Origin of the sequence: Gaiella sp., assembly GCF_035558935.1 — a bacterium.
Taxonomy (GTDB): domain Bacteria; phylum Actinomycetota; class Thermoleophilia; order Gaiellales; family Gaiellaceae; genus Gaiella.
Genome location: NZ_DATMBZ010000014.1, coordinates 1 through 54867 on the forward strand (window position 1 = coordinate 1; position 54867 = coordinate 54867).

60 protein-coding genes and 1 tRNA gene (1 of these 61 only partly in view) are annotated in these 54867 nt (G+C 71.2%); 26 read left to right on the forward strand and 35 right to left on the reverse strand.

Annotation, left to right across the window (positions count from 1 at the left end):
- Positions 1-382 (forward strand): hypothetical protein (locus VNM44_RS01525; RefSeq protein WP_325621840.1); only part of this gene is annotated, 382 nt, incomplete at its 5' end.
- A 96-nt stretch (positions 383-478) separates the two neighbouring features.
- Here the strand turns inward: VNM44_RS01525 and VNM44_RS01530 are convergent.
- The gene (locus VNM44_RS01530; protein ID WP_325621842.1) at positions 479-724 is read right to left on the reverse strand and encodes a hypothetical protein; all 246 of its coding nucleotides are present in this window, start codon (positions 722-724) and stop codon (positions 479-481) included.
- Positions 725-855: 131 nt separating this feature from the next.
- Here VNM44_RS01530 and VNM44_RS01535 point away from each other — a divergent pair, with 131 nt between their 5' ends.
- Together VNM44_RS01535 and VNM44_RS01540 are read left to right on the forward strand one after the other, a co-directional pair.
- Positions 856-1488 (forward strand): MBL fold metallo-hydrolase, encoded by a 633-nt coding sequence (locus tag VNM44_RS01535; RefSeq protein ID WP_325621844.1) that lies wholly within the window; start codon positions 856-858, stop codon positions 1486-1488.
- 47 nt (positions 1489-1535) lie between these two features.
- Positions 1536-2255 (forward strand): A/G-specific adenine glycosylase, encoded by a 720-nt coding sequence (locus VNM44_RS01540; protein ID WP_325621846.1) that lies wholly within the window; start codon positions 1536-1538, stop codon positions 2253-2255.
- Between the two features lie 3 nt (positions 2256-2258).
- On the opposite strand, the gene VNM44_RS01545 is transcribed toward VNM44_RS01540, so the two are convergent.
- From VNM44_RS01545 to radA, 6 genes are all read right to left on the reverse strand, one after another.
- Positions 2259-2687 (reverse strand): GFA family protein, encoded by a 429-nt coding sequence (locus VNM44_RS01545; RefSeq protein WP_325621849.1) that lies wholly within the window; start codon positions 2685-2687, stop codon positions 2259-2261.
- Positions 2688-3032: 345 nt separating this feature from the next.
- Positions 3033-3518: a 2-C-methyl-D-erythritol 2,4-cyclodiphosphate synthase gene (gene ispF / locus VNM44_RS01550; RefSeq protein WP_325621851.1), complete on the reverse strand. Its 486-nt coding sequence runs from the start codon at positions 3516-3518 to the stop codon at positions 3033-3035.
- Positions 3519-3564: 46 nt separating this feature from the next.
- Positions 3565-4173, reverse strand: coding sequence for an HAD family hydrolase (locus VNM44_RS01555; RefSeq protein ID WP_325621853.1), 609 nt, complete (start codon positions 4171-4173; stop codon positions 3565-3567).
- A gap of 4 nt (positions 4174-4177) precedes the next feature.
- Positions 4178-4837 carry a 2-C-methyl-D-erythritol 4-phosphate cytidylyltransferase gene (gene ispD / locus VNM44_RS01560; protein ID WP_325621855.1) on the reverse strand — a complete coding sequence of 220 codons (660 nt, stop codon included), beginning with the start codon at positions 4835-4837 and terminating at the stop codon, positions 4178-4180.
- Between the two features lie 101 nt (positions 4838-4938).
- Complete coding sequence (locus tag VNM44_RS01565) at positions 4939-5475, reverse strand: CarD family transcriptional regulator (RefSeq protein WP_325621858.1); 537 nt, start codon at positions 5473-5475, stop codon at positions 4939-4941.
- A gap of 154 nt (positions 5476-5629) precedes the next feature.
- On the reverse strand, positions 5630-6994 hold the full coding sequence (gene radA / locus VNM44_RS01570) for a DNA repair protein RadA (RefSeq protein ID WP_325621860.1): 1365 nt from the start codon (positions 6992-6994) through the stop codon (positions 5630-5632).
- Between the two features lie 96 nt (positions 6995-7090).
- Between radA and VNM44_RS01575 the strand changes: the two genes are divergently transcribed.
- Both VNM44_RS01575 and VNM44_RS01580 read left to right on the forward strand, forming a co-directional pair.
- The gene (locus VNM44_RS01575) at positions 7091-7258 is read left to right on the forward strand and encodes a hypothetical protein (RefSeq protein WP_325621862.1); all 168 of its coding nucleotides are present in this window, start codon (positions 7091-7093) and stop codon (positions 7256-7258) included.
- A 37-nt stretch (positions 7259-7295) separates the two neighbouring features.
- On the forward strand, positions 7296-8228 hold the full coding sequence (locus tag VNM44_RS01580; protein WP_325621989.1) for a cation diffusion facilitator family transporter: 933 nt from the start codon (positions 7296-7298) through the stop codon (positions 8226-8228).
- On the opposite strand, the gene VNM44_RS01585 is transcribed toward VNM44_RS01580, so the two are convergent.
- The 3 genes from VNM44_RS01585 to VNM44_RS01595 form a co-directional block, all read right to left on the reverse strand.
- Positions 8225-10045: a VanW family protein gene (locus tag VNM44_RS01585; RefSeq protein WP_325621864.1), complete on the reverse strand. Its 1821-nt coding sequence runs from the start codon at positions 10043-10045 to the stop codon at positions 8225-8227. The two genes, VNM44_RS01580 and VNM44_RS01585, sit on opposite strands and share 4 nt — an antisense overlap.
- A 56-nt stretch (positions 10046-10101) precedes the next feature.
- Complete coding sequence (locus tag VNM44_RS01590; RefSeq protein WP_325621866.1) at positions 10102-10551, reverse strand: GNAT family N-acetyltransferase; 450 nt, start codon at positions 10549-10551, stop codon at positions 10102-10104.
- Between the two features lie 68 nt (positions 10552-10619).
- The gene (locus VNM44_RS01595; protein WP_325621868.1) at positions 10620-11594 is read right to left on the reverse strand and encodes a homocysteine S-methyltransferase family protein; all 975 of its coding nucleotides are present in this window, start codon (positions 11592-11594) and stop codon (positions 10620-10622) included.
- Positions 11595-11730: 136 nt separating this feature from the next.
- Between VNM44_RS01595 and VNM44_RS01600 the strand changes: the two genes are divergently transcribed.
- Entirely contained in the window at positions 11731-12834 is a 1104-nt protein-coding gene (locus VNM44_RS01600) for a serine hydrolase domain-containing protein (protein WP_325621870.1), read from the forward strand.
- On the opposite strand, the gene VNM44_RS01605 is transcribed toward VNM44_RS01600, so the two are convergent.
- The gene (locus VNM44_RS01605; RefSeq protein ID WP_325621872.1) at positions 12831-15365 is read right to left on the reverse strand and encodes an ATP-dependent Clp protease ATP-binding subunit; all 2535 of its coding nucleotides are present in this window, start codon (positions 15363-15365) and stop codon (positions 12831-12833) included. The genes VNM44_RS01600 and VNM44_RS01605 overlap by 4 nt on opposite strands.
- 128 nt (positions 15366-15493) lie before the next feature.
- Here VNM44_RS01605 and VNM44_RS01610 point away from each other — a divergent pair, with 128 nt between their 5' ends.
- On the forward strand, positions 15494-16522 hold the full coding sequence (locus VNM44_RS01610; protein WP_325621874.1) for an NAD-dependent epimerase/dehydratase family protein: 1029 nt from the start codon (positions 15494-15496) through the stop codon (positions 16520-16522).
- A gap of 15 nt (positions 16523-16537) precedes the next feature.
- Here the strand turns inward: VNM44_RS01610 and VNM44_RS01615 are convergent, their stop codons facing one another.
- From VNM44_RS01615 to greA, 3 genes are all read right to left on the reverse strand, one after another.
- Positions 16538-17305, reverse strand: coding sequence for a hypothetical protein (locus VNM44_RS01615; RefSeq protein ID WP_325621876.1), 768 nt, complete (start codon positions 17303-17305; stop codon positions 16538-16540).
- A gap of 58 nt (positions 17306-17363) precedes the next feature.
- Complete coding sequence (lysS, locus tag VNM44_RS01620; RefSeq protein ID WP_325621877.1) at positions 17364-18749, reverse strand: lysine--tRNA ligase; 1386 nt, start codon at positions 18747-18749, stop codon at positions 17364-17366.
- Between the two features lie 154 nt (positions 18750-18903).
- The gene (greA, locus tag VNM44_RS01625; protein ID WP_349257995.1) at positions 18904-19380 is read right to left on the reverse strand and encodes a transcription elongation factor GreA; all 477 of its coding nucleotides are present in this window, start codon (positions 19378-19380) and stop codon (positions 18904-18906) included.
- Between the two features lie 139 nt (positions 19381-19519).
- Between greA and dusB the strand changes: the two genes are divergently transcribed.
- The gene (dusB, locus tag VNM44_RS01630) at positions 19520-20575 is read left to right on the forward strand and encodes a tRNA dihydrouridine synthase DusB (protein ID WP_325621881.1); all 1056 of its coding nucleotides are present in this window, start codon (positions 19520-19522) and stop codon (positions 20573-20575) included.
- Between the two features lie 45 nt (positions 20576-20620).
- Here dusB and VNM44_RS01635 read toward each other — a convergent pair whose 3' ends face one another.
- The 4 genes from VNM44_RS01635 to folK all read right to left on the reverse strand — a co-directional run bounded on the left by VNM44_RS01635 (position 20621) and on the right by folK (position 23160).
- Complete coding sequence (locus VNM44_RS01635; RefSeq protein ID WP_325621883.1) at positions 20621-21250, reverse strand: LysE family translocator; 630 nt, start codon at positions 21248-21250, stop codon at positions 20621-20623.
- Positions 21240-21998 (reverse strand): type III pantothenate kinase, encoded by a 759-nt coding sequence (locus VNM44_RS01640; protein ID WP_325621885.1) that lies wholly within the window; start codon positions 21996-21998, stop codon positions 21240-21242. The genes VNM44_RS01635 and VNM44_RS01640 overlap by 11 nt, the downstream gene beginning before the upstream one ends.
- A 280-nt stretch (positions 21999-22278) precedes the next feature.
- On the reverse strand, positions 22279-22650 hold the full coding sequence (locus VNM44_RS01645; protein WP_325621887.1) for a DUF2469 family protein: 372 nt from the start codon (positions 22648-22650) through the stop codon (positions 22279-22281).
- An 18-nt stretch (positions 22651-22668) separates the two neighbouring features.
- Positions 22669-23160 carry a 2-amino-4-hydroxy-6-hydroxymethyldihydropteridine diphosphokinase gene (folK, locus tag VNM44_RS01650; protein ID WP_325621890.1) on the reverse strand — a complete coding sequence of 164 codons (492 nt, stop codon included), beginning with the start codon at positions 23158-23160 and terminating at the stop codon, positions 22669-22671.
- An 88-nt stretch (positions 23161-23248) separates the two neighbouring features.
- Here folK and VNM44_RS01655 point away from each other — a divergent pair, with 88 nt between their 5' ends.
- On the forward strand, positions 23249-24856 hold the full coding sequence (locus VNM44_RS01655) for a S8 family peptidase (RefSeq protein ID WP_325621892.1): 1608 nt from the start codon (positions 23249-23251) through the stop codon (positions 24854-24856).
- Here VNM44_RS01655 and folB read toward each other — a convergent pair.
- Complete coding sequence (folB, locus tag VNM44_RS01660) at positions 24843-25205, reverse strand: dihydroneopterin aldolase (protein ID WP_325621894.1); 363 nt, start codon at positions 25203-25205, stop codon at positions 24843-24845. The two genes, VNM44_RS01655 and folB, sit on opposite strands and share 14 nt — an antisense overlap.
- A complete protein-coding gene (folP, locus tag VNM44_RS01665) occupies positions 25202-26035 on the reverse strand; it encodes a dihydropteroate synthase (protein WP_325621896.1) in 834 nt (277 codons plus the stop codon). The genes folB and folP overlap by 4 nt, the downstream gene beginning before the upstream one ends.
- Before the next feature lie 5 nt (positions 26036-26040).
- On the opposite strand from folP, the gene VNM44_RS01670 reads away from it, so the two are divergent.
- The 5 genes from VNM44_RS01670 (at position 26041) to VNM44_RS01690 (ending at position 30319) form a co-directional block, all read left to right on the forward strand.
- A complete protein-coding gene (locus VNM44_RS01670) occupies positions 26041-26952 on the forward strand; it encodes a DUF4129 domain-containing protein (protein ID WP_325621898.1) in 912 nt (303 codons plus the stop codon).
- A 133-nt stretch (positions 26953-27085) separates the two neighbouring features.
- Complete coding sequence (locus VNM44_RS01675) at positions 27086-27604, forward strand: hypothetical protein (RefSeq protein WP_325621900.1); 519 nt, start codon at positions 27086-27088, stop codon at positions 27602-27604.
- Positions 27595-28551, forward strand: a complete 957-nt coding sequence (locus VNM44_RS01680) for a MoxR family ATPase (protein ID WP_325621902.1) — start codon at positions 27595-27597, stop codon at positions 28549-28551. The genes VNM44_RS01675 and VNM44_RS01680 overlap by 10 nt, the downstream gene beginning before the upstream one ends.
- The gene (locus VNM44_RS01685) at positions 28548-29819 is read left to right on the forward strand and encodes a DUF58 domain-containing protein (protein WP_325621904.1); all 1272 of its coding nucleotides are present in this window, start codon (positions 28548-28550) and stop codon (positions 29817-29819) included. The genes VNM44_RS01680 and VNM44_RS01685 overlap by 4 nt, the downstream gene beginning before the upstream one ends.
- A 17-nt stretch (positions 29820-29836) precedes the next feature.
- On the forward strand, positions 29837-30319 hold the full coding sequence (locus tag VNM44_RS01690) for a hypothetical protein (protein WP_325621906.1): 483 nt from the start codon (positions 29837-29839) through the stop codon (positions 30317-30319).
- Between the two features lie 8 nt (positions 30320-30327).
- Here VNM44_RS01690 and ftsH read toward each other — a convergent pair whose 3' ends face one another.
- From ftsH to VNM44_RS01715, 5 genes are all read right to left on the reverse strand, one after another.
- Entirely contained in the window at positions 30328-32274 is a 1947-nt protein-coding gene (gene ftsH / locus VNM44_RS01695) for an ATP-dependent zinc metalloprotease FtsH (protein WP_325621908.1), read from the reverse strand.
- A gap of 105 nt (positions 32275-32379) precedes the next feature.
- Positions 32380-32934 (reverse strand): hypoxanthine phosphoribosyltransferase, encoded by a 555-nt coding sequence (gene hpt / locus VNM44_RS01700; RefSeq protein ID WP_325621910.1) that lies wholly within the window; start codon positions 32932-32934, stop codon positions 32380-32382.
- Positions 32931-33917 carry a tRNA lysidine(34) synthetase TilS gene (tilS, locus tag VNM44_RS01705; RefSeq protein WP_325621912.1) on the reverse strand — a complete coding sequence of 329 codons (987 nt, stop codon included), beginning with the start codon at positions 33915-33917 and terminating at the stop codon, positions 32931-32933. The genes hpt and tilS overlap by 4 nt, the downstream gene beginning before the upstream one ends.
- 13 nt (positions 33918-33930) lie before the next feature.
- The gene (locus VNM44_RS01710) at positions 33931-34533 is read right to left on the reverse strand and encodes a histidine phosphatase family protein (RefSeq protein WP_325621914.1); all 603 of its coding nucleotides are present in this window, start codon (positions 34531-34533) and stop codon (positions 33931-33933) included.
- A complete protein-coding gene (locus tag VNM44_RS01715) occupies positions 34530-35318 on the reverse strand; it encodes a GNAT family N-acetyltransferase (RefSeq protein ID WP_325621916.1) in 789 nt (262 codons plus the stop codon). Before VNM44_RS01715 ends, VNM44_RS01710 begins: the two co-directional genes overlap by 4 nt.
- 42 nt (positions 35319-35360) lie before the next feature.
- Here VNM44_RS01715 and VNM44_RS01720 point away from each other — a divergent pair, with 42 nt between their 5' ends.
- Together VNM44_RS01720 and VNM44_RS01725 are read left to right on the forward strand one after the other, a co-directional pair.
- On the forward strand, positions 35361-36068 hold the full coding sequence (locus VNM44_RS01720; RefSeq protein ID WP_325621918.1) for a DeoD-type purine-nucleoside phosphorylase: 708 nt from the start codon (positions 35361-35363) through the stop codon (positions 36066-36068).
- A gap of 18 nt (positions 36069-36086) precedes the next feature.
- Positions 36087-37025 (forward strand): diacylglycerol kinase family protein, encoded by a 939-nt coding sequence (locus VNM44_RS01725; RefSeq protein ID WP_325621920.1) that lies wholly within the window; start codon positions 36087-36089, stop codon positions 37023-37025.
- Here the strand turns inward: VNM44_RS01725 and VNM44_RS01730 are convergent.
- Positions 36995-37264 carry a hypothetical protein gene (locus VNM44_RS01730; RefSeq protein ID WP_325621922.1) on the reverse strand — a complete coding sequence of 90 codons (270 nt, stop codon included), beginning with the start codon at positions 37262-37264 and terminating at the stop codon, positions 36995-36997. The two genes, VNM44_RS01725 and VNM44_RS01730, sit on opposite strands and share 31 nt — an antisense overlap.
- Before the next feature lie 9 nt (positions 37265-37273).
- On the reverse strand, positions 37274-38014 hold the full coding sequence (locus VNM44_RS01735; RefSeq protein ID WP_325621923.1) for an NAD-dependent deacylase: 741 nt from the start codon (positions 38012-38014) through the stop codon (positions 37274-37276).
- Positions 38015-38049: 35 nt separating this feature from the next.
- Between VNM44_RS01735 and VNM44_RS01740 the strand changes: the two genes are divergently transcribed.
- Positions 38050-38517 (forward strand): thioesterase family protein, encoded by a 468-nt coding sequence (locus VNM44_RS01740; RefSeq protein ID WP_325621925.1) that lies wholly within the window; start codon positions 38050-38052, stop codon positions 38515-38517.
- On the opposite strand, the gene VNM44_RS01745 is transcribed toward VNM44_RS01740, so the two are convergent.
- Positions 38444-40255, reverse strand: a complete 1812-nt coding sequence (locus VNM44_RS01745; protein ID WP_325621927.1) for a VanW family protein — start codon at positions 40253-40255, stop codon at positions 38444-38446. The two genes, VNM44_RS01740 and VNM44_RS01745, sit on opposite strands and share 74 nt — an antisense overlap.
- A 197-nt stretch (positions 40256-40452) precedes the next feature.
- Here VNM44_RS01745 and VNM44_RS01750 point away from each other — a divergent pair, with 197 nt between their 5' ends.
- Positions 40453-41220: an AAA family ATPase gene (locus VNM44_RS01750; RefSeq protein WP_325621930.1), complete on the forward strand. Its 768-nt coding sequence runs from the start codon at positions 40453-40455 to the stop codon at positions 41218-41220.
- A 14-nt stretch (positions 41221-41234) separates the two neighbouring features.
- On the forward strand, positions 41235-42419 hold the full coding sequence (locus tag VNM44_RS01755) for a winged helix DNA-binding domain-containing protein (protein WP_325621991.1): 1185 nt from the start codon (positions 41235-41237) through the stop codon (positions 42417-42419).
- A 21-nt stretch (positions 42420-42440) separates the two neighbouring features.
- Here VNM44_RS01755 and VNM44_RS01760 read toward each other — a convergent pair whose 3' ends face one another.
- Positions 42441-43625, reverse strand: coding sequence for an acyl-CoA dehydrogenase family protein (locus tag VNM44_RS01760; protein WP_325621932.1), 1185 nt, complete (start codon positions 43623-43625; stop codon positions 42441-42443).
- Between the two features lie 72 nt (positions 43626-43697).
- The gene (locus tag VNM44_RS01765) at positions 43698-44144 is read right to left on the reverse strand and encodes a rhodanese-like domain-containing protein (protein WP_325621934.1); all 447 of its coding nucleotides are present in this window, start codon (positions 44142-44144) and stop codon (positions 43698-43700) included.
- A 101-nt stretch (positions 44145-44245) separates the two neighbouring features.
- On the opposite strand from VNM44_RS01765, the gene VNM44_RS01770 reads away from it, so the two are divergent.
- Both VNM44_RS01770 and VNM44_RS01775 read left to right on the forward strand, forming a co-directional pair.
- Positions 44246-45442, forward strand: coding sequence for an acyl-CoA dehydrogenase family protein (locus tag VNM44_RS01770; protein ID WP_325621936.1), 1197 nt, complete (start codon positions 44246-44248; stop codon positions 45440-45442).
- A 74-nt stretch (positions 45443-45516) separates the two neighbouring features.
- Positions 45517-45981, forward strand: a complete 465-nt coding sequence (locus VNM44_RS01775) for a hypothetical protein (RefSeq protein ID WP_325621938.1) — start codon at positions 45517-45519, stop codon at positions 45979-45981.
- On the opposite strand, the gene VNM44_RS01780 is transcribed toward VNM44_RS01775, so the two are convergent.
- The 3 genes from VNM44_RS01780 to VNM44_RS01790 all read right to left on the reverse strand — a co-directional run bounded on the left by VNM44_RS01780 (position 45895) and on the right by VNM44_RS01790 (position 48573).
- Positions 45895-47247, reverse strand: coding sequence for an MFS transporter (locus VNM44_RS01780; RefSeq protein WP_325621941.1), 1353 nt, complete (start codon positions 47245-47247; stop codon positions 45895-45897). The two genes, VNM44_RS01775 and VNM44_RS01780, sit on opposite strands and share 87 nt — an antisense overlap.
- Positions 47183-47827 (reverse strand): TetR/AcrR family transcriptional regulator, encoded by a 645-nt coding sequence (locus tag VNM44_RS01785; protein ID WP_325621944.1) that lies wholly within the window; start codon positions 47825-47827, stop codon positions 47183-47185. The genes VNM44_RS01780 and VNM44_RS01785 overlap by 65 nt, the downstream gene beginning before the upstream one ends.
- A gap of 65 nt (positions 47828-47892) precedes the next feature.
- Positions 47893-48573 (reverse strand): HAD-IA family hydrolase, encoded by a 681-nt coding sequence (locus tag VNM44_RS01790; protein WP_325621946.1) that lies wholly within the window; start codon positions 48571-48573, stop codon positions 47893-47895.
- 69 nt (positions 48574-48642) lie between these two features.
- On the opposite strand from VNM44_RS01790, the gene VNM44_RS01795 reads away from it, so the two are divergent.
- The 3 genes from VNM44_RS01795 to VNM44_RS01805 all read left to right on the forward strand — a co-directional run bounded on the left by VNM44_RS01795 (position 48643) and on the right by VNM44_RS01805 (position 49861).
- Positions 48643-48716 (forward strand) — tRNA-Pro (locus VNM44_RS01795).
- 55 nt (positions 48717-48771) lie between these two features.
- Positions 48772-49512, forward strand: coding sequence for a Nif3-like dinuclear metal center hexameric protein (locus VNM44_RS01800; RefSeq protein ID WP_325621948.1), 741 nt, complete (start codon positions 48772-48774; stop codon positions 49510-49512).
- Positions 49513-49687: 175 nt separating this feature from the next.
- On the forward strand, positions 49688-49861 hold the full coding sequence (locus VNM44_RS01805) for a hypothetical protein (protein WP_325621950.1): 174 nt from the start codon (positions 49688-49690) through the stop codon (positions 49859-49861).
- A gap of 61 nt (positions 49862-49922) precedes the next feature.
- Here the strand turns inward: VNM44_RS01805 and VNM44_RS01810 are convergent, their stop codons facing one another.
- Positions 49923-50792 (reverse strand): Ku protein, encoded by an 870-nt coding sequence (locus VNM44_RS01810; protein WP_325621952.1) that lies wholly within the window; start codon positions 50790-50792, stop codon positions 49923-49925.
- Between the two features lie 75 nt (positions 50793-50867).
- On the opposite strand from VNM44_RS01810, the gene VNM44_RS01815 reads away from it, so the two are divergent.
- Positions 50868-52655, forward strand: a complete 1788-nt coding sequence (locus VNM44_RS01815; RefSeq protein ID WP_325621954.1) for a long-chain fatty acid--CoA ligase — start codon at positions 50868-50870, stop codon at positions 52653-52655.
- A gap of 56 nt (positions 52656-52711) precedes the next feature.
- On the opposite strand, the gene VNM44_RS01820 is transcribed toward VNM44_RS01815, so the two are convergent.
- Complete coding sequence (locus tag VNM44_RS01820; protein ID WP_325621956.1) at positions 52712-53923, reverse strand: C40 family peptidase; 1212 nt, start codon at positions 53921-53923, stop codon at positions 52712-52714.
- Between the two features lie 124 nt (positions 53924-54047).
- On the opposite strand from VNM44_RS01820, the gene VNM44_RS01825 reads away from it, so the two are divergent.
- Positions 54048-54867, forward strand: the 5' portion of a protein-coding gene (locus tag VNM44_RS01825) for a 3D domain-containing protein (protein ID WP_325621958.1). The gene runs 170 nt beyond the window's last position; only the first 820 of its 990 coding nucleotides appear in the window; the start codon lies at positions 54048-54050; its stop codon lies off the right edge, out of view.

The window sequence follows — 54867 nt, forward strand, 5'->3', positions numbered from 1 at the left end:
GGGGGTTCTTCGAATGACCCGCATCCTGGCCGTGTGTGTCTTGGTGGCGGCTCTCGTCGTGCCCGCAGCACTCGCGGCCGATCCGGCGCCGGCTGACTTCAAGAACGCCGCGAAGTACTGCAAAGCAGTGCGCGAGTCGAAAGGCGTGGATGCCTTCCAGACGCAATACGGAACGAACAAGAACAAGAAGAACGCCTTTGGGAAGTGCGTGTCGTCGACCGCGAAGGCCAAGGCCGAGAAACGCGAAGACTCGGCCGAGACCAACGCTGCCACCGCCGAGTGCAAGAAACAGCAGGCGGCAGACGCAGCGAAGTTTGCGCAGGACTACAAGAACCTTGGCCAGTGCGTGAAGTCCCACAAGGGCGGCGACGACTCGGACTGACGGCGTCGGAGGTTACGGACCGGTGCGGGGGGCGGCGCGAGCCGCCCCTCTTGTTGCGTGCCACCGACCCGTCCAGGCGGAGGCTCGGCCAGCAGGCTATTCGATCCTGCTGCGGGGTTCGCGCCAGTTGTCGTCAGCCAGCAGGAGGTCATGGACGTCCTCGAGCTCGGGTGCTCGGGCGAGGGCGGCGAGGACGTCTTCTTTCTCGTTCCGCGTCATCGCGATCACCTGAGCGCGGAACAGCAAAGCCTGCTCGAGCCTTCGTCCGAGCGGACGTCGCTCCAACATTGCTGCGAGACGACGCACGACGTCGTCGTCGACCCAGACCCCTCCCATGATCATGCCGCAGTTCCTTCCTGTAGCCGCAGTGGGGCCTTGCACGTTTTCCCTCGCGCCCCCGTCCCACAAACACGGCGCTACCGGAGATCCTCGGTGGAGACATCGTCTCCGCGACGCGCGTACCATCACACCCCATGCGCGAGGTGCGCCCGGGTGTCTGGCACTGGCCATCACCTCATCCCGACTGGAACGAGGAGCAGTGGTGGCCCGAGCTGGTCTCGTCGTACGGGATCGAGCTCGGCGACGAGCTCGTGCTGTTCGATCCGCTCTCGGTTCCCGACGAGCTGCGCCAGCGAGCGACCGCAGTCGCCCTGACCGCGCCGTATCACGAGCGCGATGCCCGTCGGCTCGGTCTTCCGATCCACACGCCGCCCGCGGACACCTGGCAGGACTGGGTCGAGAAGTTCGGCGTCGACCCCGACGAGGTCCGCGGGATGGAAAGCGACGACCTCGCCTGGCTGCGCGCTGGTGACGGAGAAGGACACTTCAGGGGTCCCGGAGAGTGGCCCTTCGGCATCACCGCATACGCGGGTCGCGAGGACAACGATCTGGTCTTCTGGCTGCCGTCGATCAACGCGATCGTCACCGGAGACTCGCTCTCCGACTTCGGCGACGGACTGGACATCCACCTCGGCGGCCGCAAGCATGTGAAGCGCGACGACGTCGCCGAGAGGCTCCGACCGCTGCTCGATCTCCCGATCGACTTCGTGCTGCCGGCGCACGGTGAGCCGACGGGTCGCGCGGCGCTCGAGCGCGTGCTGTCGTAGTGGCGCCGGCAAGACGGTTGCGGGCGACTGCAGCCCTGGAAGATCGCATGGACGAAGCCCTTCTGGCGTGGTTCGACCGCGAGAGCCGTGACCTGCCCTGGCGGAGAACCCGCGACGCGTACGCGATCCTCGTCTCCGAGGTGATGCTGCAACAGACCCAGGTCGAGCGCGTCGTCCCCCGGTACGAGCGCTGGATCGACCGCTGGCCGACCGCGGAGGCGCTCGCCGCGGCCTCCAGCGCGGACGTGATCGTCGAGTGGCAAGGCCTCGGCTACAACCGCCGGGCGATCTCGCTCCACCGCGCGGCGAAGCACGTCGCCGAGCACGGCTGGCCGGCCGACCTCACGGTGCTTCCGGGGGTCGGCCCCTATACCGCCGCGGCCGTTCGCAACTTCGCCCTCGGCGAGGACGTGCTGCCGCGGGACGTCAACGTCGAACGAGTGGAGCGCAGGACCGGACACGTCTTCTCGGCCTCGGCCGCGCAGGCGCTGATGGATCTCGGCGCGACCGTCTGCCTGGCCCGGATCCCGCGCTGCTCAGAGTGCCCTCTCGCCGCGGAGTGCCCGTCGGTCGGGACACGTGACGAGCCGGCGCGGAAGCAGTCGCGGTTCGAGGGATCGTTCCGTCAGAGGCGCGCCGCCACGCTACGAGCGGTCGCACAGGCACCGAGACGCGTGTCGGAGGTCGATCCCGAGGTCGTGCGCTCGCTCGCTACCGACGGCCTGGTCGTGATCGAGGACGACGTCGTCGCGCTGCCCACCTACTGAGGCCTACCGGCCCTCGTCGTATCCGGGCCGGGCTTCGTCGAATCGGGGGAGCCCGTCGTCGGGGATCGCCTCCCAGGGCGCCGCGTATGCGACGAAGGCTCGCGACCGAGGACGGATGCCCGGGTCCCCGTCGATCGCCCCGAGGCGGACGCCGGTGTAGATGCCCGATCCCGGCTCGCAGCTGAACAACGCCGAGCCGCAGCGGGCGCAGAAGATCTTCTCGCGACCACCCTCCGGCGTCCAGCCGCGGAGCTCGTCCTCCCCCTGCACGACGAGCACCGACCCGGGCACGGCCCGCGCGTTGGCCGACGACGCCGTGCCGGTGCGCCGTTGGCAACGCGTGCAATGGCAGTAGCCGGCCGACAGGAACGGCTCGACCACTTCGAAGCGAACGGCCCCGCACCCGCAGCCGCCCGTAATCTGCCGGCGCATCCCCCCGAGCGTACAACCGTTGGCGGAGCGTGCAGCGCCGACGTGCGAGCCCCGAGCGAGTGACAGCCCCGGTTGCGTCGCTTCTGCCCGTCGGCGCACCCGGGGCTGTGAGGAGAAGGCCGTGACACGCGCCGTGCGCCGTGTCACCCGTCGACTCCGGTGAGGACGTGGTCGCGGACGGACCTCGCGACCTGCGCATCGTCCGCGTGAGCGTCGATGCGCGCGCTAGCTAGTCCGGTGGAATCTGCTCCAACATCAACCCTTCCATGTCGAAGGGACTGTCTCCTTCGACCATAGCGCGTCGAGCAGTCGCCGGGTAGTCCCGATCGGGCCGAGCTCCCCCGCTCAGACCTGGACGCTGAGCAGCGCGACGGCCTGGGCGGCGAGCCCTTCGCCGCGCCCGGCGAACCCGAGCCGGTCGGTCGTCGTGGCACGTACGTTGACGAGCTCGCGCTCGACGCCGAGGGCACCGGCGAGTCGGTCGCGCATCTCCTCGCGGCGCGACGCGATCCTCGGCTCCTGGCCGATCACGACGCAGTCGGCGTTGACCAGGGCGAAGCCGGCCTGCCGCACGTGCCCGTAGGCCTCGGCCAGCAATGCCAGGGAGTCGGCGCCGAGGTAGCGGTCGTCGTCGGACGGGAACAGGGCGCCGATGTCCGCCAGGCCCGCGGCACCGAGCAGCGCATCGGTCAAGGCGTGAGCGACCACGTCGCCGTCGGAGTGCCCGACGAGGCCGAGCGGGTGGTCGAACCTGACGCCGCCGAGGACGAGCGGTACGCCCTCCCCGAACGCGTGCGCATCGACGCCCAGACCGACGCGGTGCGCGCTCACGGCGCACTGCGCACGGCGAGCGCACGGCGCGTGGCTCCGGCGTCCCTCATTCTCGGGAGGCTAACGCGTCGGGCACCTCTGCCAACGACTCGACGGCGATCGCGCCGACCGGGGTCGCCTGCAGCATGCCCCACGGGCCACGCCGCAGGTGCACGGCGACGAGCCCGGCGGCGAGGGCCGGACGGGCGTCGTTGTCGGCGCGGTCGCCGACGTACGCGACCTCGCCCGGTTCGGTGCCGGCCAGGTCCACGAGCCTGTGGAAGAACGCGGGGTCCGGCTTCTGGACGCCCAGGCTCGCCGCGCCGGTGACGACGTCCACGGGCAGGCCGGCCGAGCGGGCCCATCGCTCGAGCTGCTCGTTCTGGTTGCCTGCGAGGCCGACGACCATCCCGGCCTCTCGCAGGCGCTCGAGGCACTCGAGCGCGTCGGGATAGAGGTCGTCGGTCGAATACACGAGGCCCTCCCATGCCAGAGGTCGTTCGACGCCCAGATGGCCCCAGAGCTCCCAGTGCTCCTCCCCGCGCTCGATCGTCTTGCCGAGCGCCGCCCACACGACGTGCGGTCCGACTCCGGCCGCGTCGGCCATCTCGCGCCAGTAGCGCTGCTCGTCGACGAGCGTCTCGCCGACATCGAAGAACACCGCGCGCACGGGCATCGGCTCAGCCCTTCTCCAGTAGCCGGGATACGAGCCCGAGGTCCTCCGGCGTCGTGACCTTGAGGAGCCGGGGGTCGCCCGGCACGACGGCGACGGTTCCGCCGCCCCGCTCGACGAGCGACGCGCAGTCGGTTACGCCCCCGTGGCCCGAGGAGAACGCGGCGCGAAGACGGTCGGCGAGGAAAGCCTGCGGTGTCTGGACGGCGACGAGGTCGTCCCGGTCGACCGTCTCGACGACGAGCCCGTGCTCGACGCGCTTCACCGTGTCGCCGATCGGCAGCGCGGGCACCGCGCCGTCGACGCCCTCGCCGAGCCGGTTTAGCAGCCGCTCGATCACGTCGTCATCGAGCAGTGGCCTCGCCGCGTCGTGGACGAGCACGACGAGCGCCTCAGCGGGCACCTCCGCGAGCGCGAGCCGCACGGACTCTGCCCGCGACGCACCGCCCGGAACGACCGCGGCCACCTTCGACGCGACGAGCTCCTCGGAGAGAAGGATCGCGGGCTCCTCCCACCCCGGTGGCGCTGCAACCACGATCGCGTCGACCCACGGGGAGGCGTCGAGCCGCTCGAGGCTCTCGGCGAGGAGCGGACGGTCACCGAGCGCGGCGAACGCCTTGGGGCGGTCGGCACCGAGCCGCGAGCCCGTGCCGGCGGCGACCAGCACGCACCAGACGCCTCCGGCGGAGTCGCTAGAAGAGCTGCTCACGGTTGTTCACTGCCGGCCAGCAGGTCTTCTAGCGCTTTCGCGACGCGAAAGCGCTAGGGCTACGCGGTTGCCGTGGCGGCCGTCTTCGGCTTCGCCTTCGCGCGCTTTCCCTTGGCAGGGTTGGCGAGCACTTCCTCGAGCCAGGTGTGCGCGTCGTCCTCGGTGAGGTCCTTCGCGTACATGAGCTCGGAGGCGAGGATCTTCTTCGCCTTGACGTACATCTGCTTCTCGCCGGTGGAAAGACCCTTCTCGTGATCGCGAAGCGCGAGGTTCCGCACGACTTCGGCAAGCTCGAGGATGTCGCCGGTCTTCATCTTGTCCCGGTTGTGCTTGAACCGACGGTTCCAGTTCTTGGGCATCTCGGTCGAGCCGCCGAGCAGGACCTTCTGCACGACCTCGACCATCTCGAGGTCGATGACGCCGCGGAGGCCGACCTTCTCGCAGTTGTCGACGGGCACGTTGACCGTCATCTCGTTGTGGAGGATCCGGATGGTCAGGTACTCGCGCTCCTCACCGAGCACGACCTTGACCTCCTTCTTCTCGACGGTTCCCGCACCGTGGTGGGGATACACGACCTTGTCGCCGACATCGAACACGCCTCGAGTCCTCCCGTCGTCCGGTCTTGTGTGTGCCTGACTCACGAAAAAGCGCCGGCCTGGATCCGCCGACGTGTGACCTCCATTCTACCGGAAGAAACCGCCCGGCTCCGGGGGAAATACGGGCTTTCGGGCCGTTCCCGAACGCGGATCCTCACGTCTCTTCGGTCGGAGGTCGTGGCGCCTCGAGCGCCGCGTGGAGCGCCTGCCGGAGCGTCTCGGCTCCGTCGACGCGCGGCCCGCGGTCGATCGTGCGCGTGCCCTCCGGGGCGACGACGGTGACCACACCGAGCTTCGTGCACTCCGCGAGCCGGCGCTCGGCTTGCGCGGCCTCCCGCAACCGGCCGGTGAGGCCCAGCTCACCGAACGACGCCACCCCCTCGCGCAGCGGCACGCTCCGGGCGGCGGAGGCGATCGCAAGCGCGACAGCGAGGTCCGCGCCCGGCTCGTCGATTCGCACCCCGCCCGCGACGTTGACGAAGACGTCGGCGGCGCCGAGCGGGACGCCCGCGTGGCGCCCGAGCACTGCGACGATCATCGCGAGCCGCTTGGGGTCGACTCCGGTGCCCACGCGCCGCGGCATCGCAAGGTCGGTCCGCGACACGAGAGCCTGTACCTCGAGGAGCAGCGGCCGCGTTCCCTCGAGCGCGACCGCGACCGCGGCCCCGACCTCGCCCGCGCGGGTCCGCCCGAAGAGGGCCGAGGGATCGGGCACGCCCACGAGCCCGGAGGCCGTCATCTCGAAGACGCCGAGCTCGTTCGTCGACCCGAAGCGGTTCTTGGTCGCCCGCAGGATCCGGTGCGCGTGGTACCGGTCGCCCTCGAACTGGAGCACGCAGTCGACGAGATGCTCGAGCACTCGGGGCCCGGCCACGGCGCCGTCCTTCGTCACGTGGCCGACCAGCACGGTCGCCACGCCGCTCTGCTTCGCGACGCGCAGGAGGCGAGACGCGGCCTCCCGGACCTGGGCGACCGAGCCCGGGGCCGAGCCCAGCTCACCTGCGTACAGGGTCTGCACGGAGTCGATGACGCACACCGCGGGCTTCTCGCGCTCGAGCGTCGCACAGACGGCGTCGAGCTCGGTCTCGGCGAGGATCCGCACCTCGTCGGTCCCGCCCAGCCGCTCGGCCCGCAGACGCACCTGCGCGACCGACTCCTCGCCCGTCACGAGGAGAGCGTCGCGGCCGCTTCGGGCGACCGCGCCGAGCGCGGAGAGGAGCAGCGTCGACTTGCCAACGCCGGGCTCGCCGCCGAGGAGGACCAGCGAGGCCGGGACGAGGCCGCCGCCCAGCACGCGGTCGAGCTCGGGAACGCCGGTCGCGAGGCGGGCAGCCTCCGCGACCTGTACGTCGCCGAGTCGCTGGGGCATCCGGGCCGCTCCGCCGGCCGGTTGTCCGTCGCGCCCGTGCAGCTCCTCGACGAGCGTCCCGAACGCGCCGCACCCAGGGCATCGCCCGAGCCAGCGTCCGGTGGTCGCCCCGCACTCGCTGCAACTGAACTGGACGACGACCTTGGCCATGCGGCCATGATACGACGCCGTCCGGACAGACGGCGCCTATCTTGACAACGCGTACGTGCGGCCGACAGACGCAGTGGCCAGAGCAGCCTCGAGGTCGTGCCACAGGTCGTCGACGTCCTCGAGACCGACCGAGAGGCGCAGGAGCCCGACGCTCTGCGCGACTTCGTGCCCGACCGCCTCGCCGGCAGGCCGGAGGTCGGGCACGTCGAGACGCGCGTCGTGTACGAGCACGCGCAGCGCCCCGTGCTCGAGCCGCTCGAGTGACGCCCAGCAGGGCGCCTATCCTGCGATCGTGAGCTCGATGCAGCGCTCGGGAGGCCACGACCGCGGACACGCCCACGACCATCGCGTCGCCTCGCGCCGCGCGCTCGGCGTCGTGCTCGCGCTCACCGTCGGGTTCACGGTGGTCGAGGTCGTCGGCGGCTTCCTCACCGACAGCCTCGCGCTGCTCGCGGACGCGGGGCACATGCTCTCCGACACCTTCGCGATCGGGCTCGCGCTCGTTGCGCTGACGCTCGCCGCGAGACCGTCGACGCCGCGCAGGAGCTTCGGCTTCCAGCGGGCCGAGATCCTCGCCGCGTTCGTGAACGGCCTCACGCTCGTCCTGATCTCCGGCTGGATCATCTGGGAGGCAGTCGGCCGCTTCCGGGACCCGCCGGACGTCCTCGGAGGCTGGATGCTCGCGGTCGCCGCCGTCGGGCTCGTCGTCAATGCGATCTCCGCCGCGATCCTCATGCGATCCGAGCACGCGAGCCTCAACATGCGCGCGGCCCTGCGTCACGTGCTCGCCGACTTCCTCGGCTCGCTCGGCGTGATCGTCGCCGCGGTCGTCATCCTGCTCAGCGGCTGGAATGTCGTCGACCCGCTCGTCTCGATCGCGATCGCGCTCCTCATCCTCGGCAGCGCGTGGGGCGTCCTCAGAGACTCGACGGCGATCCTGATGGAGGAGACGCCGTCGGGCCTCGACGCCGACGCCGTCGCGCGGGCGATCACCGAGGTCCCCGGGGTCACGAGCGTCCATGACCTGCACGTGTGGACGATCACGTCCGGCTTCGAGGCGCTCTCGGCACATGTCCTCGTCGGGCGCGGTGAGGACTGCCACGGGCTGCGTCGCGAGATCGAGCGCGTGCTCGCGAGCCAGTTCGACATCACGCACACGACGCTCCAGGTCGACCACGACGCGTCGGAAGCGCTGATCGAGCTCCAGAGCCCGGCCGCGACCCGACGCGGCTAACCGGAAGCGGCCGTCGTCGTCTCGCCCGTGGGAGGGGGCTCGGGAGTCGTCGGCTGCTTCGGCTCGGCCTTGGGCTTCGGCTTCTCGGTGGCACGCTTCGGCGGGCCGACCTCGACGATCGCGTTCTGCGGGTCGTAGCGGACGGTGTACCGCTCGTTCGCGAGCAGCTCGTCGCCCCTGAACACCCTGCGCGTGTACTGCACCGTGAACCCCGACTCTCCGGAGGACTGCACCATGGAGGCCGTGCCCGGAGGGAGGGACGAGTTCAGCGTCCGGATCGTCCGAGGAGCCGTATAGGCGTACGGCTTGCCGGTCTCGGTCTCGATCCGCCGGCCGAGCTTCCGCGAGTAGAAGCGGACCGTGATCCCGGAGTCGCTCGCCGAGACCTTCATCAGGATCGCCGCCGGCCAGTTGTTGCGGAAGATCAGCTCCGGGCCACCCCAGGACACGGTCGCCTCCCGGCCCATCGGGTAACGAGAGATGTAGAACTGATGCGCCTGGTGCGCGACGAGCTTCACGCCGGCGAAGAACGCGGCGTTGTAGAGCGTCGTCGCGACCTGCGAGATGCCGCCGCCCACGGCATCCTCGAGACGCCCGTCGAAGATCTGCGGAGCCGCGACGAATCCCTTCTCGACGGTGCGCTTGCCGAGCGCCTCGTTCAGCGAAAACGCCTTCCCGGGGAGGATCACCGTCCCGTCGAGCAGCTGGGCGGCACGCTGGATGTTCGTGACCCGCGGCTGGCAGCACGAGTAGTACGTGGTGAACTCCGAGACGAGCTCCCGGATGTCGAGCTTCTCGGCCTCTTCGGTCGTGAGGGCCGGCGCGGTCTCCCGGAACCGCGCGAGATGGGTCGTCGACTCGAGATTCGACACGAGCGACCTCCCGATCCGCGGCACGTCAAGCGCGCGCCCAGGTCGGGACGGGACGACCGAGACGCCGGGAGCGCCGACCTCGAACGTCGCATCGCGCGGCGCCGACTCGTAGCGCCCGAGCCGTATCCGCAGCGAGGCGCCGAGGCCCTTCGGGTCGAGCGAGATGCCGAGTGAGCCGTCCTCGCGCTCGGTGCGGAGGAGCCCACGCAGTCGCGTCGGCGTCAGGGTCGCCTCCGCATCGCCAAAGCGGACGCGCCTCGGCCCGTCGAGCAGGCGCTCGATCCGAGCGAGGGCGATCTCGGCCTCGGCGCGCGAGACGACCGGCCGGATCGGGACGATCTCGAGCTCGACGCGAGACGGGAGCGTGCGAAGCTCCCGGCGCAAGGAGTGCCGGTCGACGCCCGTACCCGCTCTAGCGTCCACGACGCGAGCCGCCTCGGCGTCGACGACGACGCGCGCGTCGCGCCAGGGCGTCCCGAACCGCCGATCGAGGCGGTCGGCGAGCTTCGCGACCGGGACCGGCCCGAGCCGATAGCGAAGCTCGACCGCAGGCCCCGAGCGCAGCCCGACCCGGTCGAGCACCCGCGCAAAGATCCCCTCGGCGGCGACCGCGTCGATCGCCTCCTCGACGAGGGGCTCCGCTCGGACCTCGCGCCCGCTCGTCGCGGCGAGCTCGCCGCCGGGCGCGACGAGCCGGATCGGTCGCCCCGCCCGCGCGGCTGCGTCGCGCGCGACCGCGGCGCGGGCCTCGTCCTCGCTCATCCCGCCGACGTCGACTCCTCCGATGGTGGCGCCGCGCGGCAGCGAGTCGCGCTCCAGGAGGGCGATCGCGCCGAATGCCACGCCGAGGAGGACGACCGCGGCACCCGCGGCTACGAGCGCGACGATCGCCCTTCTTCGACGACGAGGCGTCCGTCTGGCGGACGAGAGGAAGGGGCCGGACACGGGGAAGGCTGACGGTAGCGGACGGCCGTTTGCGCCCCGCGGCCCGTGACGTGGGCCTACCCGAGCGGCTTCACGAAGAGGACGCGGTCCTCCCCCGGCCCGTCGTAGTCGTGGGCGACGCGCTCTGCTTCGAACCCGAGCGCCTTGTGAAAGGCCACCGACTCCTCGTTCGCCGGCGAGGTCACGCTACGCACCCTGGTTCTCCCGTGCCCGCGGGCATCCTCGAAGAAGCGCTCGTACAACCTGCGTCCGAGCCCCTCGCCGCGATGCTCGGGCGCGACGCCGACGAAGTGGACATACGCCTCCTCGGGGTCGGTCTGTGAGAGGAAGCCGATGAGGAATGCGGCGAGCTGGCCGTCCTCGTCGTCGAGGACGTAGCTCGTGCCCTCGAAGTGGACGAAGAACAGCCGCGGCAGCATCGGCGCCATCTCCCGCCCGCCCCACCAGGCATTGACGCGCCCTATGACGCGTCCGTAGTCGGCCGGCTCCGCATGGCGGATCTGCACGCTGCAAGCGTAGGGGACTGGCACCGGAGGTGCCTGTCCCCTGCGACGCAACGCCTCGTGGGGGTCGGTCACCTTGCGGGTGACAGACCCCAGGCCTCTCCCATCGCCTCCACGTGGCGGTGGTCGGTGCCGCAGCAGCCGCCGAGCACGGTGAGGCGCGGCAGACGCTCGCGGAGCGCCACGTACTCGTGCGCCAGCTCCTCGGGGTCACCCATGTCGAGCTCCTCGGCCTCGTCCAGCTCCGCGTGGCTCAGGCGCGACGCGTTGGCGCGGAGGCCGCGGATCCTGTCCGTCCACTCGGAGCCCGGCTCGAGAACGTCGTAGAAGTGGGACGGATGCGCACAGTTGAGCATCACGTACGCCGCGGCGGCGCCGGAGCGCGCGTCGAGCTCCTCGATCGCCGCGCCGAGTGGCTGGCCGCTGGGCAGGCGCCCGTCCGTCTCGACGGTGAAGGAGATCACTACCGGGAGACCGACGGCTTGCGCGGCGCGAACGATTCCCACGGCCTCGTCGAGGTACGTCATCGTGATCGCAGTCACCAGGTCGACGCCCGCCTCGGCGAACGATCGAATCTGCGCGCCGTGGTAGTGGGCGGCCTCGTCGGACGTCATCGACTCCCCGACCACGTATCCGTCCCCACGCGGGCCGACGCAGCCGGAGATCACGATCGGGGTGGCCTCGGTCTCGAGCTCGTCGCGGAGCTCGTGGAGGAGCTCGACTGCACGCCGGTTGAGCGCCTCGAGCCGGTCGCCCGAGTGACCCATTCGCGCCGCCCAGTCGGGGCTCGCGCGCCAGGTCGGCGTCTCGAGCACGATCCCGACGCGGCGGGCGAGCGCGATCTGGACGTAGGGCTCGAAGTAGCGGCGCAGTGCGTCCTCCCCGCCTTCCCGCGTGAGCAGGTCGTATGCGGCGAAGTAGGGCAGGTCGTGGCCGTCGTGAAAGATGAGGGTCGTCTCGAGGCCGCCGTCCGTCAGGAACGGCGTCTCGCCGAGCTGGGGTAGAGCGTCTCGGTGGCGCGCGTGCGCCGGGAACATCGAGGTCATCAGACCGTCCTCCCGAAGTCGTGTCGCAGTCCCGCGACCGCTTTCGAGCGTACGAGCCGGGCGTTTCCTCCCGCGTACGGCTTACCGAACTCTTCCGAGCGGTCACCAAGGCACTCGACCGGAGTACCCTCGGGCGATGAGACGCTCCGTCGCATGGGCGCTCGTTCTCCTGACGGTCGCCGGCACGGCGGCATCCGCGACGGCGCGACGCGGGACGACTGCCGCCGAGGCGCTTCAGCCCGCGCTGAACGCGGTCGTGGCGTCAGGCACTCCGGGCGCGCTCGTCCTCGTGGAGGACGGCACGTCCCGGATGCAGGTCGAAAGCGGGCTCGCGGAGCTCCGAGGCGGTGTGCCGCTCCGCGCAGGTGACCGGTTCCGGGCTGGAAGCATCACGAAGACATTCGTCGCCGTCGTGGTCCTCCAGCTCGTCCGCGAGGGTCGGTTGAGTCTCGACGACACCCTCGAGCGGCGGCTCCCGGGGTTCGTGCCGAACGGGCGCCGCGTAACGATCCGGCAGCTGCTCGCGCACACCTCGGGTCTCTCGGACTACGTGGCCGACGAGCGCTTCCTCCGATTGACGGCGAGCGCGCCCCGGCGACATTGGTCACCGCGGGAGCTCGTCCGCCGTGCCGAGCGGATGGGGCCGACCGGATCGCCCGGCGAGACCTTCGCCTATGCGAGCACGAACTACGTCCTGCTGGGCCTCGTCGTCGAGCGTGTCACGGGCACCACGATCGGAGAACAGCTCCGCAGCAGGATCTTCGCCCCGCTCGGCCTCCGCGGCACGGACTTCGTGCCGGATGCGTGGACTGGAGGCCGGTACGTGCACGGCTATGTGCCGAGCGTGCACGACGGGATCGTCGGCAGCCTCGCGACGGCACGTGACCGAAGCGATGCGAGCGCGTCATGGGCCTGGGCAGCCGGCGCACTGGTCTCGACCGCGTCCGACCTCTCCCGCTTCTTCGGCGCCTTGCTCGGCGGGCAGCTGCTGCCTCCCCGCCTGGTCGAGCTGATGCGGCCCGCACCGAGCCGACGCTACGGGCTGGGTCTCGCCGCGTTCGAGACGCCGTGTGGCAGGGCGGTCGGCCACACCGGGAATCTGCTCGGCACCGTCTCGGCCGCGTGGAGCACCGCCGACGGCAGGCGACGAGTGGTCGCGATGACGAACAGCTATCCGCTTTCCGCCGCGGCGGACACCGCGTTCAGGCGCCTGCTCGACGCGGCGTTCTGCCGCCGCTAGCCGACGGCCTCGTCGTCGTCCGTCGCAGTCGGCTCGTCCGGCGGCACCGTCACGGGCTCGGGCTGCGCCTCGCCCTCGATCACGCGCATCTCGACCTTCGGATCGTCCGGGCCGGGGTCGACACGGCGGTCGACCAGGATCGTCGAGCCGTCGGTGAGCTCGCGGCCGAGAATGAAGTCGGCGAGCGGGTCCTCGATCAGACGCTGGATCGCGCGGAGGAGCGGCCGCGCGCCCATCGCGGGGTCGTAGCCCTCCTCGGCGAGCAGCTCCTTCGCCGCCGGCGTCAGCTCGACCGACGCGCCGTGCACCGCCATCTGGTCGCGGAGCCGCTTCATCTTGATGTCGACGATCCGGAGGATCTCGTCCTTCTCGAGCTTGTGGAAGACGATGATCTCGTCGATCCGGTTGAGCAGCTCGGGCCGGAAGACCTTCTTGAGCTCGCCCATCACGCGGGCCTTCATGTCGTCGTACGTGAGGCCCTGCTCGTCGCCGATCGCGAACCCGAGCGACTGGTTCTTCGAGATCTGCGCGGCGCCGATGTTCGACGTCATCACGACGATGGTGTTCCGGAAATCGACCTTGCGGCCCTGGGCGTCCGTCAGCCTGCCGTCCTCCAGGATCTGCAGGAGGATGTTGAACACGTCCGGATGCGCCTTCTCGATCTCGTCGAGGAGCAGCACGGAGTACGGCTTGCGGCGCACGGCCTCGGTGAGCTGGCCGCCTTCGTCGTACCCGACGTAGCCGGGGGGCGAGCCGACGAGCCGCGACACGGAGTGCTTCTCCATGTACTCCGACATGTCGATCTGGATCATCGCGTCCTCGTCGCCGAACAGGAACTCGGCCAGCGTTCGCGCGGTCTCGGTCTTCCCCACGCCCGACGGGCCGAGGAAGATGAACGATCCGCTCGGGCGCTTCGGGTCCTTGATCCCCGCGCGGGCGCGCCGGATCGCCTTCGAGACCGCCACGATCGCGGCCTCCTGGCCGATCACGCGCTTGTGCAGATCCTCCTCCATCCGGACGATCTTCTGCGACTCGGCCTCGGTGAGCTTGAAGACCGGGATCCCCGTCCACATCGAGACGATGTCGGCGATCTCGTCCTCGCCGATCTCCGGCTGCTCCTCGTCGGCCTCGTTGCGCCAGCGCTCCTCGAGCTCCTTCTTCTTCTGCGAGAGCTTTCGCTCCTTGTCGCGCAGCGACGCGGCCTTCTCGAACTCCTGCGCCTCGATCGCGGCTTCCTTGTCGGCGCGGACGGTCTCGATCTCCTCCTCGAGCTCGCGGTAGCGCGGCGGGGCTGACATCGTCCGGATGCGGACCCGCGACCCCGCCTCGTCGATCAGGTCGATCGCCTTGTCCGGGAGGTGACGGTCCTGGATGTAGCGGTCGGCGAGCACGGCCGACGCCTGCAGCGCCTCGTCGGTGATCTTCACGCGGTGGTGCGCCTCGTAGCGGTCGCGGAGGCCGCGCAGGATCTGCACCGTCTCGTCGATCGTCGGCTCCTCGACGCGCACCTGCTGGAAGCGCCGCTCGAGCGCAGCGTCGCGCTCGAGGTACTTGCGGTACTCGTCGAGCGTCGTCGCACCGATCGTCTGCAGCTCGCCGCGCGCGAGCGCCGGCTTGAGGATCGAGGCGGCGTCGATCGCGCCCTCGGCTGCTCCGGCCCCGACGAGGTTGTGGAGCTCGTCGATGAACAGGATGATGTCGCCGCGCTGGGTGATCTCCTTCATCACCTTCTTCAGGCGCTCCTCGAACTCGCCGCGGTACTTCGATCCTGCCACGAGCGCGGCGAGGTCGAGCGTGTAGATCTGCTTGTTCTTCAGGAGCTCGGGCACCTGGTTCGCAGCGATGCGCGCTGCGAGCCCCTCGACGACGGCGGTCTTGCCGACGCCCGGCTCGCCGATCAGCACGGGGTTGTTCTTCTGGCGGCGCGAGAGGATCTGCATCACGCGCTCGATCTCGGTCTGGCGGCCGACCACGGGGTCGAGCTTGCCCTCGGTCGCCTGCTTGGTCAGGTTGCGCCCGAACTGATCGAGGAGCTTCGAGTTCTTCGCCTTCTCACCCTGCGCGGCGGCGCCCGGCTGCCCGGACTGGCGCCGGCCGGGCCCGGAGAGCATGCGGATGATCTCGTTGCGGATCTTCTCCGCGTCGGCGTCGAAGTCGAGCAGGATGCGCGCCGCGACGCCCTCGTTCTCGCGGACGAGCCCGAGCAGGATGTGCTCGGTGCCGATGTAGTTGTGCCCGAGCGAGAGCGCCTCGCGCAGCGCGAGCTCCAGCACCTTCTTCGCGCGCGGCGTGAACGGGATCTGACCGGTGGTGACCTCGTCGCCCTGCCCGACGATGCGGGCCACCTGGGCGCGCACCTCTTCCACGGTGATGTCGAGTTGCTCGAGGACGCGCGCGGCGAGGCCCTCCTCCTCGCGCAGGAGCCCGAGCAGGATGTGCTCCGTCCCGATGTAGTTGTGCTTGAGAGCGCGTGCCTCGTCCTGGGCGAGGACGACGACCTGCCTGGCCCGTTCGGTGAATCGCTCGAACAAGTCCCTCGACCCTCCTTTCCGCGTGATCCGGAGTCTGCGGTGCCGCCGGCTCCGGGTCGAAGGCACCACTGATCGTACCCGACGTCCGCGAAGTCGCCGACTAGCCGACCGGGTAGCCTTCCCGCCCGATGCGGGTCCTGATCACCGGCTCCTCGGGCCAGATCGGCACGAACCTCGCCCTGCGCCTGCGCGCCGGCGGACACGAGGTCTTCGGGATCGACAAGCGGCTGAACACCTGGACCGACGAGTTCCCCTATCTCCTGCAGGACCTCGCGGGCCATTACGCCCCGTTCCCGGGCGGCATCAACGGGGTCGAGTACCCCGAGGTCGACCTCGTCGTGCACCTCGCGGCGCACGCGAAGGTGCACCAGCTCGTCCGCGAGCCGCACCGCGCGCTCGAGAACGCGATGATGACCTTCAACGTCCTCGAGTACGCGCGGCAGGGGAACATCCCGATCGTCTTCTCCTCGAGCCGCGAGGTGTACGGCGACGTCCACCGCTTCGAGGGCTACAACGAGCAGGCCGCCGACTTCGCCTACACGGAGAGCACGTACTCCGCCTCGAAGATCGCGGGCGAGGCCTTCATCTACTCGTACGCGCGCTGCTACGGGCTCCCATACGTCGTCTTCCGGTTCTCCAACGTCTACGGCCGCTTCGACAACGACCTGCGGCGCATGGTGAGGGTGATCCCGCTCTTCATCCACTCCATGCTGCGCGGTGAGCCGATCACGATCTACGGCGGCCGGGACAAGACGCTCGACTTCACCTACGTCGACGACTGCGTCGACGGCATCTCCCGCGGCATCGAGGCGCTGCACGAGGGCCGCGTCGTCAACCAGACGATCAACCTCGCCTACGGCCAGGGGAACACGCTCGTGCACTGCGCCGAGCGCATCGCGGAGGAGCTCGGCGTCCAGCCGCAGATGACGCTCGCCCCATCGCTGCTCGGTGAGGTGACGCACTACGTCGCCGACCTCTCGAAGGCGCGCGAGCTCCTCGGCTACGACCCGGCGGTGCCGCTCGACGAGGGTATCGCGCGCGCCGTCGCCTGGTTCCGCGAGCATCGCGCGGCCCATCCCGACGAAGACACCGCCGTTCGCCCGGACCACGAGGGCGCGCTCGGGGCGAGCAGCGGCTGGAAGACGGCCGGCGGGTAGACGCGGCGGGCGAGCCTACGACGCGTTGAAGACCTGCGCTGCCGGAGGCGCGGCGATCGCCACCGGAACGTCGTACGCGAGGAACGTCAGGGTCTGGACCGTCGACGCGCGCGCACCCTGGAACGTCGTGGGCGTCACGGTGCGCAGCCGGCGGATCCTGCCGTCGGCGCCGACCCAGACGTCCTGCGTCACCCGGCCGAGACGGACGCCCGTGGCGCGCTCGACCGTATCGAGCTGCTTGCCGTAGGCGGGCACCGCGCGCGCCGCCCGGCGAAGATCGACCACCGCGCGATACCGCGTGGTCGGCCGGCCCGCGACCTGCTCCCGGGCCACCCTCTTCGTCGAGACGAGTCCGTGCGCAAGCGGCGCGAGCGTCTCCGCCTGGCCGATCAGCGAGCCGAAGTCGAGACCGACGCTGCCGCCCTGCGCCTGGAGATCGATGCGAAGCCAGGTCTTGCCCTGCGGCAGCGTCGAGAAGAGCGGTGAGCGCATGTACATGACGTAGGCGCCGTTCTCGACCACCCCGATCGCGTTCATGGGCACGCGCCGTCCCGCGACGGTCGTGCTGACGCTCAGCGTCACGTTCCTGCCGGAGGTCGCCCCGCTCCCGGAGAGCACCGTCTTTGCCTTCCCCGGGGCTGTCGTCGTCATCTGGAGCTGGAGCTTGGCGCTCTTTGCCGTGGAGCTGCGCTTCGCCGCGGACAGCACGGGGTTCGCCGCCTGGGCGGCAGCCGGGACGAGTAGCGCGGCGGTCAGAACCACGGCGAGAGCGAGGCGGCGCACCGCCGCATGGTAGTCGCGGCCGGAGGCCGCTGGCCCTGGCCGAAGGTCCAGGGTCGGCTCAGCGTCCCGGGTCGGCGGGCGCCTGTCGCAGCGCCGGGAAGAGCACGACGTCGCGGATCGACTCCTTGCCCGTGAGGAGCATCACGAAGCGGTCGATCCCGAATCCGAGCCCGCCGGTCGGAGGCATCCCGTACGAGAGCGCCTCGACGAAGTCGGGGTCCCCGCGCTCGCCCTCGACCTGCTCGGACTGCTGGTCGAACCGCGCCCGCTGCATCGCGGCCTCGTTGATCTCCGTGAACGCGTTGCCGAGCTCCATGCCGCCCGCGAAGTACTCGAACCGCTCCGTGAGCGTCGGGTCGTCGTCGGTCGGGCGCGCGAACGGCGAGAGCTCGACGGGGTAGTCGTGGACGATCGTCGGCTGGACCAATCCCGGCTCCACGTAGTGCGAGAAGGCGTGGTCGACGAGCTGCGTCCAGTCCTTGTCGGCATCCGTGTCGACACCGCGCTCGGTCAGCCACGCGCGCAGCTCGTCTGGATCGCGCGTCCAGAGCTCGTGCCGCTCGAGCGCCTCGACGAAGCGGATGCGCTCCCATGGGCCCGCGAGATCGAGCTCGTGACCGCGGAACGTGACGGCCGTCCTGCCGAGCACCTCGCGCGCGACGCGCTCGACGAGCTGCTCGATCCGCTCCATCGTGTCGCGGTAGTCGGCGTAGGCCTCGTACCACTCGAGCATCGTGAACTCGGGGTTGTGCTTGAACGAGACACCCTCGTTGCGGAAGTCCTTGCCGATCTCGTAGACCCGCTCGAGCCCGCCGACGATCAGCCGCTTGAGGTAGAGCTCGGTCGCGATGCGCAGGTAGAGGTCGGCGTCGAGCTCGTTGTGGTGGGTGACGAACGGCCGCGCGAACGCGCCGCCGTAGCGCGGCTGCAGGACGGGTGTCTCGACCTCGACGAAGCCCCACTCGTCGAGCGTGCGGCGGATCGCCGTCACGACTCTCGCGCGGATGACGAACGTCTCGCGGGTCTCTTCGTTCATCAGCAGATCGAGGTAGCGCTTGCGATAGCGCAGCTCGACGTCGGTGAGGCCGTGGAACGTGTCGGGGAGCGGCTGAGTGTTCCGCGCCAGCACCTCGACGCTCTCGGCGAGCACCGACGGCTCGCCCCGGCGCGATTTGGCCGGCCGCCCGACGACGCCGACCACGTCGCCGAGGTGGACGTCGACCTCGCCGGTGACTGCGACGTCGCAGATCACCTGGATGCGGCCCGAGCGGTCGACGAGGTCGAGGAAGACGAGCTTCCCCATCCCGCGCCGCGCCATCGCCCGCCCCGCGAGGCGGCGAGTCGCGTCGAGCTCGCCGCCGGATTCGAGCGGATCGGCCTCGGCGCGGACGGCGGCTATGTCGTCGCGGTCGGGGAAGCGCTTCGGTGCAGGCGGCGCGGGCACCGCCGGATCCTATGTCGCCGAATGGCTCTGCCACTCGGGGACGAGCCGGACCGCGGCAGCGCGGAGCCGGCGCTCGGCGTCGCGAATCGCGACGGCGAAGTCCTGCGAACGTAGATGCAGCGGCGTGGCTGACGCCATACCACGGCCCGCGGAGTCAGGCGGCCTTGATCTCCATGATCTTGAACTTCACCACGGAACCGCGCGGCGTCGTGACCTCGACGGTCTCGCCCTTCTTGTGGCCCATGATCGCCTTGCCGACGGGCGACTCGTTCGAGAGCTTCTGCTCGGCCGGGTTCGCCTCGGCGGAGCCGACGATGTGGTACTCGAGCGTCTCCTTCGCGTCGACGTCGCGCAGCCGGACGACCGAGCCCACGGACACGACGCTCGTGTCGACGTCGGCCGTGTCGATCACACGCGCGTGCGCGAGCCGCTCCTCGAGCTGGGCGATCTTGTGCTCGAGCATCGCCTGCTCGTTCTTCGCGTCGTCGTACTCGGCGTTCTCGGCGATGTCGCCGAACTCGCGCGCGGTGCGGATGCGCTCGGCGATCTCGCGGCGCCGGTCGGTGCGCAGGGTGTCGAGCTCGAGCTTGAGAGCGTCGTAGCCCCCGGGGGTGAGGATCACGTCCTTCAGGAGAACCTCCGAGTCGCCAGGAACGAGAACGAGGCGCCTACCGCGCCACGCGGACGCGCATGGTAGCGGCGACGTCGTCGGCTGGCAACCCCCGTTGCGAAAGAGCCCTCGGAAGGCCCACGACTACGATTCCGGGTCGATGGTCGACCTCCGCGAGCCCTGGTCGATCGGGCCGGTCGAGATCCCGACCCGGCTCGTCCTCGCGCCGATGGCGGGTGTCAGCGTGCAGGCGTTTCGCAGGCAGGGACGCCGCTTCGGCGCCGGGCTCGTCTGCTCGGAGATGGTCAGCTGCGCGGGAATCGAGCACCGCAACGAGCGGACACTCGGCTATCTGCGCGTCGCCTCCGACGAGCATCCGCTCGCGATCCAGCTCTTCGGCTCGGAGCCGCGCACCATGGCGGAGGCGGCCCGGATGGTCGAGGCCGCCGGCGCGGATCTCGTCGACCTCAACTTCGGCTGCCCGGTGCGGAAGGTGACGAAGACGGGTGCCGGAGCGACGCTCCTCGACGACCCGGACCGGGCGGCGGCGATCGTCTCCGCGATCGCCGACGCCGTCGACATTCCCGTGTCCGTCAAGCTGCGCCGCGGGTTGCGCGACGGCTCCCGCGACTGCCTCGTCGTCGGCCCGCGGCTCGTCGAGGCCGGAGCCGCGTCGCTGACGCTGCACCCGCGCTCGGCCCGGCAGATGTACACGGGCACGGCCGACCATGCGCTGACCGCCGAGCTCGTCTCGCTCGTCGACGTCCCGGTGATCGCGTCGGGCGACATCGTGAGCCGGGCGAAGGCGCAGGCCGTCCTCGCGACGACCGGCGCAGCGGCCGTGATGGTCGGCCGCGCGGCGCAGGGAAACCCGTGGGTGCTCGAGGAGATCGTCGACGGCGAGCCTCGCGAGCCTTCGCGCGAGGAGGTCGTCGCCGAGCTCGTGCTGTTCGTCCGCGAGACGGTCCGCGAGCTCGGCGAGCGCCGCGCGAGCGGGTTCCTGAAGAAGTTCTACGGCTGGTACCTCGGGCGCGGCCGCTTCCCGCGGCCGTTCAAGCAGGAGCTCGTCCAGCTCTCCTCGACCGAGGAGGTCGAGCGGCGTCTGATCGCAGCGGCACCCGGCGCCCTCGAGCTGATCGAGCGACTCGAGTCCGAGGTCCCCTCGGGCGACGAGGTGACGCTCGAGCTGCCGATCTCGATCTACGGCGGCGGTTAGACGGGCCGGGGCATGGCTGAAGCCACGCCCGTGGTGCCCAAGGCCTCAGTGTGAGCGGCCGGCCGTTGCCGCGAGGGCGCCGAGGCCGACGAAGATCGTCCCGGACACGTAGCGCTGGGCCCGCAGGAACGTGCGGCTGCTCCGGAGGACCGCGCCCGCGGTGCCCGCCACGAGCGCCCACGCAAGGTCGCTCGTCAGTGCGATCAGGACGAAGACCGCGCCGAGGAGAGCCAGCTGCCCCCGCGTCGACTCGTGGGGATCGACGAACTGCGGCAGGAACGCGAGGAAGAAGAGCGCCGTCTTCGGGTTGAGGATGTTCACGACGACCCCCTGCCGATAGGTTCGCGCCAGCGTCCGCTCCGCAGCACGCCCGCCGATCCTGTCGTCCGCGCTCAGGATCGTCCGGATCCCGAGCCACACCAGGTAGACGGCGCCGACGATCTTGACGGCGGTGAACGCTTCCGCCGAGGCGGCGAGCAGAGCCGAGAGCCCGACCACCGCGGCGAGCACGTGCACCAACCCGCCGCTCGCGATCCCGATCGCCGAGACCACGCCCGCCCGGCGCCCGCCGTGGATGCTCTGGGCCACGATGTACAGCACTGCCGGACCGGGAACCACGGCGAGCGCGAGCGACGCGAGCGCGAATACCGCAAGGGTGCCGGGATCAGGAATCACGGTTCAGCTCCCACACGAGCCGGAGGCCCTCCAGCGTGAGGAAGGGATCGACCCGCTCGATCACGGCGCTGTGGGGCGCGATGAGCTCGGCGAGGCCGCCGGTCGCGACGACGGTTGCATCCGGCGCCCTGAGCTCCTCGCGGATCCGGGCCACGATCCCGTCGACCTGACCCGCGAAGCCGTACACGAGGCCGCTCTGCAGTCCCCCGACGGTGGTCTTGCCGATCACGCTCTCGGGCGCCGCGAAGTCGACGTTGACGAGCCGCGCCGCCCGCGCGAACAGCGCCTCCATCGAGATCTCGATCCCGGGTGCGAGCACGCCGCCGACGTACTCGCCGTCCGCCGAGACGACGTCGAAGTTCGTTGACGTGCCGAAGTCGACGACGATCGCCGGCGCGCCGTAGCGTTCCCGTACGGCAACGGCGTTGACGATGCGGTCCGGGCCGACCTCGCGGGGGTCGTCGTAGCGGATGGGGATTCCCGTGCGCACCCCCGGGCCGACGACGAGCAGTGCTGCGTGGGCCCAGCGGTCGGCCAGCCGCTCCCATTCGCGCACGATGGTGGGGACGGTCGTCGAGAGGCAGATGCCGTCGACCGCATCCGGGTCGAGGAGCCCGCCGAGAAGCACCGCGAGCTCGTCGCCGGTCCGGCTCCGGTCCGTCGCGACGCGCCAGTGCTCGGCGAGGTCCCCATCCCGGTACAGGCCGAGGACGGTCTGCGTGTTGCCGACGTCGACTGCGAGCAGCACGAGCGCGAGGGTACAAGAGCAGGTCTCCGTCTGAAGTCGGACAAACGGGACGGCAGCCGGGATCTAGAAGCGCAGTTGCGACCGCGAAGCCGACGCACTTCAGGGATCTGCCCCGCCGCAGGCGGGGATCGAGCGGCGGGATTCCGCTCGGCGGAATCCCGCTTCGCGGGCAAGTTCAGAACTGCGGCGGCGAAGCCGACGCCTTCAGGGATCTGCCCCGCCGCAGGCGGGGATCGAGCGGCGGGATTCCGCTCGGCGGAATCCCGCTTCGCGGGCAAGTTCAGAACGAGTCGTCGTCGTCCGGGCGGCGGATGTCTCCGAGGCGCTCTGCCAGGGCCTCGGCGGTGAGACGCGGCTCGTCGCCCTCTCCGCGCAACTCCTCGACGGTCACGTCGCCGGACGTGTAGACCTCGGCGCGCGGGATGATCCGCGTCGGGCGGTTCTTGTCCCACACCCAGACATCCTCCATCTGGGCGTGGAAGAACGGGTAGCTCGCCTGCGGCACGACCTTGAGATCGAGCTTGTTGCAGAGGTAGGTCGCATCCTGCGTGAGGACGCAGTAGCGAAAGAGCGGGAAGACCGCCGTGTACTCGCGCTTGAGCTGGAGCTCGAGCTCCGCCTCGAACTCGTCGAGCTCGTCCAGGTGGCTCATGGCGTCAGTGTACGGGGTCTAGGGGTCTGTCCCCGAAGAGGACTGACCCCCGCGAGGCATCGGCCCCCGGAGCAACTCGCCCACGGTTCCCAGGCCCGGAACGACGGCGTCGGGTGCGAGCTCCGCGAGCGGCTCGAGCGCGAACCGGCGCTCGTGCAGCCGTGGGTGCGGGACGGTGAGGCCGGGCTCGTCCACCGCGAGGTCGTCATACAGCAACAGGTCGAGGTCGATCGTGCGCGGCCCCCACCGCTCGCCGCTTCGATCGCGGCCGAGCTCCCGCTCGACGCGGAGGAGGACGTCGAGCAACGTGCGGGGCGGCAGGTCGGTCTCCAACTCGACCGCCCCGTTCAGATAGGCCGGTTGCCTGACAGGCCCCCACGGCTCTGTCTCGCGCAGGCCCGAGACCGCCACGACCTGCAGGCCGTCCGCCTCGGAGAGGAGCTCGACCGCCCGCTCGATCGTTGCCTCCCGATCACCGAGGTTCGAGCCGAGCCCGACGTACGCGCGCACGGGGCGGACGCTACCGCGCTCTTGCGTCGACGGCCGATAACACGTGCTTAACCGGGACCACACGGGGTTCCAATCCGCCTCCGCGAAGATGGCGTACCCCCTCGTGCTCACTCCGGCTCGATCTCTGGCCGTCGCCGTGCTGGCGACCACTGCGCTCGTCGTGGCTCCGGCTGCGTCGCCCTCGCCCGCGACGGGCTCCGCGCAGGAACGCGCAACCGTCGTCCAGCTGACGGCGGCCGCCGCCTGCCGCGAGTCCGCGGCACTCGCCGCCGCGGGCGCGGAGCCGGTCGACGCACGGCTCCGCCTCTGGCGCCTGGCGCCGCAGGTCGCCGCGAACGTCGTCCCGGCACTTCGGGCCCGTGACGCGCTCGTCTTCGCGCAGCGCGAGCGGACGTACCGCGCAGCGGCGACGACCGACACCCCAGACCCCCTCCAGGGCGAGCAATGGTGGCTGTCGCAGATCGGCATCGACGGGCTCACGCCGCCGGGCCCGGGCGTCCCTATCACCATCGTCGACTCCGGCCTCGACGTCTCGCATCCCGAGTTCGCGGGGCGCCCGGACACGGAGACCTTGAATGCCCAGGAGCCGGCGGGCATCGGCGGGGAGCACGGAACGTCGGTGGCGTCCGTCATCGGCGCGCCCCAGAACGGCGTCGGTGTCGTGGGCATCTATCCCCGGGCAGTGCTTCGTTCGTGGGACGCGGCCAAGGGCGACGGCACCCAGCTCGAGTCGACCGAGATCGCCGGCGGCATCCTCGCCGCGGCCCGGGCGGGCAAGAGCGTGATCAATCTGAGCCTTGGCTCCGACGCCAGCGATCTCCCCATCCAGCTCGCGGTCGACGAGGCCGTCGCCTCGGGGTCACTCGTCGTCGCCGCCTCCGGGAACGACGGCGACCGCGGCAGCCCGCTCGGGTATCCGGCGGCCTACCCGCACGTGCTCACGGTGGCCGCGACCGACAAGACAGGCAACGTCGCCCCGTTCTCGAGCCGCTCCCGCTACGTCGATCTCGCCGCTCCCGGGACGGACATCGTCGTTGCGAGCGCGCTCGGCAAGAGCTGGCGGCCGGCTTCCGGGACGAGCTTCTCCTCACCGATGGTTGCTGCCGCCGCCGCGTGGGTCTGGACCGTACGACCGACCCTGACCGCCGGCCAGGTCGCCGAGATCATGCGGCGCTCCGCGCGCGATCTGCCGCCGACGGGACGGGATCTCGCCTCGGGCTTCGGGATGCTGAACGTAGCCGCGGCGCTGGCTCTGCCGACTCCGGTTGCCGACCCGTACGAGCCGAACGACGACATCGACCAGGTGAGCCCGTCCGGGGATCGCTACGTCGCCAGGGTGCAGCCGTTGACGACCACCTCGCGACGCACGACTCGTGTCGTCGGGCGCGTCGACGCCTACGAGGACCCCCGCGATGTCTACCGCGTCTGGCTGCCCGCCGGGCATCGGTTCGCCTCGACGCTGACCACGTCGTCGGACGGCGACCTCGCCCTCTACTCGAGCTCGGCGCCGAGCGTCGTCGGACGCTTCGCGACCACCGGCCGGCTCGCGGTCGCCTCGACCCGCGGGACGAACGAGCGCCTCGTCTACGCGAACGGCAAGCGCGGGCGCTGGGCATACATCGTCGTTCGGCTCCCCGGCGGGACGCTCGAGGCGACCTACCAGCTCCGCGTCTCGAGCGCCCTCACGAAGCGCTGATGCGCCGGACGGCGACCACCGCCGCATGCTCGACAGGACGTGCGAGCTCGACGTCGGGCTTGCGCACCCGCACCCGCACGGCGGCGACCGGAAACCGCTCGACCAGGGTGTCCGCAAGAGCCGCGGCGAACGCCTCGAGCAAGCGGTACGCCCGGCCGTCCGAGATTTCGACGACGGCCGCGACCACGTCCCGGTAGTCGATTGCGTCCTCGATCCGGTCGCTGGCCGCGGCCGTCGCGTCGGAGAGGTCGAGCTCGACGTCGACGAGAAACCGCTGGCCCTCGCGCCGCTCGTGCTCCAGCACGCCGTGGAAGGCGTGAAGCACGATCCCATGGAGCTCGATCGTCACGGAGTGACCGTACCCCGCTCCACCGCAGCCGCGACCGCGAGTGCCTCGACGTGCGAGCGCACGTCGTGCACGCGGAAGAGGCTCGCTCCGCGGTCGAAGGCGGCGACGGCCGCGCCGACCGACGCCGCGTCGGTCCCCAGCCGCGCCTCCGGTCCCTCGACCACCCGCGCCAGGGTCCATTTCCGCGAAAGCCCCACGAGTACGGGGCGGCCGATCGCGACGATGCGGTCGAGGCCGCGCACGAGCTCGAGGTTGTGGTCGGCCGTCTTCCCGAAGCCGAAGCCGGGATCGAGGCAGATCCGCTCCTCCGCGACGCCCGCTGCGAGGGCGACGGCGAGCCGCTCCTCGAGGAACGACGCGACCTCGGAGACGACGTCGCCGTAGTGCGGCGCCTCCTGCATCGTGCGAGGCTCTCCCTGCATGTGCATCAGGCAGAGACGCGCACCCGCCTCGGCGACGACCTCCGCGAGCTCGGGCTCGCGCCGCAGGGCCGTGACGTCGTTGACCATCGTCGCACCGAGCGCCAGCGCCCTCCGCGCCACACCGGCGCGGGAAGTGTCGATCGAGACGGGGCACCCCTCGAGGAGCTCGAGCACTGGAAGGATCCGCCGCAACTCCTCGTCCTGGGAGACGTCCGCCGCGCCCGGTCGGGTCGACTCGCCGCCGACGTCGACGATCGCCGCCCCGTCCTCCAGCATCCTTCGCGCGGTCGCCGCGGCGTCCGACGCCGAGGCGTACCTGCCGCCGTCGGAGAAGCTGTCGGGCGTGACGTTGACGATCCCCATCACGGCGGGACGCAGCCAATCGTCCGAGAGCGGCTCTCGTCTCATTGGCCATGGACGCTAACGCGCCGCGGGCAGGCGGGTCGGGCCGGCGGACGGCGGCGATCGGCGCTGCGGTCGTCGCGCTCGTCGGCATCGTCGCGATCGCATCGCGCGGCTCGCCCCCGGACGAGCGGATTGGGCAGCATCGGCCGTCGGAGGGCCTGGTCGACGCCGCCCTGAGCCTGTTCGTCGTCGGTCTCGGGGTCGCCGCCGTCTTCGTCGCGGTGCTCCTGTCGTTCTTCGGTCGCCAGCAGCCGGAAGGCGAGGCGCGAAAGCGCCGCGGCCCGCTGCGGTCGGTCCTGTCGTTCGTCGTCGCGATGGCGCTCCTCGCCGTCGTCGTCCGGGCCCTGACCTCGAGCCGCGGCCCCCGTCTGCAGCCGCTCCTCCCCGGGGGCGGCGGCCAGGGCGAGGCGGGCGCGGACGGCCAGGGAGCCCGCTACGAGCCGGAGTTCGTCCTCTGGCCGGTCCTCGTGGTCGGCGCCCTCGTCCTCCTCGCAGTCGTGGCTTGGTGGCTCGCCGCACGAGGTCGCAGGTCGGCGCGGGGGCCGGTCGCCGCCACTCCGCACGAGGCGCTCGCCGACGTGCTGGCGGCCACGCTCGACGACCTCCGCGCGGAGCGTGACCCGCGAAAAGCCGTGATCGGCGCATACGCGCAGATGGAGCGCGCGCTGGCGTCGTCCGGCCTGCCCCGCGCGCCGGCCGAGGCTCCCGAGGAGTACCTCGTACGAGCGCTCGAGGAGCTCGAGCTCTCGTCGCGCGCGGCTGGTCGCCTCACCGCGCTCTTCGCGTGGGCACGGTTCTCGGGGCACGATGTGCGCCCCGAGATGAAGGACGAGGCGATCGAGACGCTCGAGCAGGTGCGACGCGAGCTGGCGGCCATCGACGCTGCGCGCCGCGCAGAGCAGACGGGCGCCGCCGCGTGAGCGTCGCTCGTCTCCGACTCGCTCTGGTGGGGGAAACCATGCTTCCCCCACGAGCCCCCTTCTTCCCGAGAGCGTGGGGGACCTCCCGGTTCCGCACACCCCTCCCCGCTCATCGGCCGACTCGAGTCGCCCGATGAGCCGGCTCGACCGCACGATCGCCGTCGCAGTCTCGGCGAGCATCTGGGCGGGGATCGTGGTCGTCGCGGCGCCCGGAGCCGCCGGGCTCGTCGCCCACGTGTGGCTCGTCGTCGTCCTCGCGCTCGCCCTGGCCTACGCCCTCGACCGTCTCCGGCGCGCACTCCCTCGGCGGGCTTCCGCGTTCGACGTCGCGTTCGCGTCGCCCCGGCCGACGCATGCCCGCCCGGCGTCGCTGGCCCGCGTCGAGCGCGAGGTGACGCTTGCGACGGGCACCGCCTTCGACGTCCATTTCCGCCTCCGGCCGCTCGTCACCCCGCTCGCGTTGGGGCTGCTGCTCCGGCGTGGAGTCGACCCCGAACGCCGTCCGGACGAGGCGAAGGCGCTGCTCGGGCCGGATCTCTGGGAGCTCGTGCGGCCGGACCGACCGGCCCCCGACGACCGCACGGCGGCGGGCATCCCTCTGTCGGCCGTCGCCCGCATGGTCGACGATCTGGAGCGAGTCGCGTGGAGCTGACGCAGGTCGCAGGGCAGGCGAACGCCGTGCTGGACGAGGTCGAAAGGGCCGTCGTCGGAAAGCGCGACCGGCTCGAGCTCGTGCTGGCGGGAATCCTCTCCGACGGCCACGTCCTGCTCGAGGACGTCCCCGGCCTCGCGAAGACGCTCACGGCGCACTCGTTCGCCGAGGTGATGGGCCTCCGGTTCGCGCGCGTGCAGTTCACGCCCGACCTTCTGCCGTCCGACGTGACCGGCTCATCGATCTGGAACCAGCGCGACGCGGCCTTCGAGTTCCGCCCGGGGCCGGTGTTCGCGAACGTCTTGCTCGCGGATGAGATCAACCGTGCCCCGCCGAAGACACAGGCGGCGTTGCTGGAGGCGATGCAGGAACGGCAGGTCTCGATCGACGGCCGGACACATCCGCTCGAGCCGCCGTTCCTCGTTCTCGCGACGCAGAACCCGATCGAATACGAGGGGACCTACCCACTGCCCGAGGCGCAGCTCGACCGGTTCGTGCTGCGCACGGGCTTCGGATACCCCTCGGCGGATGCCGAGTGGGAGATGCTCGAACGGCGTCTCGACCGGCGCACCGACGGCGTGGAGCTCCGAGAGGTCGTCGATCGCGGGACGCTGCTCGAGATGCAGCGTGCGGTGGAGGACGTCCACGTCGACGAGAGCATCGGCAGGTACGTCGTCGACCTCGTCGCGGCGACACGGGAGAGCCCGAGCGTCTCCGTCGGCTCGAGCCCGCGCGGGTCGCTGGCGCTCGTCAAGCTCTCGCGCTGCCACGCGGCGCTCGCGGGACGTGACTTCGTGACACCCGACGACGTGAAGGCCGTGGCCATCCCTGCGCTTGCGCACCGGCTCGTGCTTCGTCCCGAGCTCTGGGTGCAGCGGCGAAGCGGCGAGGACGTCGTCCGCGAGGTGCTCGACGAGGTCCGGACGCCCCCGACCGAGACGACGTGACGCGCTCTGCGGACGCCCGCCTGGCCGCGTACGCGCTGCTCGCGGCGGCGGGGCTGGTCGCCGCGCTCGCGCTGCGCCGGACGGAGCTCGCGGCGGTCGCGGCGCCCTTCGCGCTCCTCGTCGCCCTGGGTGTCCGCTCGACGCCGCCCGCGCTCAAGGCGTGGGTCGACGTCGACCGAGACCGCGCCGTCGAAGGCGACGAGATCGCGGCGCGCGTCACGGTCCGCACGGAAGCCGCCGTCGACCGGCTCGAGATCGGGCTCGCCCTGCCCGAAGGCCTCGAGCTCGCCGACGGCGCAAACCCCGTCGCTCTCAGGCTCGCCGGTGACGAGGAGCGGGAGCTCGAGCTGCGCCTGCGCTGCGTGCGCTGGTCGGCGGTCGAGCTCGGCGAGGTCTGGTTGCGGGCAAGGGACCGGGTGGGCCTCGTCCGCCACGAGGGTCGCATCGACCGCAGGCGACCGCTGCGCGTCTACCCGACGCCGGAGCGTCTGCGGCGGCTGCTCGCGCCCGCCCATACCCAGGCGGCGACCGGTTCCGAAGTCGCCCGGGTGAGGGCCGAGGGGCTCGAGTTCGCGGACACGAGGCCCTTTGTGCCCGGCGACCTCGTCCGCTCGATCAACTGGCGCGCGACGGCGCGCCGCGGCAGCCTCGTCGTCAACGAGCGACACCCGGAGCGGAACGCCGACGTCGTGATCTTCCTCGACAGCCTCGCCGAAGCGCGGGCAGCCGCGCACGGCACGCTCGAGGAGGCGGTGCGGACCGCCGCGACGCTCGCCGGGCGGTTCCTCGAGCGCCGCGACCGCGTCGGCCTCGTCACATTCGGCGGCATCCTGCGCTGGCTCGAGCCGGGCGGCGGCCTCGTCCAGCGCTACCGGCTCGTCGACGCGCTGCTCGAGACGGGCGTCGAGTTCAGCTACGCCTGGAAGGACGTCAACGTGATCCCGGCGCGGACGCTGCCGCCTCGCGCGCTCGTGATCGCGGTCACGCCGCTCCTCGACGAGCGGTCGATCGCGGCGCTCTTCGATCTCCGGGGACGCGGACACGATCTCGTCGTCCTCGAGGTCTCACCCGAGCCGTACCTCGAGCCGGGCGAGGACCCGAGCGACAGCCTCGCGCTCCGCCTCTGGCGGCTCCAGCGCGCCGAGCTGCGCGCCGGGTTCGAGCGGCTCGGCGCAGCCGTGGCGACGCTCGATTCGGAGACGACGGTCGAGGAGGCACTCGAGGGGGTGAGGGCATACCGGCGTCACGCCCGCCTGGTGCAGCGCTAGCGGCGGCCGCAGCGGCCGTGGCCGTCTCGCTGGGCCTCGCCGCGTGGCTGGGCGCCGCCGCGAGCTCGGACGCGGCCGGGCCGGCTCTCGCGGCGGGCCTCCTCGGCGCCGCGGCGACTGCGGCCGCCTTCTTCCGGCCCGCGATGCTCACGGTGGCTTTGACGGCCTCTGCCGCGGCGTACGCCGTCCTCCTCACGATCGACGAACCGCCGCTCGACAGCCGTGCCGCGGGAGTGGCGGCGGCACTGGTCGTCGTGGGGGAGCTGAGTGGATGGGCGCGGGAGCTCGCGGGAACGACGGACGAGCCCGGAGGCGCCTGGCGCCGACCGGCATGGATCGCCGGCGCCGCGCTCGGCGCGCTCGCACTTGCCTGGACGGCGATCGCGGTCGCCGACCTCGCCCGCCTCGAGGGCCTCGCCGTCGAGGCCGTGGGCGCGCTCGCCGCGCTGGCCACTCTCGTCGTCGTGACCCGGCTCGCCGCGGGGCGCCGGGCCGCGTAGGCCGAGGGTCAGGACGCGGCGGGATCGGGCGGGGGCTGCATGGCGGCGCCCGGTAGCGGCCGCGGGGAGGGCTTGAGCTGCGGTTTCTTCTCCGGCTCGGGCTCGGGCTCCGTGGTCGGTGGCGGCGTCTCGTCGACGAACACCGTCTCCTCGGTCTCGCCCTGGAGCAGTCGCTCGAACTGCGTCTTGTCGATCGTCTCGCGCTCGATCAGGATCGCCGAGAGCTTGTGGAGCTCCTCCATGTGCTCGCGGAGCACGTTCGTCGCCTTGTCGTGCGCCTCCTCGATCACGCGGCGGATCTCGTCGTCGATCTCCTTGGCGATCTCCTCCGAGTAGTCCGGCTCGGCACCCATCTCTCGGCCGAGGAACGGCATGTCGTGGTTCCGGCCGAGGACGCGCGGGCCGAGCTTCTCGCTCATCCCGAAGCGCATGATCATCTGCTTCGCCGTCGACGTGATCCGCTCGATGTCGTTCGCGGCACCGGTCGTGACCTCGTTGAAGACGAGCTCTTCCGCAGCGCGGCCGCCGAGGGTCATCGCCATCTGGTCCATCAGCGTGCCCTTGGTCGTCAGGTAGCGGTCCTCGGCGGGCAGCGAGATCGTGTAGCCGAGCGCCTGGCCGCGCGAGACGATCGAGATCTTGTGCACCTCGTCCGTGCCCTCGAGGTAGTAACCGACGAGCGCGTGGCCCATCTCGTGGTAGGCGGTGATCTTCCGCTCCTTCTCGGAGAAGAGGCGCGACTTCTTCTCCGGGCCGGCGATCACCCGCATGATCCCTTCCTCGAGCTCCAGCTGGCCGATCGTCTTCTCACCGCGCCGGGCCGCGAGCAGCGCCGCCTCGTTGATCACGTTCGCCAGGTCGGCGCCGGTGAAGCCGGGTGTCGCCGCGGCGAGCACGTCGAGGTCGATCGCCTTGTCGAGCGGCTTGCCCTTCGCGTGCACCTCGAGAATCTGCTGGCGGCCCTTGCGGTCGGGCCGGTCGACGACGATCTGCCGGTCGAAGCGGCCGGGCCGCAGCAGCGCCGGGTCGAGGATGTCGGGCCGGTTCGTGGCCGCGATCAGGATGATGTTGTCCTTCAGCTCGAACCCGTCCATCTCGACGAGGAGCTGGTTCAAGGTCTGCTCGCGCTCGTCGTGCCCGCCGCCGAGGCCCGCACCGCGATGGCGGCCGACCGCGTCGATCTCGTCGATGAAGATGATGCAGGGGCTCGCCTGCTTCGCCTGCTCGAACAGGTCGCGGACGCGCGACGCGCCGACACCCACGAACATCTCGACGAAGTCGGAGCCCGAGATGGAGAAGAACGGCACGCCGGCCTCGCCCGCGGTGGCGCGCGCGAGGAGCGTCTTACCGGTGCCGGGCGGCCCGTAGAGCAGGACACCCTTCGGGATCCGCGCGCCGAGGGCCTGGAACTTCTTCGGGTTCTCGAGGAACTCCTTGATCTCCTGGAGCTCCTCGACCGCCTCGTCCGCGCCCGCGACGTCCTTGTAGGTCACCTTCGGCGAGTCGGGCGACATGCGCTTGGCGCGGCTCTTGCCGAAGCTCATCACCTTCGAGCCGCCGCCCTGCATCTGGTTCATGAGGAAGATCCAGAACCCGATCAGGAGGAGGAAGGGCAGGAAGCCGGTGAGGAGCGCCCACCAGGCGCTCGTCCCGATCCCCTTCGAGTCGAACCTGACGTTGTTTTCCTGGAGCACCTTCTGGTAGGCGGCCTGCGACTGCGGCGAGGGGTAGTTGACCTTCACCTTCTGGCCGGAATCGAGCACCGCCGTGATCGACTGACGGTTCGGCGAGAACGTCACCTCGCTGACGTTGCCGTTCTTCGTCTCGTCGATCAGCTGCGAGTACGTCAGCTTCTCGCCGCTGTCGCGTCGCGGCATCAGTGTCTGGCTCGCCAGGTAGACGAGCAGCACGATCACGACGAGTGGGAAGAGCGCGCTGCGGAAGAAGCGATTCACCTAGTCGGAGGGTAGCAGCGTGCCTCTGGACTTCCAGAGCGCGGCGCGGAGTCCTAACGTCCGGTCAATCTTCTCGGTAGAACGGAAAACCCCTGCTCGTACGGGCTACAGGCCGTTCGGGACGAGGTCGGGGTGCAACACCCCGATGTAGGGGAGATTGCGGTAGCGCTCTGCGAAGTCCAGTCCGTAGCCGATCACGAAGCGGTTCGGGATCTCGAATCCCACGTACCGAACCGGGACCTCGACCTCGCGGCGCTCCGGCTTCGTCAGGAGCGCGCAGATCTCGAGCGAGGCGGGCTTGCGCGCGCCGAGCGTCCGCCGCAGGTACGACAGGGTGAGCCCGGAGTCGATGATGTCCTCGACGACGAGCACATCGCGCCCCGAGATGTTGATCTCGAGGTCCTTCAGGATCCGCACGACCCCCGAGGAATCGGTACCCGCTCCGTAGCTCGAGATCGCCATGAAGTCGATCTCGCACGGCACCGTCAGCTCGCGCATCAGGTCGGAGATGAAGAAGATCGCGCCCTTGAGGACACCCACGAGGAGCAGGTCGCGCCCCTCGTAGTCGACCGAGATCTCGGCCCCGAGCTCCTCGACCCGCGTCCGAAGCGTGTCCTGGTCGATCAGGACCTCGCCGACGTCGGCATGGACCGACGTCATGCGGGCTCTCTCCGGACGCGCACCGTGCCCTCCCAGCCGGGCGCCGTCTCGAGGCCGGGCACCGCGACGACGGCTCCGTCCTCGGTCGCGACGAGCGGCCACGCGTCGCGCTCGCGCCTCGGCACCTTCGCGTCCACGAGCACATCCTGCACCTTCCGCGAGCGGCCCGCGAGACGATCCCCCGGCCGGCGCGAGCGGACGACGAGGCCCGGCGCGTCGCTCTCGATCGTCCACGGCCCCCACTCGACGGCGCCCTCGAGACGCAGCTCCCCGTACGTCCGGACGGCGCGGACTCCCCCGCCGAGGTCGGCGCTCCGCGTGCCCTCGACCGAGGACAGGAGCTCGACGAGCGATCGCTCGAGCGCGCGAGGCAGCCGAGGCCGCTCCTCCGCGAGCGCGAGCAGGTTCGCGCGCGCCCTGGGATCGAGCTCCTCGAGGAGGGGCAACAGCCGCTCGCGGATCAGCCCCCGCTTCGTTTCGCGGTTCGTCGCATCGATGCGCCAGGCGAGGCCGCGGGAGCGGCAGTACGCCTCCGTCTCCTCGCGCCACAGCGGCAGGAGGGGCCTCACGATGCCGTCGGCGCGCCGCGGCCGGATGCCGCGCATCGAGCCGCTCGAGACGACGCGGTAGAGGAGTGTCTCGACCTGGTCGGACGCCGTGTGACCGGTGGCGCGAAGCCCTCGACCCTCCGTCGCGGCGTAGCGCGCCTCGCGCAGGCTCGCCTCGGTCGCGCGGCCGGGCACGTCCACGCGAATCACATCGGCGCCGAACGCCGCGACGCAGTGCTCGGCGTCGGCGTCGGCCTCGGGGCCCCGCAGGCCGTGGTGGACGTGAACCGCCCGCACGCGGTAGCCGAGCTCGCCGAGCGCGTCCCAGAGGCAGGTCGAGTCGGCGCCGCCCGAAACGAGGCACGTCAGCTCCCCACCCGGTGCGATCAGATCCCATGACCGGATGTGCGCCTCGACCCGCTCGAGCACGTCCATGCTCGAAGTCTGCCTAGACGGCCTCGCGGAAGCGGGGCGCAGCGGCCCATGCATGCAGCGTCTCGGCCGCGCGCCGGACCGCGGCGGCGTCGAGCTCGAATGGCGTCGCGTGCGGGATCCGGCCGATCTGCGCGGCGGGGAACGTCCCCTCCGAGCCGTCGAGCACGTAGCGGATGGGAAGTGCGTGCGAGACGGCGACCACGACCTCCTCCGGGCGCTCGAGGAGCTCGTCCAGCGCGCCCGCGAACCGTTCCGCTGCCTGCGCCCGGCTCTCGCCCCCGCCCGGGCAGGGTGCGTCCGCCTCGTGCGTCCAGGCCCAGGAGCGATACGCCTCGAGCGGCCCTCCTTCATAGGCGCCGAAGTCGATCTCGTCGAGCCCCGAGACGACGAGCCGGGGCACGTGGCGCTCGCCCAGGCCGATCGCGAGCGTCTCCTGGGTCCTGGCGAGCCGCGTGGCCACGCCGAGGTCGATCTCCACGCCGGCGAGCGCCTCGCTGAGCCCCGTCGCCTCCTCCACCCCGAGCTGCGAGAGGCCGGCCCCGGGCGGCCGCGAGCTCACGACGTCGTCCACGTTGGAGCGTGCGTGCCCGTGGCGCACGAGCAGCAGCGTTCTCAAAACAACACGCTGCGGTAGTCGAGCACGTGTTCCATCCCCACCGTCTCGTACAGGCGGATCGCCGGCGTGTTCTCGGCCCGGACGAAGAGGCAGACGGCCGGCACCTCGGCGAGCAGCAGGCGGATCAGGTCCCGAAGCGCGCGCTCGGCGTAACCGCGCCGCCGCACGGGAGGGTCGACCCAGACCTGCTGGAGCTGGACGGCGCTCGGCGTCCACGCGGATGCCTCGGCCTTGAAGCGGATGGCGCCGTCCTCGAGCCAGACCCAGGAGCGGCCCTCCTCGACCTGCACCCTCGTCCGCCAGCGAAACCCGTTCGGGTCGCGCCGTAACGGGTCGACCCCGAGCTCCTCGAAGTGCGCCTGCGCACATGCGGGCACGAGGACGTCGACGTCCGCGCGCGTCGCCGGTCGCAGCCCCGTGTCGCCCGGCTCCGGCGGCGCCGTCGAGACGTACACGGGCTGCCCGACCCTGTCCTCGCGCGGCTTCCCGAGCCTTCGCCGAGCCTCGTCCCACAGGGCGCTGACCGCCTGCTGTTCTCCGATCAGCATGCGCGGCGCCGCCCGCGCCGCGGCCTCCGCGAACGCGCCGCACCCCGTCCCGGAAGGGACGACGTTGGTTCCGAGGTGGCACAGGGCGAGAAGGCTTCCGTCCTCGATGCCCTCGAGCGCCGTGAAGCGCCCGCTCTCGCGCCGGGCCACGTCCTCGAGGAACACACGCTCGACGGGATCCTCGGCGCAGTAGGCGAGAATCTGGCCCCTGGAGGGCTCGACGAGCGCCGGTCGCATGGCAGCGACACTCTAGGCGGGAAGGCCGTAGGCTTCCCCGCCATGCCGATCCACGTACGCGCGAACGAGGGCGACTACGCCGAGGCTTGCCTCCTGCCCGGCGACCCGTTGCGGGCGAAGTACATCGCCGAGACCTTCATGGAGGACGTCGTCCAGCGGAACTCCGAGCGCGGGATGCTCGGCTATACGGGCACCTTCGAGGGCAAGCCCGTCTCCGTCCAGTCGAGCGGCATGGGCTGCCCGTCGGCGGCGATCGTGATCGAGGAGCTCGTCCAGCTCGGGGTGAAGAAGCTCATGCGGGTCGGGACCTGCGGCGGCCTCCAGCCCGACCTCTCGATGGGCGACCTCATCATTGCCCTCTCGGCGACCCCGGCGGACTCGACCGCGACGCATTACGTCCTCGGAGAGCCGCACGCCCCGACCGCCGACTTCGGCCTCGTCCACGAGGCGGTGCACCAGGCGAAGCACCTCGGCAAGCCGGTCCGCGTGGGGCCGATCGTGTCGAGCGACATCTTCTACCAGCCCGACTCGGGACTCGCCGGCCGCTGGTCGGAGCGGGGCATCCTCGCGGTGGAGATGGAGGCGGCGATCCTCTTCACGCTCGGCGCCCTCCGGAAGATCCAGGCCGGCTGCATGCTGATCGTCTCCGACGTCGTCGTCGAGGGCGAGTTCGTCCGCATCACGGACGAGGAGATGCGCGCGGCGGTCGACCAGATGACCGAGCTCGCCCTGCACGTCGTGACCGCGTAGCAGGCGACCCGGCGCCGCGTGAAGACCGTCTTCCTCGTCAACCCCGCCTCGGCCAATGGCTCCACAGGGAGACGCTGGCCGGAGCTGGCGCGCCGGGCGGCGGCGGGCGGGCTCGAGGGCGACACGCTCTTCAGCGAGCGGCCCGGCCACCTCGCCGAGCTCGCGCGCGAGGCGGCGCTCGGAGGAGCCGAGCTCCTCGTCGTCGTCGGCGGGGACGGGTCGGTCAACGAGGTCGCGAACGGGCTCGTCGGGCTCGGCGGGCAGCCCGAGGTCGCGCTCGTGCCGCGCGGCACCGGGTGGGACTTCTCGCGCACGTTCGGGATCCCCCGCAAGATCGACGAGGCGGTGCGCGTGGCGCTCGAGGGGGACGTCCGCAGCATCGACCTCGGACGGGCCTCGTACCGCGCGTGGGACGGCTCCGACGCGACGACGGCGTTCGCCAACGTCGCAAGCACAGGCATGAGCGGGGCAATCGCGAAGCGTGCGAACGAGACGACGAAGGCGCTCGGCGGGAAGCTCTCCTACCTCTGGGCGACGTTCGCTGTCTTCTCGGGCTGGCAGGCGAGCGAGGTCCAGCTGACGGTCGGCGGCGAGCAGCGGGCCGCGAAGATGTTCGACGTCGTGGTCGCGAACGGTCGTTTCTTCGGCGGCGGCCTCCAGATCTGCCCGGACGCCGAGGCCGACGACGGGCTCTTCGACGTCCTCACGATCGGGGACATCACGAAGCGCGACCTCGTGCTGACGATGCCGAAGATCTACCGGGGGACGCACCTGCCGCATCCGAAGGCGGAGCTCCTGCGCGGTGCGACGGTGACGATCTCGAGCGACGCACCGCTCCCCGTGGAGCTCGACGGCGAGCAGCCCGGAACGACACCGGTACGACTCGAGATCATGCCGCGCGCGCTACGCCTTCGTGTCCCGCGCGGTCAGGGAGACGCCTTGCGCGTCGGCGACTGACTCGACGCCGGCTTCTGCGCCCGCCGCAGCGACGCGACCTCCTTCTCGAGCTTCGTCACCCGCTGCTCGAGCGCGTCGATCCCGCGGATCCGCTTCGAGAGCTCGTCCACGCGGTTACGGAGGTCGTTGAACGCCTGCAGGGTACGGGAGCCGCCCGGCAGGTCGGTGAGCTTCTGCAGGGCCTCCTCGCCCTTCGCCGAGAGCCGCCCGATCACGTCGTCGGTCTTCGTCGTCGCCATGGCGACAGTCTATGCCAGCGCGCCGGCCACCGCCGCGAGCGTCGGGCCGGACCCGTCGCGGACGATGATCGCGGCGTGGGCGTCGTACGGCGTCTCGTCGAGGTTCACGATCGCCATCGCCCCACCCGCCGAGAGGGTCTCGTTCGGCAGGCCGGCGACCGGCCAGACCTGGAGCGACGAGCCCACGACGAGCAGGAGCGGGGCCTCGCGGCAGAGGAGCTCCGCCCGCAGCATCGCATCGGGTGGCAGGAGCTCGCCGAACATCACCACGCCGGGCTTGAGGATCGAGCCGCAGGCGGCGCAGACCGGCGCCTCGCGCAGCTCGAGCTGAGCGAGGACCGGCGCGAGCGCCTCTTCGCCGCCGCAGGCGAGACAGGTGAAGCGCGCGATCGAGCCGTGCACCTCCGTCACGTCGACGCTGCCTGCCCGCGTATGGAGCAGGTCGATGTTCTGGGTCACGACGCCGCGCACGTGGCCGGAACGCTCGAGCGCGGCGAGGGCGACGTGCCCTGCGTTCGGCTCCGCTGCGAGGAGGCCGGCGATCCGGGGGCCGTACCAGCGCCAGACGCGGAGCGGATCCCGGCGAAACGCGTCGATCGACGCGACCTCGAACGGGTCGACCTCCGCCCACAGACCGGAGGAGGAGCGGAAATCGGGGACCCCGCTCTCCGTCGACATGCCCGCGCCGGTGAGCACGACCGCAGGACCGCGGTCGCGGATCAGCGCCGCGAGATCGGCCGCGGTCCCCATGCACCGCATCGTACGGCCCGATATATCTCGGTCCGATGGACGGCTACCCGTTCACCCACCAGGTGCGCGTCCGCTTCGCGGAGACGGACGCGCAGGGGATCGCGCACCACGCGTCGTTCGTCGTCTGGCTCGAGGTGGCCCGCGTCGCGTATCTCGCCGCGTTCGCCGGCGGCTACCGTGCGATCCGCGAGCGCGGGATCGAGGCACTGACGACCGGCGTCCACCTCGAGTACGAGCGCGCCGCCGTCTTCGACGACGTCCTCGACATCGGGGTGCGCTGCGCCGACCTGCGCGGAGCGCGCTTCCGCTTCGACTACCAGGTCGATCGCGACGGCGTCCGCGTCGCGCACGGGTGGACCGCCCATGCGACGGTCGACGCGGCGACGCGCCGGCCGACGCGGGTCCCGGAGTGGTTCGTCGCGGACGTCCTCAGGGCCGAGCGGTCGTCGACGTCGCCGGCGGAAGCGCCGGCTCCTTCGTCGTCGGGGTCGCCGCGGCCTTGACGTCCGGCTTCGCGGGCTTCGAGGGCTCGGGCTTCGGCCGGGGCTTCGTGCCGAGACGGACGACGGTCGGCTCGCCGACGTAGTACGAGCGCCACGTCGTGTTGTAGAGCAAGCTGCCGTCGGGGTTGTAGACGCGCCTCGTCACGCTCGTCGAGCGCGGCGGCGAGCCCCATTGCTCGACGACCTTCTGGCCTTTGAACATCGTGTCGTCGTCGATCCGCTTCCACGGCACCTTCCCGTCGACCTCGAGCGGTGCGGTCTCCGTCTCGACGCGGCGATCCGGCGAGGTGCCGTAGAGGTTGACGGTGAGCGAGCCCGGGCTCACGAATGTGCGCAGCAGGAGCCAGTGGTCGGTGTCGTTGCGGAAGACGAGGTCCAAGTCCGGGTAGTTCACGGTCGCATCGCGACCGATCGGGTAGTGGCTGATGTAGAGCGCGTGGTTCGTTCGCTTCTCGATCGAGAGCCCGGCCTCGAAGGCGGCGTTGAACACGGTGGTCGAGACCTGGCAGACGCCGCCACCGATCCCGCTCTCGAGCTCGCCGTTGATGATCACCGGCGCCTCCTCGAAGCCTTTGGCCGCGTTTCGCTCCCCGGTCGTCTGGTTGAAGGAGAAGCGCGCGCCCGGTGCGACGAGTGCGCCGTCGATCAGCTCCGCGACCAGCTGGACGTTGTGAAGGCGGCCCGGCGTGCCACCGTAGGTCGTCGTGTACGAGCCGACCACCTCCTCGATCCCCATCGCCCGAGCGACCTCGGTGGTTCGTGCAGCGCGCGTCGTGCTGGTCGCGACCGTCGCGGCGCGGCCCGAGCTCGAGAACACCGCCTTCTGAAGCGCCTTCCGCGCCGCGTCGAGATCGAGCGTCCGGCCGGGGTGCGACGGCACGAGCTCGATTCCCCCGGAGACGACGCGGAACGTCGCGTCGCGCGGGTCCCGGTCGACGGAGCGCGCGAGCGACGCGAGCCAGCGCTGGGCAGACGGTCCGGCGACCGAGACGCCGGTGGCGCCGCCGTTCGGCAGGTCGAGGAGCTGCGCGATGCGCCAGCGGGGCAACCGGAACCGGGTCGGGCCGACCGTCAGCGTCACCGGCCCGGATACCGCGGTCTGCGCCGCGGTCGCTGCGTCGGCGAGGTCGTCCACGACGACGCGGGGCTCCGCTCGCGCGACCGGTAGGCGCACGGGACCGTCTCGCTCGAGCGACGCGAGCGCGTTCACGATCGTCGCGGAGGCGAGGCTGCGGTCGAGCCGCACGCCCGCGCGGGCCGGCGATGTGACGAACGAGAGGCCGCGCCGCTCGAGCGAGGCGTCGACGGCCGGCCGGTCGACCGCGGCGGCGATCCGGCCGACGGTGTAGCGCAGGACGGACGGGAAGACGGCGACGTGAGGCTCCACCTCCGCGCCGAAGATCCGCGCTCGCACGCGCCTCAGGCCACGGACGGGCGCGAACCCGTCCGTCGACTCGGCTGCTTGCCTCACGGCCGCCGCCCAGTCGGGCCGCACACCGAGCTGTGACGCGCGCAGCGTGAACGTCCTGCCCCCGGCGACGAACTCGATCGGCTCGTGCTCGAGCGCGTCGGAGCGCCGCTCGAGCGCAACGGTGGCGGCGCTGACGGAAAGGCCCCCGACGTCGAGCCCGGCGACCGTCGTGCCCGCCGGGAGCCGCGTGGGAGAGCCCGCGAAGAGCGTCGCCGCCCCGCCTGCGACCAGCACGAAGACACCGACCGCGAGGACGGCCCTGCGCACCGCGCTGCGGGAAGAGCGTCGCCGGCGCGCCACTCCTGAAACGCTGCTCGCGCCGGATGACACGGCCTCGAAATGTAGCCGAGGTCACAAGGCCGGATTCTCACCTTTCCGAGGGAGGGACCGACCTCCGCGTGCGGACCGACCTCGGCCGCGCGCCCCGGCTCTCGGGAGTGCGACGGCCCGACTACGGTGCACGCGTGGCACGTACACGTGACGTCCGGCGGTTCGGGCGCGGCCCGTATCTCCTCGGGCTCCGTCGGGACGCGGAGCAGTGGCGCGAAGGATTCCCATTCGACGTTCCGGCCGTCGAGGCGATCGAGCGGCTCGAGCTCGATGCGTCCATCACGCTCCTCGCCGGTGAGAACGGCAGTGGGAAGTCGACGATCGTCGAGGCGCTCGCGGCCGCGATCGGCTTCGCCGAGGGTGGCGGTGAGCTCGAGCGGCTCGGCGAGCTGCCGGCCGTGACTCGACCCGTGCTCGGAGGGGCGCTGGTGCCGCAGCTCACCGAGCACAAGCCGCGCAACGGCTACTTCCTCCGAGCGGAGAGCTTCTTCAACGTCGCCGCCTTCGTCGACGGCGGAACGACCTTCGCACCCGACGTCTCGCTCTACGGCGGGCGCGCGCTCCACGAACAGTCGCACGGCCAGTCGTTCCTCGCGCTGGCGGCCAACAGGTTCGGCGGCGAGAGCCTCTACATCCTCGACGAGCCCGAGGCGGCATTGTCGATCACAGGGGAGCTCGCCCTTCTCGCGATCATGGTCAGGGCTGCGGGCAACGGCTCGCAGCTCGTCGTGGCAACGCACTCGCCGGTCTTGCTCGCCTGTCCTGGAGCGCGGATCTACGAGCTCGACGCGACCGGGATCGAGGAGAGGGCGTACGACGACCTCGAGGCAGTGAGCCTCACGCGTGCGTTCCTCGAGGCGCCGGAGCGCTTCCTCCGGGCAGCGCTCGCCGAAGAGGGCTGAGCTCCGTGGAGCGGATGTCGGTCGACGAGCGGCGCGCACGGCTGGTACGGCGTCATCGGCTGGTCGCCCAGAGCCTGGCGACGACCCCGCTCGAGGTCGTCGAGTCGCTCGTCGCCCTGCACTCGACCGACCCCGCGACGGTATTCCTCTCGACGTGGGCGCGCTCGGTCGACTTCAGGCCGGAGCGCCTCGAAGACGCGCTTTACGGGGAGCGGGAGCTCGTCCGGATGCTCGGGATGCGGCGGACGCTGTGGGTCGTCCCCCGCGAGCTCGCGGCGGTCGTCCAGGCTGCGTGCACGCTGACGATCGCGGCTCGTGAGCGCAAGCGGCTCGAGGGGCTCGTCGCGCAGAGCGGCGTGACGGACGAGCCGGCAGCGTGGCTCGACAGGGCCTTCGCGACGGCCCTCCGTGCCGTCGAGGCGCGAGGAGAAGCGTTCACAGCGGACGTCTCCGCGGACGAGCCCGTCCTCGCCTCGAAGCTGCGTCTCGGCGCCGGGACGCGCTGGGAGGCGCAGCCGAGCGCCGCCTCGCGCGTGCTCCCGCTGCTCGCTGCAGAAGGGGCCCTGGTGCGCGGGCGGCCGCGCACGTCGTGGACGCACGGGCAGTACCGCTGGGTGCCGACCCGCGCCTGGCTGGGCCGCGAGCTCGGACGGCTCGACCCGCACGCCGCCCGGGCGGCGCTCCTACGCCGCTGGCTCGCGTCGTTCGGCCCGGCGACGGAGACGGACATCCGGTGGTGGGCCGGTTGGACGGCGCGCGAGGCGCGCGCGGCGCTCGCAGCGGTCTCGCATGCGGCCGTCGACCTCGACGGCGCCACGGGCTATGTCCTCGCCGACGACGTGGAGCCAACCGTGCGCCCCGCTCCGAGGGCCGCCCTGCTCCCGACGCTCGACCCGACGACGATGGGCTGGAAGGAGCGGGGCTGGTACCTCGGCGAGCACGCGTCCGTCCTGTTCGACTCGAACGGCAACGCCGGGCCGACGGTCTGGTGGCAGGGCCGTGTCGTCGGCGGCTGGGCCCAGCGCAAGGACGGCGAGATCGTCGTCCGGCTCCTCGAGGACGTCGGCCGAGAGGCGGAGCGGGCGGTCGAAGCCGAGGCGGAGCGCCTCGCCGCCTGGCTCGGCGACGTCCGCGTAACGCCGAGCTTTCTCCCGCCGTTCCAGCGCGAGCTCGCCGGGGGGATACAGGGGCGCGGCTGAAGCCGCGTCCCCAGCCGACGGCTAGGAGCTCGGCAGGAAGATCTCCTTCGCGATCACGAGGCGCTGGATCTGCGACGTGCCCTCGTAGATCTGGAAGAGCTTCGCGTCGCGCATGAGCTTCTCGACCGGGTACTCCTTGATGTAGCCGTAGCCGCCGAAGACCTGTACCGCGTCGGTGGTGACCTTCATCGCCGTGTCGGCCGCGAACCGCTTCGCGAATGACGAGTACTTCGTCGCCTTCCGGCCGTAGCCCTGGTCGATCATCCACGCCGCCTGCCAGGTGAGGAGTCGCGCGGCCTCGATCTCGGTCGCCATGTCGGCGACGAGGAACGAGACGCCCTGGTTCATCGCGATCGGCACGCCGAACTGGACGCGCTCCTTCGCATAGTCGACGGCAAGCTCGTACGCCGCCTGCGCGACGCCGACCGCTCCCACCGCCGTGCCCGGGCGGGTGAAGTCGAGCGTCTGCATCGCGATCTTGAAGCCGTCGCCCTCCTCGCCGAGGCGGTTCGCGGCCGGGACGACGACGTCCTGGAAGGCGACCGCCGAGGTGTCCGTCGCCCGCTGCCCCATCTTGTCGAGATGCTTCTCGATCGTGACGCCCTCGGCGTCCATCGGGATCACGAAGGCGGTGAGGCCGCGGTGGCCCTTCGACTTGTCGGTCGACGCGAAGCAGACGATCCACGAGGCCTGACCCGCGTTCGTGATGAACATCTTCGAGCCGTTGATCACGTACTCGTCCCCGTGACGCACCGCTGTCGTCTGGATCCCCGAGACGTCCGACCCGGCGCCGGGCTCGGAGAGCCCGAAGCAGCCGAGGATCGGGTCCGAGACGAGCGGCGCGAGCCACTCCCGCTTCTGCTCCTCCGTGCCGGCGACCAGGATCGGGCCGGCCGCGAGCCCGTTCGCCCCGATCGAGGTGCCGATCCCGGAGCAGCCCCAGTTGAGCTCCTCGCCGACGAGCATCCCGTCGAACGCCGACAGCTCCGGCCCTCCGAGCGACTCCGGGAGGTGGAGGTTCATGAGGCCGAGCTCGTGGGCCTTGGCCACGATCTCGGCGGGGTGCGTCTGGTGCTCGTCGTGCTCCGCCGCCTTTGGCCGGATCTCCTTCTCGGCGAACTCGCGCGCGAGGGCGCGGAGCTCCTTCTGCTCGTCCGTGAGCGCGAACGAGACGCCGTTCGCAAGCCCGGTCTCCATGGTCGCCATCGCGTGCTCCTGGGGCGTCGATTGACTAGTCAGTCAATAGGGTAGCCCGCCCGCGACGGGGTGGCAAGCGCCTCAGGGCTCGGGACCCCCCATGCCCGGCGCCACGTCGTCGCGGCGACACGGCGCGGGTGCCACGGGCAGCCCGAGGGCAGACCACGCCTCGAAGCCGCGGATGACGTCGCCGGCCCGCCGGAAGCCGAGGTCGACGAGCGTCGCGGCGGCGAGCGACGACGAGAATCCGTGCGAGCAGAGCAGCAGGAGCCGAAGCTCGCGGTCGACGACGTGCGGGTTGTGCCAGTCGCTCGACGGGTCGACCCGCCACTCGAGCACCGTGCGGGGGATGTGGAGCGAGCCCGGGACGATGCCCGTGTCGCGGCGGTCGTCCTGTGAGCGGATGTCGACGATCACCGCGTCCCCGGTCGAGGCCGCCGCCCACGCCCCCTCCGGCGCGAGGCGATGGATGCGCCGCCGGGCGGCCGCCAACAGCTCGTCGATCCCTTGCGCCGCGCCGCCCGCCATCACCGCATCATCCGACGCCCGAGCGTGCGGTGTCCAGGGCCACTGGGTGGGGTCGCGCCTCTCTACAATCACTCACGCCTCGACCGACGGAGGATCCCACCGTGGCGACGACAACTCAGGCACCGACTCAGCTCGACCCACTCGACTTCCTCGCGCTCGACGCACTCCTCGATGACGAAGAGCGCGCGATCCGTGACACGGTGCGCCGGTTCGTCCGCGAGCGCATCCTTCCCGACGTCGGCGACTGGTTCGAACAGGGCATCCTGCCCCGCGAGGTTGTCCAGGAGCTCGCCAAGCTCGGGCTCTTCGGCATGCACCTCGAGGGGTACGGGCTACCCGGTGCGAGCTCCGTGGCCTACGGTCTCACGTGCCTCGAGCTCGAGGCCGGCGATTCGGGCGTCCGCAGCGCCGTCTCCGTGCAGGGCTCGCTGGCGATGTTCGCGATCTGGCGCTGGGGCTCCGAGGAGCAGAAGGAGCGCTGGCTCCCGCCGATGCACCGCGGGGAGACGATCGGCTGCTTCGGGCTCACCGAGCCCGATGCGGGCTCCGACCCCGGGGCGATGCGCACCCATGCGCGCCGCGAGGGCTCGGACTGGGTCCTGAACGGAGCGAAGATGTGGATCACGAACGGCACGATCGCCGACGTCGCAGTCGTCTGGGCGCAGACCGACGACGGCGAGATCCGCGGCTTCCTCGTCGAGAAGGGCACGCCCGGCTTCTCGGCGCCCGAGATCCACAAGAAGCTCTCACTCCGAGCATCGGTCACGTCCGAGCTCGTGCTCCAGGACGTTCGGGTCCCCGGAGACGCCATGCTGCCCGGCTCGTCGACGCTACGGGGCCCGCTCTCCTGCCTCAACGAGGCCCGTTTCGGGATCGTCTTCGGTGCCGTCGGCGCGGCGCGGGCGTGCTTCGAGGAGGCACTGGCGTACGCGCGCGAGCGCATCGTCTTCGGGAAGCCGATCTCCGCCTACCAGCTGACGCAGCAGAAGCTCGCCGAGATGGCGCTCGAGGTGAACCGGGCGGGCCTCGTCGCGCTCCACATCGGCCGCATGAAGGACGAGGGGACGCTACGGCCCGAGCACGTGAGCCTCGGGAAGATGGGCAACGTGCGTGGGGCCCTCGAGGTGTGCCGCTCGGCGCGGACGATCCTCGGTGGCAACGGCATCACGCTCGAGTACCCCGTCATTCGCCACATGAACAACCTCGAGTCCGTGCTCACCTACGAGGGGACGCACGAGGTACACACACTCGTCGTCGGCCAGGCGCTCACGGGGGAGAACGCATTCGGCCGCGGCTGATGTGGCTTCGCCCCACCGGCCGCTAGGAGATCAGGACGATTCGGGCGGCCGCACAGCTGTCGCTGGTCGCCGTTGTGGCGCTGCTCGCCGCCGCGAGCGCACGTGCCGCCCCTCCCGACGCCGGCGTCTTCGTGCCCGGGCGCTCACTCGGCGGCGTCACGCTGGGTTCGTCCCTCGACGACGTCGTTGCCCGGTGGGGCCGGGCGTACGGGCGCTGTCGCGGGTGCGCCGCAGAGACGCTCTATTTCAACCGCTTCGCGTTCCGCCCGGAGGGAGCGGGAGTCGAGCTGCGCCGCGGACGCGTCGACGCGGTCTTCACGCTCTGGGCGCCGGCCGGCTGGCGCACCGCGCAAGGGCTCGCGATCGGTGAGCCGTCCCTCAGACTGCAGTCGACCTACGCGCCACTGCAACGAACGGCCTGCCGCGGCTACGAGGCCTTCACGCTGCCGGGCTCAGGCCCGCGGTCGGTCGCCTACGTCGTCGACGGCGACGTCTGGGGCTTCGCGCTGCTCGCTCGCGGCCACGCGGTCTGCCTCTGACTCGACCCGCGCGAGGCGGGCGACGAGCGGGATCGCAAGGATGATCGGGACGCCGAGCACGGGCCAGAGCGCCTGGTAGCCCTCCGTCGCCTCGAGGTGCGGCCCGAGGATGTCGATCACGGCGCCCGCGGCGAGCGGCCCGATCACGAGCCCGACGCCCTTCGTCGTCGTCGCGAGGCCCGAGATCGCGCCGCGCTCGCCCGGCGGCATCAGCTTGAAGAGGAGCCCCCACGCGAGGGTCATGACGGTGCCGCCGGCGATCGCGACGACGAAGATCAGCCCGAGATACCAGGCGTGCCACTCGCGCCCGAGGCCGCCGGCGAGCAGCCCGACGCCGTAGACGGCCGACGCGACGCTGATGACGCGCGCGAGCCCGACGCGGTCGCCGATACGTCCCGCGACGAGCGCCGCGACGATGTAGCCGCCCGCGACCGCCGCGAGGATGTAGGTCGAGGTCGAGAGCGGCTCGTCGAGGCCGACCGTCACGTAGAGGACGACGAAGGTGCGTGCACCGGCGAACGTCCCTTCCCAGGCGGTGTTGCACACGAGGAACGTCGCGACGTCGCGGTTCGCGCGCAGCACGCGCCACGACTGCGCGACGTACGTGCGCACGCCCTCGAACACGCGGCCGTGGCCCCCGTCCTCGGTGACGAGGACGATGGGGACGAGGCAGGCGGTCGCGACCACCCCGGCCGCCACGAGGAACGGCGCGGGCCGCCACACATGGAAGAGGTAGCCCCCGCCGATCAGCGCTCCCGCGATCGCGACGCCGCGGAAGACGTGCTGCACGCCCTGCGCACGGCCGAAGACGCTGTCGGGCAGCACGTCGGGGTACAGACCCCGGTACGGCGGCTCGTAGACGTAGTACGCGAAGAACAGCGCGAACAGCATCAGTGCCGTCGTCCAGAGATTCGGCATGAAGGCGAGCAGCGCTAGCGCAAACGTCATCGGGCCGAGGGCGACGAGCATGAAGGGGCGCCTACGGCCGAGCGGCGTGTGGAAGGTGTCGCTCCACGGGCCGATGACGAGCGGCAGCGTCAACGCGAATGCCCCCTCCCCCGCCAGAACGAGCCCGACGAGCGTCGTCGACTCCGTGTAGCGGCCGAGGATCGGCGGCAGGTACGCCGCCGTCGTCGTCAGCGCCCAGGCGAGGCCGAGCGCGCCCGCCCCGAGAACGAGCGTGTCGCGGCGGCCCCCGCCGTCAGGCGACGACCGGCGCCGTCCGTAGGCCGCCGAGAACGACGTCGACGATCGTGCGCTCGGCACGGGCGACCTCCTCGTCGCCGTCGGGGAGCCTGCCCATCACCCAGCCCGTGAGGATCTCCTCGAGGCCGCCGTACACCACCCAGCTCGCAAGACGTGGGTCGAGCTCCGCGCGGAACACGCCCTCGCCCTGGCCCTGCTCGATCACCCGCTCGATCACGGCGAAGCCCTGGCCGATGACCTCGACCTGGCTCGCGAGATGCGCGCTGCGCCCGACTTCGCGCACCATCACCGTGACCAGGTCCGGGTCGTTTCGCCACGTGCGCAGGAGGATCTTGACGATCCCGTGCAGCTTCTCGTCCGCCGGCTCGTCCGACTCCTCGACCTGCTCGAAGCGCTCGAGCAGCTCGGCCCAGTTCTCGCGGAAGACGGTCTGCAGCACCTCGTCCTTCGAGGAGAAGTAGTGGTAGAGCAGGCCGTGGGCCACACCCGCCTCCTCGGCGATGTCCCCGACGCGCGAGGCGTGGAAGCCCCGGCGGGCGAAGACCCGCACCGCTGCATCGAGGATCCGGCGCCGCTTCTCCTCCGCCCCGGGCTGTCGCGCTCCGTCGGCGCGCTCGCGTGCGATTGAACGGTCAGTCAACCGTCTCAGGATAGGTGCGGGCTTGCGGGAGCCGCAACCCCGGCGTCTGTCTGGGGTTGGCCTCTCTACAAGGGAGCCAACCCCAACGCCGCCGGCAGCGCGAGCAACGTGTCGATCCGGTCGGGCTCGCCGACGTGAGCGCCCTCGCGGTCGAGCAGGATCGCGCGCATGCCGAGCGCGCGGGCGCCCTCGATGTCGTCCGCGTAGCTGTCGCCGACCATCGCCGCCTCCGGCGCGGCAGCGTCGAGGGCGGCCAGCGCGGCTTCGAAGATCGAGCGGTGCGGCTTCACCTTTCCATGCGCCCGCGACCCGACGCACGCGTCGACGTCGAGCCGGTGGTGGCGTGCGAACTCCTCGAGGTCGCGCTGGCCGTTCGAGACCAGGCCGACGCGGAGGCCGTGCTCGCGAAGGAGCGCGAGTGCCGGCAGCGCGTCCTCATAGAGCAAGAAGTTCTCGTGGCGCTCCCACTGGCGCACGAGATCGACCGCGCAGGAGCGCGCCAGCACGGGGTCGCCTCCCATCCCGACGACGATCGCCTCCGTGAACCGGATCCAGATCTCCTCGTCGTGGACGAGCTCGGGATGCACCTGGAGGTCGGTGAGCGCCGCCTCCCTGGCGTCGGCGTGGCGCGACGGGTCGAGTGTCAGCCCGTGGCGTGCGCCGACGCGCCGGTACCCGTCCGGCCCGAGCTCGGGCCCGGGCCGGAAGAGCGTGAAGTCGACGTCGAGGAGAACAGCCGCGAGCATCGTCCGAGAATACGTTCCGCGCCCGTCCCCGCCGGGAGGCGGCGCCGAAAACCGCTACCCTTGGCGCCCCGGGGTGTGGCGCAGCCTGGTAGCGCGCTCCGTTCGGGTCGGAGAGGTCCCCAGTTCGAATCTGGGCACCCCGATCGGGCGTGGGGGAACCCGTGGTTCCCCCACGACCACGCCGTAGACTCGGCCGGGATGGCGGGGCGCGACGAGATCGTCCGGCACGCGAACGAGCTCCTCGAGATCGAGCGCTTCCCCGAGTTCGCCCCACAGGGGCTGCAGGTCGTCGGATCGGAGGACGTCACGACCATTGCCTGTGGCGTCTCGTGCTCGCGCGAGCTGTTCGAGCGGGCGGTGGAGCTCGGCGCCGAGTTGGTCCTCGTCCACCACGGCCTCTTCTGGCGCAACGAGCCGCTCGTCGTCGACGCCAGGCTGCGCGGCCGCCTCGAGGCCCTCTTCCGCGGGAACGCGTCGCTCGCCGCATACCACCTCGCGCTCGACGCCCACCCGACGCTCGGCAACAACGCGCAGCTCGCGGCACGGCTCGGGGCGATGCCGATCGGGCCGTTCGGCGGGGTCGGCCGCGGCTGCACGATCGAGCCGCTCGGCCTTGACGCGTTCGCGGCGAAGGTCGAGGAGGTGCTCGGACGGCCGCCGCTCGTCCTCCGCGGCGGCGACCGGGAGATCCGGCGACTCGCGGTGTCCACGGGCGCCGCGGGCCACGACCTCCTGCAGGCCGCCCACGAGGGCTACGACGCACTCCTTACTGGCGAGCCGGAGGAGCCGAGCGCGGCGACGGCGCGGGAGCTCGGGGTCCATCTCGTCGCAGGCGGCCACCACGCGACGGAGCGCTTCGGCGCCCAGGCGCTCGCGGCCCACCTCGCCGAGCGCTTCGAGCTCGAGTGGCAGTTCGTCGAGGTCGAGAACCCGGTCTGACGGACGCGCTCGCGGATTGCGGACCGCCCGGGCGACCGTCTATCCTGAGGGCACGATGAACGTTTTCGGGAGGCGGGCCCGTTGACCCCCGCCGCGAACGAGGAGCGCACATGAAGCCCGCCTGCACGCAGTTGCGTCGGCGGGCTTTTTCGTGGCGCGAGGGAGGACAAGGTCGATGGCGAATCACCTGACGCCCGACGAGCTCGCGAAGGAGCTCAACATGGACCGCGAGGCGGTCATCCGGCTCTGCATCGAGGAAGGCGTGCCGATCTACCAGGGAAAGATCGACAAGCATCTCTTCCAAGCCCAGCTGCAGGCCGTCGGGGCGTCGCAGGCGGCAGCGCACTAGCCGCCGACTCACGCGAGCGTTCACGAGGGGCCCGCGAGGGCCCCTCGTCACGTCTGCGACGCTACTTTCGCGCGGCCTTGCGCGCAGGGCGCTTCGGCGCGGACTGCTTCGCGGCCGCCTTCTTCGGACGCGCCGACGACGCCTTCGCCGCCGCCACGCTCGCCTTGAGCGCCTCGATCAGGTCGACCGCCGGGGCAGGCTCCTCGGCGGGCTCGGGAGCAGTGATCTCCTCGCCCGCGAGCTTCGCCTCGAGGAGCGTCCGCAGGTCGCGGCGGTACTCGCTCGCGAGCTCGGACGGGTCGAACTCCGCGGCGAGGCCCTGGACGATCTGGCGCGCGAGGTCGAGCTCGTTGGACTTCACCTCGGTCTCGGCCATGGCCTCGTCGATCTCCGCCTGCGAATAGACGTCCTCGACGAGGTACATCGTCTCGAGCACGAGCCCGCTGCCGCGCGTGCGGACGAGGCAGAGCGATTCGCGTCCGGAGCGGACGAACCGCCCGATCGCACCGACGCCCGCCTCCTCCATTGCCTCGAGCAACAGCTTGTAGGGCCTGCGCTGTGCCGGTGCGGCACCCGGAACGAGGAAGTAGGTTCGGTCCATCCAGACGGGATCGACGTCCGCGAGCGGGACGAACCGCTCGATCGCGATCGTCCGCGAGTCGTCGTGCCGCTCGAGCGCCTCGAGCTCGGCCTCCTCGACGACGACGAACTGGCCCTTCGCCACCTCCCAGCCCTTGACGAGCTCGTCGGGGGTCACCTCCCGGTCGTGCTTCGGGCACCAGCGCTTCTGCCTGATCGGCGTCAGGCACTCGCGATGGAGCAGCCGGAAGGAGACGTCCGACTGCCGCGCCGCGGGCTTCGTCGCGGGGGCGAGACCGACGGGGATGCTCACGAGACCGAAGCTCAGGGATCCGTTCCAGGTGACGCGCATGTTCCTCCCAGTCTATGGGGCGGAGGTCGGGATTCGGTGTCGCCGGGCCGTTCCCTCCGACTACTGTGCCTGGTAATGGCGGGAAATCGCACTATTCCCCGGCTCTGGCGCGATGCCGTCGCGCGCAACACCGGGGCCGCGTACCTCGTCGACGAGGGTGAGACCTGGCGCGACGTCACGTGGCCGGAAGCGGCCGAGCGCGTCGAGCTGCTCGCCAACGGCCTCCTCGCGCGCGGCGTGGGCAAGGGCGACGCGTTCGGGATCCTGGCCCGCAACTCGGTCGAGTGGGCGCTGTTCGACTTCGCGCTGGCGCACGTCGGCGCGGTCGGCGCCGCGGTCTACGCGAACTCGTCGCCGCACGACGTCCACTACGTCCTCGACCACTCCGAGTCGGTGGGCGTGCTGTGCGAGGACGAGGGACAGCGTTCGAAGGTCGAGGCGGGACGCGCCGACCTCCCAGCCCTGCGTCACGTGCTCACCTACGCCGACCTCCCTGCGCTCGAGGAGGAGGGCCGCGCGTACCGCGAGGCGCACCCGAACGCGCTGGGCGAGGCGGTCGGCGCGATCGACGAGGAAGACCTCTTCACTTTCATCTACACGTCCGGCACGACCGGTCCGCCCAAGGGCTGCATGATCCGCCACCGCAACTACTACGCGATGGTCGCGACGGTCGACGAGCTGCCGGACCACAGCGCGCCGGGTGACGTGATGCTCCTCTACCTGCCGCTCGCCCACAACTTCGGCCGGTTGATGCACCTCTCGGGGCCGTACGTCGGCTACACCATCGCCTTCGTGGCCGATCCGCTCGACGTAGCACGCGCGCTGCCGCAGGTGCGCCCGACGATCCTTCCGAGCGTCCCACGGGTCTACGAGAAGGTCCACACGGCCGTCACGTCCACCTTCGCGGAGACGACCGGCGTCAAGCGGAAGCTCGTCGACTGGGCACTCGCCGTCGGACGCAGGGCCAGCGTCCTACGCCAGGACGGCAGGCCGCTGCCGACCGGTCTCGCAGTGCAGTACCGCCTTGCCGACCGGCTCGTCTTCTCGAAGGTCAAGGAGCGACTCGGCGGCCGCCTGCGCCGGCCGATCTCCGGTGGCGCGCCGCTGGCGAAGGAGATCGCGGAGTTCTTCGACGCGATCGGAATCTGCATCCTCGAGGGCTACGGACTCACGGAGTGCACCACCGCGGCGACGACGAACACGAGCGAGCGCTACCGCTTCGGGACCGTCGGCCCGGCCCTACCCGGGTTCGAGCTCCGCCTGGCCGAGGACGGCGAGCTCCTGATCCGCAGCGAGACCGTCTTCGCGGGCTATTTCAAGGAGCCGGAGGCGACCGCCGCGGTCCTCGGGCCCGACGGTTGGCTCCGGACCGGGGACATCGCCACGATCGACGAGGACGGCTTCGTCACGATCACCGACCGCAAGAAGGACATCCTCGTCACGGCAGGCGGGAAGAACATCGCGCCGCAGAACCTCGAGAACGACCTCAAGACGTCTCGCTTCGTCTCGCAGGCGATCGTGGTCGGCGACCGCAAGCCTTACCCGGCCGCGCTCATCACTCTCGACCCCGTGGAGGTCGGCAAGTGGGCCGCCGAGCACGGGATCGAAGGCGACCCCGAGGCGCTCGCATACGACCCGCGCGTCAGGGAGCTCGTGGCAGGGATCGTCGAGGAGGTCAACCGCGAGCGCTCGCGGTTCGAGCAGATCAAGCGCTTCACCATCCTCCCGCGCGACTTCGAGATGGACCGCGGCGAGGTCACCCCGACGCTCAAGCTTCGCCGGCGCGTCGTTCTCGATCACTTCGCCGACGACGTCGCGGCGTTGTACGACGGCGCGGCTCCCGCTGCGCGGGATCCGCGCTAGACAATCTGCGCCGTACACAGCCGACTCGTCTAGCCGCGGTCGCGCGGCGAGCGCGTCTACGTGACGCGCTTCGCGCCGACGTAGGTCGACGCGTACCAGGAGTCGGAGAGGCTCGAGATCTTGACGACGTCGCCGGTGTGCGGCGCGTGGATGAACTGCCCGCCGCCGATGTAGATGCCCATGTGACCGAGGCCGTCGAAGAAGACGAGGTCGCCGGGCTGCAGGTCGCTCCTCGAGACCGAGACGCCGACCGAGCTGTACTGCATCGCCGCGTTGTGCGGCAGCGAGATTCCGATCTGCGCGTAGACGTACATCGCGAGGCCTGAGCAGTCGAAGCCCGCCGGGCTGGCGCCGCCCCAGACGTACGGGACGCCGAGGTACTGCATGGCGATCCCGACGACACCGCCGTACTTCGCAGGCGGAGCCGGCGTGGAGGGAGACGACGACGCGAGCGTGGCGTCCCCCGGATAGTCCGTCGACGGTGAGGAGGACAGCTCGAGCGCCTGCTGCCGCGCCGACTGGCGTGCGGCCGCCTCGGCGGCGAACCGCGCTCGCGCCTGCGCCTCGAGCTGGGCCTGCCGGCGCCGCTCGGCGGCCTCCATCCGGACGATCTCGTCCTTCACCGACGCCAGCAGCCGCTGCCGCTCCGCAAGCTGACCCTCGATCGAGCGCTTGCGGGCCGCGCGCTCGGAGACGACCTGCGCCTGCCGTGCCCTGTCGCTACGGAGCTTGGCGCGACGCGTCTGCACCTCGTTTTGGAAGCGTCGGACGTCGGTCAGCACCTGCGCGTCCTGACCGCCGACGCGTTGCGCCATGTCGATGCGGTCGAGAAGGTCGTCGAGGCTCTTCGCGCCGAGGATCACCTCGACCGCGCCGCCCGCGTCGCCGTTGATGTACAGCGCGCGCAGTCGCTTCGCGATGTGGGTCTGCGCGACGCCGAGGCTCGACTTCGCGATCACCAGGTGGCGGCCGTTCGTCTTCAGGTCGGAGTCGATCTGGCCGAGCTGGATGTTCGCGAGGTTGTACGACTCGATCGCGTGGGAGAGGCTCGAGTCCATCTGCTGGATCTGGACCATGATCGCCTGCGCCTGCTGCCGCTTCGAGCTGATGGACGGGTCGGCGGTCGCCGGCCCGGTGGCGACGATGAGGAACGCCGCGAGCGCCGCCAGGGGAAGGAGCAGCAGTGGAACCCGTCGCCTCGAGAACTGCGTCACGCCGCGTCTCGCACGCCCGACGAGGGGCTCGCCGATGGTGGGGTCACCGGCCACAAGTCGGGGAGCCTAGCAGCGCCACAAGACGTCTGCACGGTCAACCGACGCGAAAATCTCTGCAAACAGCCCTGATTCGTCTGGTACGGTCCTCCGCCCTGTGCGGGGGAGTGCGCGATATCTCGTGCCGTGCGTCGTCGTCGGGCTCCTCGGCTGGACGGCCGGGGCGTCCCCTGGAGCGTCGCGCCCGGACGCGCGGCTCGCGTCGCTCGTGGCCGCGGAGCGCTCCGCCGTGCTCGAGCTCTACGCCGCGGAGTCTTCGGTGGCCCGCGCCCGAAGCCATGCCGGCCGGGTTGAGCGGAGACGGCTCGCCCTGGAGGCCTCGCTCGAGCGAGAGCGGGCGCACCTGGCGATCGTTCGCGGGTCGCTCGAGGCGACGAACGCGCGAATCGCGGCGCTCCTCCGTCGTCTCTACACGGACGGCGAGCCCGACCCGGTCGCCGTGCTGCTCGGCGCGCGCTCGTTCTCGGGGATGCTGGCCGGGATCGACGAGCTCGAACGCGCCACGGTCAGGAATCGCGGCCTCGCAGCCCAGGCGCGTGCCCGCGCACGCCTCCTCCGGACGAGGGTGGCGCAGCTCGCGTGGGCGCGGATCCAGCTCGCAGAGGCCGAGCGCCGGGCCGGCGCCGCGGTCGCGGCAACCGCAGCTGCAGCGGACGCCCGACGCGCGACGATCGCGCGGATTCGCCTCCGCACCCACCTGACCCGGACGCGGCTCGCGCAGCTCGAGGCGCGCGCAAAGGCGGCTGAGCGCGCGTCGGCCCGGCTTTCGCGCGAGACGGCTCCCCGCCCCGCGCCTGCCGAAGCCGTGCCCTCGAGCGCACCCGCCGCCCCGGCCCCCGGTGCGGCGACGCGGACCCTCGTCGTGGACGCGGTCGCCTATCACCTTCCCGGCCGTACGGCCAGCGGCCTTCCGGTCGGCGTCGGCGTGATCGCCGTGGACC

What these genes read in the sequence shown, in the direction of transcription:
- VNM44_RS01530 (WP_325621842.1), bottom strand. Translation starts at nt 724, where the DNA reads ATGATCATGGGAGGGGTCTGGGTCGACGACGACGTCGTGCGTCGTCTC.
- VNM44_RS01535 (WP_325621844.1), top strand. Translation starts at nt 856, where the DNA reads ATGCGCGAGGTGCGCCCGGGTGTCTGGCACTGGCCATCACCTCATCCC.
- VNM44_RS01540 (WP_325621846.1), top strand. Translation starts at nt 1,536, where the DNA reads ATGGACGAAGCCCTTCTGGCGTGGTTCGACCGCGAGAGCCGTGACCTG.
- VNM44_RS01545 (WP_325621849.1), bottom strand. Translation starts at nt 2,687, where the DNA reads ATGCGCCGGCAGATTACGGGCGGCTGCGGGTGCGGGGCCGTTCGCTTC.
- VNM44_RS01555 (WP_325621853.1), bottom strand. Translation starts at nt 4,173, where the DNA reads ATGCCCGTGCGCGCGGTGTTCTTCGATGTCGGCGAGACGCTCGTCGAC.
- radA (WP_325621860.1), bottom strand. Translation starts at nt 6,994, where the DNA reads ATGGCCAAGGTCGTCGTCCAGTTCAGTTGCAGCGAGTGCGGGGCGACC.
- VNM44_RS01580 (WP_325621989.1), top strand. Translation starts at nt 7,296, where the DNA reads ATGCAGCGCTCGGGAGGCCACGACCGCGGACACGCCCACGACCATCGC.
- VNM44_RS01595 (WP_325621868.1), bottom strand. Translation starts at nt 11,594, where the DNA reads ATGACCTCGATGTTCCCGGCGCACGCGCGCCACCGAGACGCTCTACCC.
- VNM44_RS01600 (WP_325621870.1), top strand. Translation starts at nt 11,731, where the DNA reads ATGAGACGCTCCGTCGCATGGGCGCTCGTTCTCCTGACGGTCGCCGGC.
- VNM44_RS01610 (WP_325621874.1), top strand. Translation starts at nt 15,494, where the DNA reads ATGCGGGTCCTGATCACCGGCTCCTCGGGCCAGATCGGCACGAACCTC.
- dusB (WP_325621881.1), top strand. Translation starts at nt 19,520, where the DNA reads ATGGTCGACCTCCGCGAGCCCTGGTCGATCGGGCCGGTCGAGATCCCG.
- VNM44_RS01645 (WP_325621887.1), bottom strand. Translation starts at nt 22,650, where the DNA reads ATGAGCCACCTGGACGAGCTCGACGAGTTCGAGGCGGAGCTCGAGCTC.
- VNM44_RS01655 (WP_325621892.1), top strand. Translation starts at nt 23,249, where the DNA reads ATGGCGTACCCCCTCGTGCTCACTCCGGCTCGATCTCTGGCCGTCGCC.
- folP (WP_325621896.1), bottom strand. Translation starts at nt 26,035, where the DNA reads ATGAGACGAGAGCCGCTCTCGGACGATTGGCTGCGTCCCGCCGTGATG.
- VNM44_RS01670 (WP_325621898.1), top strand. Translation starts at nt 26,041, where the DNA reads ATGGACGCTAACGCGCCGCGGGCAGGCGGGTCGGGCCGGCGGACGGCG.
- VNM44_RS01675 (WP_325621900.1), top strand. Translation starts at nt 27,086, where the DNA reads ATGAGCCGGCTCGACCGCACGATCGCCGTCGCAGTCTCGGCGAGCATC.
- hpt (WP_325621910.1), bottom strand. Translation starts at nt 32,934, where the DNA reads ATGACGTCGGTCCATGCCGACGTCGGCGAGGTCCTGATCGACCAGGAC.
- tilS (WP_325621912.1), bottom strand. Translation starts at nt 33,917, where the DNA reads ATGGACGTGCTCGAGCGGGTCGAGGCGCACATCCGGTCATGGGATCTG.
- VNM44_RS01715 (WP_325621916.1), bottom strand. Translation starts at nt 35,318, where the DNA reads ATGCGACCGGCGCTCGTCGAGCCCTCCAGGGGCCAGATTCTCGCCTAC.
- VNM44_RS01720 (WP_325621918.1), top strand. Translation starts at nt 35,361, where the DNA reads ATGCCGATCCACGTACGCGCGAACGAGGGCGACTACGCCGAGGCTTGC.
- VNM44_RS01730 (WP_325621922.1), bottom strand. Translation starts at nt 37,264, where the DNA reads ATGGCGACGACGAAGACCGACGACGTGATCGGGCGGCTCTCGGCGAAG.
- VNM44_RS01735 (WP_325621923.1), bottom strand. Translation starts at nt 38,014, where the DNA reads ATGGGGACCGCGGCCGATCTCGCGGCGCTGATCCGCGACCGCGGTCCT.
- VNM44_RS01740 (WP_325621925.1), top strand. Translation starts at nt 38,050, where the DNA reads ATGGACGGCTACCCGTTCACCCACCAGGTGCGCGTCCGCTTCGCGGAG.
- VNM44_RS01755 (WP_325621991.1), top strand. Translation starts at nt 41,235, where the DNA reads ATGTCGGTCGACGAGCGGCGCGCACGGCTGGTACGGCGTCATCGGCTG.
- VNM44_RS01760 (WP_325621932.1), bottom strand. Translation starts at nt 43,625, where the DNA reads ATGGCGACCATGGAGACCGGGCTTGCGAACGGCGTCTCGTTCGCGCTC.
- VNM44_RS01765 (WP_325621934.1), bottom strand. Translation starts at nt 44,144, where the DNA reads ATGGCGGGCGGCGCGGCGCAAGGGATCGACGAGCTGTTGGCGGCCGCC.
- VNM44_RS01790 (WP_325621946.1), bottom strand. Translation starts at nt 48,573, where the DNA reads ATGCTCGCGGCTGTTCTCCTCGACGTCGACTTCACGCTCTTCCGGCCC.
- VNM44_RS01800 (WP_325621948.1), top strand. Translation starts at nt 48,772, where the DNA reads ATGGCGGGGCGCGACGAGATCGTCCGGCACGCGAACGAGCTCCTCGAG.
- VNM44_RS01805 (WP_325621950.1), top strand. Translation starts at nt 49,688, where the DNA reads ATGGCGAATCACCTGACGCCCGACGAGCTCGCGAAGGAGCTCAACATG.
- VNM44_RS01810 (WP_325621952.1), bottom strand. Translation starts at nt 50,792, where the DNA reads ATGCGCGTCACCTGGAACGGATCCCTGAGCTTCGGTCTCGTGAGCATC.
- VNM44_RS01815 (WP_325621954.1), top strand. Translation starts at nt 50,868, where the DNA reads ATGGCGGGAAATCGCACTATTCCCCGGCTCTGGCGCGATGCCGTCGCG.